The organism is Microbacterium laevaniformans, from assembly GCF_016907555.1.
GTDB lineage: Bacteria > Actinomycetota > Actinomycetes > Actinomycetales > Microbacteriaceae > Microbacterium > Microbacterium laevaniformans.
Genome location: NZ_JAFBCE010000001.1, coordinates 684,710 through 742,380, shown reverse-complemented (window position 1 = coordinate 742,380; position 57,671 = coordinate 684,710). Strand labels below are relative to the sequence as shown.

The following is a 57,671-nucleotide window of genomic DNA, read 5'->3' as shown; positions in this document are numbered from 1 at the left end:
CGCCGAGACGCTCGCGGTTCGCGGTGATGCCGTCGACGCAGTTGATGCGGAAGGTGCGCATGGCGCGTCGCATCCACGTGATCGACTGGAAGATCGAGTGGGCGATGATCGGCTCGAACGCGTTCAGCTGGAGCTGACCGCCTTCGACGGCCATCGTGACGGTGAGGTCGGCACCGGCGACGGAGAACGCGACCTGATTGACGACCTCGGGGATGACCGGATTCACCTTGCCGGGCATGATGCTGGATCCGGCTTGACGGGCCGGAAGGTTGATCTCGCCGAGGCCCGCCTGCGGTCCGCTCGAGAGGAGCCGCAGGTCGTTGGCGATCTTCGAGAGCTTGATCGCGTTGCGCTTGAGGGTCGAGGAGAACGACATGAACGACCCCGTGTCGCTCGTGGCTTCGACCAGATCGTCGGCGGTCGCCAGGTCGAGGCCCGTGATCTCCCGCAGGTGGCGTAGGACGGCGGGCGCATAACCGGGGTGGGTCGTGATGCCGGTGCCGATCGCCGTGGCGCCCATGTTGATCTCGAACAGCAGGTACGCGTTCTCGGTGAGGCGCTGGTGGTCGTAGCCGAGGGTCGTCGCGAAACCGTGGAACTCCTGGCCGAGGGTCATCGGCACGGCATCCTGCAGCTGGGTGCGACCGATCTTGAGGATGTCGTGGAACTCGACCGCCTTCGAAAGGAACGATTGGCGCAGGAGGTCCAGCTCCTCCAGAAGGGTCTTCAGATCGAGACTGAGCCCCACCTTCACCGCGGTCGGGTAGACATCGTTGGTCGACTGCGAGCGGTTGGTGTGATCGATCGGCGAGAGGTACGCGTAGTCACCCTTGGGACGACCCGCGAGCTCGAGCGCGATGTTGGTGATCACCTCGTTCGCGTTCATGTTGGTGGAGGTGCCGGCGCCGCCCTGCACGACGCCGACGACGAACTGGTCGTGGAAATCCCCGTCGATGACGCGCTGGGCAGCGCGGTCGATGAGGTCGGCGCGTTCGGCGTCGAGCACCCCGATCTCGAGGTTCGCGCGGGCGGATGCCTGCTTGACCATCGCGAGCGCGGTCACGAGGTCCTTGTAGACGGAGATGGGCCGCATGGAGATCGGGAAGTTCTCCAGGGCCCGGGCGGTGTGGATGCCCCAGTATGCATCGGCGGGGATCTCCATCGATCCCAGGGAGTCGGTCTCGGTGCGCGTCGTTGCGGCAGGTGCCATGAGTGCAGTCCTTTTGGGTCGTCGCCTCGGGTGGTCGGGGTCGAGCCTACCCGCGGCGTCGATACGTTCCGGGTGTACACGGCGTACACCCGGACAGACGGGTGCCCTCCGCCGCGGCCGAGGCCGCGACGAAGGGCACCTCGACGGTCAGCGGTTGACGGTCGACATGTCGGCGTAGCGGTCGCCGACCGGAGAGCCGACGGCGGCCAGCGCGGCCACCTGGTCCTGCGTCAGCACCAGGTCGACCGCTGCGATGTTCTCCTCGACGCGGGTGAGCTTTCGCGTGCCAGGGATCGGCGCGATGTGCTCCCCCTGGGCCAGCAGCCACGCCAGCGCCACCTGAGCGGGGGTGGCGCCGGCATCCGCGGCGACCTTCTCGACCTCGTCGACGATCGCGAGGTTGGCCTGGAACGCGCCGTCGGCGAAACGCGGGTTGCTCTTGCGGAAGTCATCCTCGTCGAGCGCGTCCAGCGAGCGGATCGCGCCGGTGAGGAACCCCCGCCCGAGGGGAGAGTACGGAACGAACCCGATGCCGAGCTCGGCGAGCGCCGGCAGCAGCTCCGCCTCGGGGTCGCGCGTCCACAGTGAGTACTCGGTCTGAATCGCGGTCACGGGATGGACCGCGTGCGCGCGACGGATCGTCGCGACCGAGGCCTCCGAGAGGCCGTAGCCGCGGATCTTGCCTTCGGCGACGAGCTCGGCCAGCGCGCCGACCGTGTCCTCGATGGGCGTCGCAGGGTCCATCCGGTGCTGGTAGTAGATGTCGATGCGATCGGTGCGCAGCCGGCGCAGCGACCCCTCGACGGCCAGCCGCACGTTGGCCGGTGTGCCGTCCAGCCCGCGCTCGCCGGTCGTCGTGTGGCGGATCGTGCCGAACTTCGTGGCGATGACGACGTCGTCCCGGCGGCCCGCCTCGGCCAGCGTCTTGCCGAGGAGTTCCTCGTTCGTGTACGGCCCGTACATCTCCGCAGTGTCGAGGAAGGTGACGCCGCGGTCGAGGGCGCCGAGGATCGTGCGCGCCCCGTCGGCGTCGTCCTGGCCGGCGCCGGTGTAGAAGGCGCTGATGCCCATCAGTCCGAGGCCGATGCGGCTGACCTCGATGGGGGTGGAGGTTCCCAGAGTGGTGGTCTTCATGAGAGTGAGATCTCCTTGTCGTAGATGTCGATCTTGTGGTCGATGGCCCGCAGGCTCGCGGTGATCTCGTCGAGCTGTGCGCGCACACGTTCGCGATGGGCGACGAGCAGCTCCCGGCGCTCGGGCACGGTGGACTCCCCCACGCGCACCAGCTCGGTGTAGCGGCGGATGCCGGCGATCGGCATGCCCGTGAGGCGCAGCCGCGTCAGGAAGCGCACCCAGGAGATGTCGGCATCCGAGTAGCGGCGGTGCGAGGAGGAGGCGCGGTCGATCGGCGTCAGCATGAGCCCCTCGCGCTCGTAGTAGCGCAGGGTGTGCGTCGAGACGTCGGTGGCGGCGGCGGCCTCGGCGATCGAGACGCCCTCGCGCGCGGGGACGGGGAGCAGGGTCATGTGCCCACGGTAGAACTTCGAGTGCACTCGAAGTCAAGCCGCATGAGCGCATCTGCCGCGCCCGGGACACCTCGCGATCTCAGCGCTTTCGGGAGAAGGCCTCGAGCCGCTCCTCCGGGTCGAGTGCGGCCATCGCCCGTGTCCATTCCTCGCTGAAGACCTCGGCCGTCTCGGCCTCACCGACCGGGACGACGCTGTGCGTGATGGTGTCGTCGTAGACGTGCACGAGATGGAAGGACTGTCCGCCGTCCATGCCGTTGACCTCCTGCGGCGGACGCTGGAGGTTCATCGTGTAACAGGTCGCCGATGCGACGCTGACCGGGATGCCGGCGAAGGTGCCCGCCGTGGCGTAGTGGAGGTGTCCGGCGAGGATGGCGCGGACGTCGCTGCCGGCGAGCGCCGCCGCGAACTCGCTCTGATGACGGAGTTCGAGGATATCGAAGAACGGGATGTGGCTCGGCAGCGGCGGATGATGCAGAGCCAGCACGGTGCCCAGCGGCGCCGGTTCGGCGAGGATGCCGCGGAGCCAGTCCAGCTGTGCGGCATCCAGGTCACCGTGATGCCACCCCGGCACGGAGGAATCGAGAGCGATCAGGCGCAGTCCGCCGAGGTCCCACACACCGGTGACGGGTTCGAGACTCGGCGCCTCGTCGAGAAGTCCCGCACGCAACGCGGGGCGCTCGTCATGATTTCCCGCGACCCACACGATGGGCGCACCCAGCCGCGCAGCGACGGGTTCGACCTCGGCGCGCAGGGCGGCGTAGGCGTCCGGCTCACCCAGATCGGTCAGGTCGCCCGTGAACACGATGGCGTCGGCCTTGACGCCGGTGCGCTCGACTGCCGCCAATGTCGCGATGAGGTTGGCGGCGGTGTCGTATCGGCCACCGAGGGGCCGGTTCCCGGCGAGCAGATGCGTATCGCTGAGATGGACGATCACGCGCTGGGCGGGCGGATGGATGCCGAACGAGAACGAGGCAGGGGCCATGAGGTCAGCCTAGGCGCCGCCGCCGACGCGGGGCGGACCCTCCCGCAGTTCCGGGCGTGAGGCGCCCGCGATCGCGATGCCGGTGGGTCAGTGCAGGACGATCAGGGCGAGCCCAGCGAGAACCGCGACGCCGCACAGTGCGAATGACAGGTAGGCACCGATCAGCGCCAGACGCTTCTGCCCGTCGGTCAGGGGGCTCTTCTTCGCCGCCTTCGCGGCGGCTTTGGCCGCACGACGCGCCTCCTTCTCGCTGATCACGGTGATCGCGTCGGTGAACTCTGCGGGAGCGACGATGGGCGCCCGTCCGCCACGTACCAGCAGCCGCAGACCGCCCGCATAGAAGCCGACGACGAGCAGCGCACCGATCAAGGCGGCGGCGAAGACCTGGACGAAGGCCAACCAGTCGATGCTGATACCCATCAGCGCTCCCCCGTCTTCTCAGCACCGGACTTCTCGGCGGAAGGCTTCGTGGCCAAAGGCTTCGTGGCCGAGGGCTTCTTCCCGCCGGGCGCCGTGCTCTTCGCCCGCTCCTTCGCCCGGTCTGCCTTCTGCTGCGCGCGCTCGGCGCGCAGGATCGCGCGCTGACGACGCGTGGGCGGCGGGTTGCGCTTGACCTTGACCGCGAGCCCCGAGTCGGCGACCTCGCTCATCGCATTCGACGAGTCCACGTGCGTGCGACGCGAGCGCAGGAACAGACCGACGATGATCGCGACGGCGAGCACCGCGTCGATGACGATGCCGGCGCCTGCGAACCAGACGACCAGCAGTGCGGCGAAGGCACCGACGGCGGCCGAGGCGGGCAGCGTCAGCACCCATCCCACGGCGATGCGCCCGACGGTGCGCCAGCGCACTTTCGAGCCCCGCCGCCCGAGTCCGGAGCCGATGACCGAGCCCGAGGCGACCTGCGTCGTCGACAGCGCGAAGCCGAGCGCGCTGGAGGCGAGGATGGTCGCCGCCGTGGACGTCTCGGCGGAGAAGCCCTGTGCGGGCTTCACGTCGGTGAGCCCCTTGCCGAGCGTACGGATGATGCGCCAGCCGCCCATGTAGGTGCCGAGCGCGATCGTGAACGCACAGGCCAGGATCACCCACAGCTGCGGGTCGGCATGGGCACCGCTCTGCCAGCCCGCCATGATCAGCGCGAGGGTGATGACACCCATCGTCTTCTGCGCATCGTTCGTGCCGTGGGCGAGGGCGACGAGGGAGGAGGTGAAGATCTGGCCCCAGCGGAACCCGTCGCGACCGTCGGGCTTGTTGTCGTAGCGACGCGTCATCGCGTAGGCGAGCCGCGTCGCCAGGAAGGCGATGACACCGGCCGTGAACGGGGCGATCAATGCCGGCAGGACGACCTTGCTCAGCACCATGCCGAAATCGATGGCCGCCGCGCTCGCGCCGACGAGCGTCGCCCCGATCAACCCGCCGAACAGGGCGTGCGAGGAGCTGGAGGGCAGACCCAGCAGCCAGGTCAGCATGTTCCAGGTGATCGCACCGATCAGGCCGGCGAAGATGATCGGCAGGAACGCGAGCGGCTCAATCTGGTCCTCGCGGATGATCCCGTGCGAGATCGTCTTCGACACCTCGGTGGACAGGAAGGCGCCGACGAGATTGAGACTCGCGGCGAGCAGAACGGCGACTTTGGGCTTGAGGGCACCGGTCGCGATCGGGGTGGCCATCGCGTTCGCGGTGTCGTGAAAGCCGTTCGTGAAGTCGAAGAACAGCGCCAGCGCGATCACCAGCACGACGATGAGGGCAGCGGTTTCCACAGTTCGCTTTCGTCGGGATTCACAGGAAGGGAGCCGACGGAATCGGCGATGCGAACGAAGAGTTCACCGTGGGTTCATACTCCGGCAACCGGACCACAGAAATACTCCCACACTCAAGGCCCCTCGCAGAACGGCGATCCCGCCCCGACACGCCGGGCGTGGATTAGCGTGGAGCGGTGACCCGAGAGACGTCCTCCACGCCGCTGTCCGCCCCCGTCGCCGCCGCCCGTCCGACGCTTCGCCATCATCACGGCGACGAGGTGCGAGACGACTACGAGTGGCTGCGGGAGAAGGAGGATGCCGAGGTCATCGCGCACCTCGAAGCCGAGAACGCCTTCACCGAGCAGCGCACGGCCCACCTCGCGGGGCTGCGCCAGCGCATCTTCGACGAGATCAAGGCTCGCACCCTCGAGACCGACCTGTCCGTTCCGACGCGTCAGGGCGCATGGTGGTACTACGGGCGCACCGTCGAGGGCAAGCAGTATGGCATCCAATGCCGCGCGCCTCTGGCCGGCCCCGACGACTGGACGCCGCCTGTCCTGACGCCGGGCGTCGACGTCCCCGCCGAGATCGTCCTGCTCGACGGCAACGTCGAGGCCGACGGTCACGAGTTCTTCTCCCTGGGCAGCTTCGACGTCTCGACCGACGGTTCTCGACTGCTCTTCGGTGTCGATGTGGAGGGCGACGAGCGCTACACGCTGCGTGTGCGCGACCTCGTCAGCGGGAAGGACCTGCCCGACGTCATCGAGAACACCTCGGCGGGAGCGTCGTTCTCCCCCGACGGCCGGTACATCATCTACACGACGGTCGACGACGCGTGGCGACCCGACACCGTGTGGCTGCACGAGGTCGGCACCGATGCCGCAGCCGACGCGCGCCTGTTCCACGAGCCGGACGAGCGCTACTGGGTGGGTGCCGGCTTCACGCGCAGCGAGAAGTACCTGGTCATCGAGGTGGGCTCCTCCATCACGACCGAGGAGTACCTCGTCGACGCGACCGATCTGCGTTCCGAACCGCGATCCATCTGGCCGCGTCGAGAAGGCGTCGAGTACTCGGCCACCCATGCCGTCGTGGGCGGCGAGGACGTGCTCTACATCGTGCACAACGACGGCGCGCTCGATTTCGAACTGGTGCGCGTCGCAGCATCCGATCCGCAGGGCCAACGCGACGTCGTGCTGGCCCACACTCCCGGGCGGCGCGTGCTGGATATGTCCGCCTTCCGCGACTGGGGGGTCGTGTCGTACCGACGCGACGGGCTGTCGCGAATGGGGATCCTGGACTACGCCACCGGCAGCATCGACGAGCTCGCCTTCGAGGAGGAGCTCTACACCGCCGGAGCCGGCGGCAATCCCGAATGGGCCCCGCCCGTGGTGCGGCTCGGTTACGGCTCGTTCCTCACCCCCGGGACCATCTACGACTACGACGTGGCGGCGCGTGAGTTGCACCTGCGCAAGCGCCAGCCCGTGCTCGGCGGATACGATCCGTCGGCCTACGGGCAGCGGCGCGAGTGGGTCACGGCATCCGACGGCACCCACGTGCCCGTCTCGATCGTGTGGAAGCGGTCGTTCGGCGAGCCGGGGAACGCGCCGCGTCCGCTGCACCTCTACGGGTACGGGTCCTACGAGCACTCCATCGAACCCGGTTTCTCGGTGGCGCGTCTGTCGATGCTCGATCGCGGCGTCGTCTTCGCCGTCGCGCACGTTCGCGGCGGCGGCGAACTCGGACGGCAGTGGTACGAGGACGGCAAGCTGCAGCACAAGCGCAACACCTTCACCGACTTCGTCGCGGTCGCGCGTCATCTGATCGACACGGGCGTCACCGCACCCGACCGCCTCGTCGCCGAAGGCGGTTCTGCGGGCGGTCTGCTGATGGGCGCGGTCGCGAATCTCGCCCCCGAGCTGTTCGCCGGCATCCTCGCCGACGTCCCCTTCGTCGATGCCCTGACGACCATCCTCGATCCTTCGCTCCCGCTGACGGTGATCGAGTGGGACGAGTGGGGCGATCCGCTGCACGACGCGGAGGTCTACGCGTACATGAAGTCGTACACGCCGTACGAGAACGTGCGCGAGGGAGTGACGTATCCGCGGATCCTCGCGACCACCTCGCTCAACGACACCCGCGTCTACTACGTGGAACCCGCCAAGTGGGTGGCGCGATTGCGCGAGGTCGGTGCTGACGCACTGCTGAAGTGCGAGATGGTCGCGGGCCACGGCGGTGTCTCCGGGCGCTACAACTCCTGGCAGCAGCGCGCCTTCGAGCTCGCCTGGTTACTGGACGTGCTGGGCCTCGCCGAGGACTGATTCCCCCCTCCCCGTACCTGCCCCCGGACCTGTCCCCCGCACGCCGCGGCATGTCCCACTTATGCCGAGGCGTGTCCCACTTATGCCGAGGCGTGTCCCACTTATGCCGAGGCGTGTCCCACTATCTGTGCTTGACAGCGCTCCCAGGCAGCAGGATGTGGGACACACAGCTCCGGCGCCGCGCCTCTGTGCCCCGGCGTCAGCGCCCGGGCGTCCACCCCGCACGCTGCAGGGCGTCTCGTACCATCGCGACCGCGAGCCGGCCATCGCCGACGAGGTGATGAGCCAGCACGCGCTCGTGCTGCCAACCCAGGCCGCGAATGGCCGCCCACCGGTCGGCGTCGCGCGCGAACTGACGCGCATCGTCAGCGTGGACGCGGCCGTCGTACTCGACCGCGAGACGGTAGCGGGGAAAGGCCAGATCGAGCTCCGCGACGAACGTCCCCCGATCGTCGAACAGGTTCCAGGCCACCTCGGCCTCCGGCAGGCCCGCGCGACTCAGCAGCAGTCGCAAGCGCGTTTCGCGAGGAGAGCGCACGCCACCGCGAGCGAGCGCCAGCGCCCTGCGGAGAATTCCGCCGCGCACGTCGCCCATCACCTCGATCTCACCGCGAAGCTCGGCCGCACTCGCCAGCGGGCTCCGGCCTGAGATCAGGTGATCTGCCGCGGCAACGAGGTCGTCGAGCCGCCAGAGCGTGCCCGTTTGACGCCAGGCACGCGCCGGGTGCTCGACCGGCATCCCGCCCACCGTCGTCTGGGCCGGCGTTCGCAGCTGCAGCCGATGACCCACCACGGCGTGAGTACGGGGTTCGCGCGCAGGACGGTGGGTGGACACGTGGATGGTCGGCTCATACGGCCACTCCGGCTGAGGCACTCCGAGAAGATACAGGGCGGTCTCGTGGCTGAAGAACTGCCCGATGCGCAGCCTCGGCAGCAGCGCCCGACACGATGCCTCGAGCGAGCCAGGAGTGGGCTCCGCTCGCGCGCGGACGCCGTGGAAGGGACGCGACAGATCGCGTCCCCGCAGCCGCCCGGGGCTCACGCCCGCATCTCGCGCCTGCGCGACGGTGAACGCGTCCGGCAGACTCAGCGGCAGGTCGCTCGAGGTCGTCATCGCGCAAGCGTCACCCGTGCGCAGCGATGCTCTGGTGGCTGAGCACCGAACGGTGGAAACCTCGGAGCCCGACGCGGCCGGGGAGGAACCTGCGTAGGGCGTGGTCAGTGAGAGTGACCCTCGCAGGACGTGTCCCACTTCCTGCTGTCCGGTGGCCTCCTGCACAGCAGAAAGCGGGACACGGCACGGCGGAAGTGGGACAACGCCAGCGAAAAGTGGGACACGGAATCTGCGGTGTCCCGGTGGCGGGCTCAGCCGAAGAGCGCGGCGGCCTCTTCGTAGCGGTAGATCGGCACCGTGTTCAGCTCACCGAGAGCCTCCGCAAACGGCACCCGCACGATGTCGGTGCCCTTCAGCGAGACCATCTGGCCCCAGGCCTGCTCGTAGACGGAGTCTGCGGCATGCAGACCCAGGCGCGTCGCCAGCACCCGGTCGAAACCGGAGGGCGAGCCGCCGCGCTGGATGTGACCGAGCACGGTCGCACGCGTCTCGATGCCGGTCAGACGCTCGATCTCGGGCGCCAGGACCTCGCTGATGCCGCCCAGGCGAGGGCGGTTGAAGGCGTCGAGCCCCTTGTCGCTGAAGGCTTCGTCCATGCCCGTGAGCGTGAAGCCCTCCGAGACGACGACGAGCGGCGCGCGACCGCGGTCATGCGCCTTCTGCACCTGCGCGGCGATCTCGGTGATCGACATGGGCACCTCGGGGATGCAGATCACGTGCGCACCGGCCGCGATGCCGGAGTGCAGGGCGATCCACCCCACGTGCCGACCCATGACCTCGGCGACCATGCAGCGCTGGTGCGAGTCTCCGGTGGTGCGCAGGCGATCCATGGCGTCGGTGGCGATGTTGACGGCGGTGTCGAAGCCGAACGAGTAGTCGGTGGCGCGGAGGTCGTTGTCGATCGTCTTGGGCACGCCCATGACATTGATGCCGTCGTTCCACAGCCGGTTGGCCGCGGCGAGCGTGCCCTCGCCACCGATGGCGATGATCCCGTCGATGTGGTGGCCGTAGAGTGTCTTCGCGATGTTCTCCGCGCCGCCGCGGGGACCCTCGTAGGGGTTGGTGCGGCTCGTGCCGAGAATCGTGCCGCCGACCTTCGAGAGGCCCTTGACCTCGTGCCGGGTCAGCGGGAAGAAGTCGCCGTCGACGACGCCACGCCAGCCGTCACGGATGCCGACGAACTCGATGTTGTAGTTCGTGGTGCCCTTGAGGACCACACCGCGGATGACCGCGTTCAGTCCGGGGCAGTCTCCGCCGCTGGTGAGGATACCGATCTTCATGTGGAGATCCTTTGGTGATTCGGGATGTGATTCGGCGACGCTGCCTCCTCGACACTATCGCCGTATCGACGGCGGATGCCACCGCATCCGCCGTCGATAATCCCGGCCCGCCTCAGGCGGCGCCGAGCGCCTGGCGCAGCAGGTGCATGAGCGCCGACAGCTGCACGGAATCGCTCGAGGTGGGGTCCAGCTGGGCGCCGTCCAGGGCGCGCTGGGCGAGCCCCTGCTTCGAGTCGATCAGCTCCGCGATCTTCGTGTCGATCGTGTGCGCGGCGATGATCCGCCATGCCGTGACGGGCTCGTCCTGACCGATGCGGTGCACCCGATCGATCGCCTGGGTCTGCTCGGCGGCGGTCCAGGAGAGCTCGGCGAGAACGACGTTGGATGCCGCCTGCATGTTCAGTCCGACGCCGGCCGCCGTCAGCGAACAGACGGCGATCGCCACACCGGGGTCGGTGTTGAAGGCGTCGATGGCCTGCTGGCGGGCGGTCGTCGTCTGATCACCGCGGATCGAGATCGTCCGCAGGCCGGATGCCGCGAAGTGCGCCTCTGCGGCATCCATCACGTCGATGTGCTTCGCGAAGAACACCACCTTGCCGACCGAGCGCTGCAGCTGCACGGCATAGTCGGCGGCGAGGTGCGCCTTGGCCTGACCGATCTTGCGGACCATCGTGAAGACGTTGTCCGCGCCGGAGGCCGACGCCTTCGCCTCTTCGAGCTCGCCGTGCGCGACGAGGCGGACGATGTCCTCGTCGACCTCGCCGATGAGCACCTTGTCGCCGCGCGCTTCGATGATGCGGCGGTACTTGGCCGCCAGGCGCGACCCGAGCTCACGCTCGGCTTCGCGGATGGAGCGTCCGAACTCGTCGTCGAGCTCCACCGGCAGGTCGGCGACGAGCTTGTCGGGAAGGTCGGCTGCGACGTCCTTCTTCTTGCGACGGACGATGCCCATCGAGATCACGGCGTCGCGCGCCTCGGGGTAGAAAGCCTTGTCCGCCGGCGTGAATCCCGTCGCGTCGAGCTTCTCCATGAGCTCGGGGCCCGGCTTCTCGCCGTTGGTCCAGCCGAGGAAGCGCCAGATCGCGTCGAAGTCCTCGACGTCGTTGATCAGCGGCGTTCCCGTGAGGGCGAGCATCAGCGGGTTGCGCACCTGCTCGCGGATGCGCCCGCCCAGGGCGAGCACGTTCTGGGAACGCTGCGAGCTGAGGTTCTTGATGAAGTGGGCCTCGTCGACGACCATGCCCTTCAGGCCGAGCGAGCCGAGCCAGGACAGGTGCCGATCGAGCACCTCGTAATTGACGATGAAGACGTCGGCGAACGCGTCGACGGTGTCGCCGTCGCCGTGGATGACGGTCGCACGTCGCTGCGGCGTCCACCGCTCGACCTCACGCGCCCAGTTCATCTTGACGACATTGGGCACGACCGCCAGCAGCGGATACGCATCGGCGACGGAGGCGGCCAGCACCGACTGTGCGGTCTTGCCGAGGCCCGGCTCGTCGGCCAGCAGGAACGACCGGTGACCGGCGCGCACGGCCTCCAGGAAGCGCGACTGGTGCGGCATGATCTCGAGCCCCTTGGGCGAGATCCGATCGAACTCGGGAACGGGCGGAAGCTCCATGGAGGCGCTCGCGCCGCCGGCCCCGATCTCGAACGCCTTGTACAGCGGCCCCATCAGCTCCCAGCCGTCCAGCCGGCGGCGGGCGGTGGATGCCGGTGCGCGCAGTGCCACGTCGGGAGCCAGGAACGGGTTCGCCTCACGGCGCGCCTCGATCTGCGGCGGCACGACCTGGCGCTCGGCGAGCGCCGCGGGCACGACGGGAGTCTGTCCCCACCCCTGAGCGGCGGGCGCGGCGTCGGTGATGATGAGCTCGTCATCGGGCAGCTCCGCCCCCGACTCGAGCAGCCAGTCGCGGCGCATGCGCTTGGCGACCGGCGAGGTGGCCTGGTCGACCTCGAGCAGCTGGATCAGCGAGGTGTCGCGGGCCGCGGTCTTGGCGAGGATCGTCGCAACGCCGTCGAGGCGCTTGAGCAGCTCGGCACGCGCTGCGGTGGGCACGGTCTCGTCGGCCTTGACGCGCGCGCGCTCCTCGCGGACGAGGAAGGCGATGACCTGGAACTTGACACGGTTGGTCGGACCGAGTTTGCCCTTCTGGGCCTTCGCCTCGACCTCGCGCACTTTGCGGGCGAGGATCGGGATCAGCGGGGCGTCGTCGTCGCGACGGGCGGACGAGCCGCGATGGGACGAGCCGCGTCGGCGTGACGAGGTGGCAGTGGATGCCGTGGTCGGCATGCTCCTCCTGAGCGTGAAGCGCCGGAAGACCGGCGTGGGTCCGGTCGGATGACCGGTCAGTCATTCCGCAGCGGTCGCCGCGGGGTAGGGCGAGGCGCGTATCCTTCGGCTGCGGGTACTCGCTTCTGCGAGCTGCGGCGACGAACGGCGCGGACCTCCCCCTCAGTCTAGCGCGCCCTCCCCCATCGCCGCGAGCGGCGGCCGGGTCACCGGCGCAGCCGCAGGCTGTTGAGGACGACGAAGACGCTCGAGAAGGCCATGGCCGCTCCGGCGATCATCGGATTGAGCACGCCGAGCGCTGCCAACGGCAGGGCGGCGACGTTGTAGGCGAAGGCCCAGAAGAGGTTGCCGCGGATGATGCGCATGGTGCGCCGGCTGAGGCGGATCGCGGTGAGCACCGGTGACAAGCCGCTGCCGGTGACCGCGATGTCGCTCGCATGCATCGCGGCATCCGTCCCCGACCCCATCGCGATGCCGAGATCGGCGGTCGCCAGCGCGGCCGCGTCGTTGACACCGTCGCCCACCATGGCGACCCGGTGTCCGACGGCACGCAGCCGCTCGACCTCGGCGACCTTGCCCTCCGGGAGCACGCCGGCGATGACCTCGCGGATGCCGACGGCACCGGCGACCGCCCGCGCGGCGCCCGCATTGTCGCCGGTCAACAGCACGACCTCGAGGCCCATCTCCCGCAGCGCCGTGACCGTCTGAGCACTGTCGTGACGAACGGTGTCGGCGACGGCGATGACAGCGTTGATACGGCCGTCCCACCCGGCGACGATCGCGGTCGCACCGCCTCGCTGCGCGCGATCGACGGCGTCCTCCACCGCAGCGGCCCGCTCCGGGTCGGACGCGGCGGCCTGATCGAGGGCGAACGCCGGTCGACCCGCGAACACGCGGTGACCGTCGACGACACCGGTCACGCCGAGCCCGGCACGCCCGGCGAAGTCGCTGACCTCCCGAGGGTTCTCGGCGAGCGCTGCGACGGCGCGCGCGACGGGATGCTCGGACGCCCTCTCCAGCGAGCCGACAAGCAGTCGCACCATGGCGATGTCGGCTCCGCCGATCGGCGTGACGGCGGCGACCGTCATCGCCCCCTCGGTGACGGTACCGGTCTTGTCGAGGATCACCGTGTCGATCCTGTCGGCGGCCTCGAGCGCTTCGGGGCCTGTGATCAAGACGCCCAGTTGCGCGCCGCGTCCGGTGCCGACGAGGATCGCGATGGGCGTCGCCAGCCCGAGCGCGCAGGGGCAGGCGATGATGAGCACCGCGACGGCGGCGGTGAAGCCCGAGGCGAGCGCTTGGCCGGTGAATCCTCCCACCAGCAGCCACACGAGCAGCGTGAGGAGGGAGAGGCCGATGACCACGGGAACGAAGATCCCCGAGATGCGATCGGCCAGGCGCTGGACGCGACTCTTTCCGGCTTGCGCGTCTTCGATGAGCCGAGCCATCCGGGCGAGGCGGGTGTCGTCACCGATCGAGGTCGCCTCCACGACGAGGCGGCCGTCGGCGGCGATGGTGCCGCCGGTGACGGCGGAACCGGCCTCCACATCGATGGGAACGGACTCCCCCGTGATCATGCTCTCGTCGATCGACGCCTGTCCGCTGCGGACGACGCCATCGGTCGCGACCTTCTCCCCCGGGCGCACGACGAAGGCGTCGCCGACACGGAGCATCTCGATCGGCACGCGGCGGCCGTCCTCGAGCTTGACGTCGCGAGCGGACAGTTCCATGAGCGCGCGCACGGCTGCGCCGGCGGTGCGCTTCGAACGCTGCTCGATGACACGTCCGAGCAGGAGGAACACCGTCACCACCGCGGCGACCTCGAAGTACACCAACGAGGAGGGGTCGTGGACAGGAGCGAACGTGCCTCCCTCGTGGCGCATGTCGAGCCGTCCGGCGGTTCCGAACAACAGCGCCCAGATGCTCCACAGTGTCGCCGCTCCCGTGCCGAGTGTGATGAGCGTGTCCATCGTCATCGCGCCGTGACGCGCGTTCGCGATCGTCGCGCGGTGGAAAGGCCACCCGCCCCACACCACGACCGGCACCGCCAGGACGAATGAAACCCACTGCCAGCCCGGGAAGTGCCACGCCGGGATCATGCCCAGCACGACGACCGGAACGGCCAGCGCGGCGCTCACCCACAGTCGGGTCATCAGCGGTGTCGCGCCCGGCCGGTCCTCCACATCATGGACATGCCCCCCTGCGAGCCGTGCTCGTCGTGCGCTCCCGTCGCGGAGGCGTGCACCGCCTCGTGTGCGTGCCCGCCGCGCTGGCGCACGCGGGCGTCATACCCCGCCTCGCGCACCGCGGCGATGAGAGCCGCGGCATCGACACCGCTCGGGTAATCCACCCGCGCGGACTCGGTCGCGAGATTCACGGATGCCGAGACGCCGTCGATCCGCTCCAGCCGTTTCTCGACGCGCGCGACACAGCTCGCGCAGGTCATGCCCTCGATCTCCAGCACCGCCTCTGCCCGCGGCTCGGCGTCCGACGTGATCGCCTCCATGATCGTCCCCTCGCGTCAGCGTGCGACGACGGCGTAACCGGCCTCGTCGACGGCGGCGGCGATCTCGTCATCGGGCGCGGCGCCCTCGACGGTGACGGTGAGCGTGCCCTCGGTGACGTCGACGGCGACATCGGTCACGCCGTCGACCTTCCGGACCTCACGGGTGACCGCCCCGGCGCAGTGGGCGCAGGTCATCCCCTCGACGGCGTACGTGTGCGTGGACATGGGAACTCCTTTCGCCGACGGCGCGGATCGGCGTCGGCTGTCGATGACAACCATGATACCCCCCTGGGGTATTCCCGCACAGTGCTGGCGTAGGCTGGGAACATGTTCAGCATCACCGAACGCGACCTTGCCGCGACGATCGATCACGCCATCCTGAAGCCCGAAATGACGCGCGCCGATGTCGACGCCGAACTCGACATCGCCGCCGAATGGCGCGTGTTCAGCGTGTGCGTCCGCCCGAGCGACATCGCGCACGCCGTCGAGCGTCTGGCGGGCACCGGCGTCACCGTCGGCACCGTCATCGGCTTTCCGCACGGCACCACCTCCAGCGCCGCGAAGGTCGCCGAGGTCCGCCAGGCCCTCGCCGACGGTGCGGTCGAGTTCGACATGGTGATCAACATCGGCGCCCTGCGCTCGGGCTTCGACGACGCCGTCGTCGCCGACATCCAGGCGGTGGTCGCGGCCGCGGCCGGCAAGGTGACGAAGGTCATCCTCGAGACCTCACTCCTGGACGACGAGCAGATCGCCCGCGGCAGCCGACTGACCGAAGCCGGTGGCGCCGACTTCGTCAAGACCTCCACGGGCTTCGCCGGCGGCGGGGCGACCGTCCCCCATGTCGAGCTCATGCGCTCCAGCGTCGGCCCGGACGTGCAGGTGAAGGCCTCCGGCGGGGTGCGCAGCTACGCCGACGCCCTCGCGATGCTCGCCGCCGGGGCGACCCGGCTCGGCACCAGCGGCAGCGCCGTCATCCTCGGCGAGGCGCGCCGTGTGGATGCCGGCGAGCAGGCGTCGGGCGCCGTCGACACCTCGTCGTACTGACCCCGCCCGGGTGCGCGCGGCTCAGCCGAGCGCGGCACGCACCCGGGTGACGTCGTCGTCCATCTGGGCGATGAGCGCCTCGATCCCCTCGAAGGCGACCATGCCGCGGATGCGGTTCGTGAACCGGATCTGCACGCGATGCCCGTAGAGGTCGAGCCCCGTCTCATCCAGCACGTACGCCTCGACCTGGCGCGTCGGAACATCATCGAACGTCGGGTTGGTCCCCACCGAGATCGCCGCCGGGTAGCGGGTCGTCACCGTCGCACCGTCGGTGCCGAGGTCGACGAGCCACCCGGCATACACGCCATCGGCCGGGATGAAACCCTGTGCATCGGGTGACAGGTTCGCGGTCGGGTAGCCGAGCTCGCGGCCGCGCTTGAGGCCGTGCACGACCTCGCCCTGCACCGCGTGGGGACGTCCCAGCAGGCGCGCGGCGCCCTCGACGTCGCCCGCTGCGAGCAGATCCCGCACCCACGTGGACGACACACGGCGGCCTCCGCCCTGCACGTCCCCGACGACATCGACGTGGAAGCCGTACTCCGCCCCCAGGCGCACCAGGGTGTCGGGATCGCCCGCTCCCCCGTTGCCGAAGCGGAAGTCGTCGCCGACCATCACGTTGACCACTCCCAGGCCGACGAGCACATGCTCGACGAAGGCACGGGGATCGAGAGAGGCCAGCGCCTCGTCGAAGCGGAGCACGAGGGTGGCGTCGACCCCGGCGGCGGCGAGCAGGTCGAGCTTCTGCGGGAGGCTGCACACGGGCTGCGGGCACCGTTTGGGGCGCAGCAGGCTCAAGGGGTTGCGATCGAATGTGACGGCCACCACCCGCGCCCCGGCATCCTCCGCGGCGACACGCGCACGGTCGATCACCGCACGATGTCCGGAGTGCACGCCGTCGAACTTGCCGATCGCGACGACGCTGGGGCCGAACCCGGCCGGCACCTCCGCGGGGTCGTGAAAGACGATCACCAGCTGGAGCTCCCCTCGGTGCGCGCGGCGCCAAGGCCCGCCTCGTCGCACGCGGCTGCCGCGGCATCCACCTCTTCGGCGCGCTCGCGGCCTCCGCTGCGCAGCCACCACAGACCGACGAACGGCAGCACGAGCGGCACCCAGAAGTAGCCGAAGCCATAGCCGGACCAGACGGTCGCGTCGTGGAGGAAGAGCTCGGGATGCGTGAGGCTGAGCGTTCCGACGATGAGCACGCCTGCCAGCTCGAAGCAGATCGCCACCCAGGCCACGAGGTACCACCGGCGGCTGTCCGACTTGACGAGGGCAACGGTAGCGAGCACGTAGACGACGGCCGCCGCCGCCGACAGGGTGTACGCCAGCGGCGCGGCGGCGAAGTCCTGCACGATCTGAACGAACGAGCGTCCGGTTGCCGCCAGCGCCATGACCGCGTAGACGACGACGAGCACGCGCCCGATTCCCGTCATCCGGGTCGAGGCGGCGGCGTCGGTGTGTGGCGCAGTCATGACCTGTCAATGATAGGCGCCCGCCTCCGCGGCAGCGGCGGACTCACATGCCCGCGGTGGTCCAGATGACCTGCATGCGCCACACCATGACCGCGACCGACAACGCAGCGATGCCCATGATCACCGTGCTCCAGCGGCTGCGTTCTATGAGCGCCCAGATGACGGATGCCGGGGGGATGAGCACGGCCGAGACGAGGTAGACCCAGAACTCCAGCGCACTGCCGGCCGGCGGGTTGCCGACGAGGGGGGCGACGATCGCGATGACCACCTGGGCGAGCAGGAGCAGCAGGATCAGCGCCATCGCGCCGACAGTGAGATCGCTCGGTCGACGGCCGGCGAGTCCGAGGATGATCGCGACGAGTCCCGCCACGACGGCGACGGCGACCTGCACGATGGCGAACCACTCGATCATGCGTCCTCCGCCATGTTCATCGTGCTCTTGATGTCGGCACCGCGTCGCTCGACGATCCCGACGAGCCGGCCGTCGGGATCGATCGCCGCCGGCGTCGGTGACATCGCCCCCTCCAGCCGCGGTGCCGCGCCGACCAGACACTTGCCGTGGCGGAGGTCGCGCGCTTCGTCCGCAGTGACGGGGAGGGCACCGAGCACGGATGCCGCGACCTGCGCCGGCGACAGCAGCGGCGCGTCCGCAGCGATCTCGGAGACGGCGTCGCGCACCTCGAACGCGCCGATGCGCGTGCGCCGCAGCGCCGTCAGGTGGCCGCCGACTCCCAGAGCGGCGCCGAGATCGCGCGCCAGGGCGCGGATGTACGTGCCGCTGGAACAATCGACGACGACGTCGAGTTCGATGCGCCCCTCGGCGGTGTCGCGGCGGCGGACGATGTCGAAACGATCGACCGTCACCCGGCGGGCTGCCAGCTCGACGCTCTCTCCCGCTCGGGCGAGGTCGTAGGCGCGTCTGCCGGCGACCTTGATCGCCGACACGGTGCTCGGAACCTGATCGATCTCGCCCGTGAGCGCCGCGATGCCGGCGGCGATGCGCTCGTCGGTCACGGCCGCGAGGGCCTCGGCATCCGCCCACGCGGTCTCGATGCCGTCCGCGTCGTCGGAGTCGGTCGCAACGCCCAGCAGCACGGTGGCCTCGTACGTCTTGCCGAGCCCGACGATGAAGGTGAGCAGCCGGGTCGCCGGTCCGACCCCCAGGATGAGCAGCCCGGTGGCCATCGGGTCGAGCGTGCCGGCGTGTCCGATCTTGCGGGTGTTCAGGGCGCGGCGCGCCCGTGCGACCACGTCGTGGCTCGTGATCGCCTGCGGCTTGTCCACGAGGAGGACGCCGTTGGGGGCAGCAAGCAGAGAAGCGGGCATTGCTCCAGCCTAGGCGCGGCGCCACATCTCGCCGTGTCTGCGCGCACCGCAACGGCCCACATCACAGGGTGGCCCCGCGTCACGCTGTGGCCCCGTCTGCCTCGCCTCTTCTCCCCTGCCGTCCGGCCTGTTCCGTGTTCAGTCCGCGCTGCCGCGGCAGAGTGCGGATCGTCGAGAAGTCGCGGGAGCGCGGATGCCGCGATCGTGCGGAGACTGAATACGCAACGCGTCGGCGACCGTAGGCTGGTGCGATGCCCGACCTCGCGACGCCGCTCATCGCCTGGTACCGCGACAACGCCCGCGATCTGCCCTGGCGCGCGGAGGGGTTCGGGGCCTGGGGTGTGCTGGTGAGCGAGTTCATGTTGCAGCAGACGCCGGTGGCACGCGTCATCCCGCTGCTCGAAGCCTGGCTGACGCGCTGGCCGACACCCACGGCTCTGGCCGCCGATCCGCCCGCCGCGGCCGTCGCACAGTGGGCGAACCTCGGCTACCCGCGGCGGGCGCTGTGGCTGCACCGCGCCGCGGTGGAGATCCGCGACCGTCACGACGGGGTCGTGCCGCGTGAGGTCGAGGCCCTTCTCGCCCTGACGGGCATCGGCGACTACACGGCGCGTGCCGTGGCCGTGTTCGCCTACGGCGAGCGTCACCCGGTGGTCGACACGAACACCCGGCGCGTCATCGCGCGGGCCGTCGACGGACGCTCTCAGCCGGGACCGCCGGCTCGCGGTGATCTGGCGGCGATGACGGCGCTGCTTCCGCGCGACGATCAGGATGCCGCGATCGTGAACGCCGCCATGATGGAGCTCGGCGCGCTCGTGTGCACCGCGCGTGCAGCGCGATGCGACGTGTGTCCGATCTCCGCGCTCTGCGCCTGGCGCGCCGCGGGCTACCCCGACACCGGCGATCTGCGCCGCAAGCAGGCTGCCTACGAGGGCAGCGACCGTCAGGCGCGCGGAGCGGTGCTGCACGCCCTGCGGGCGGCGCCGTCACATGCGCTGCCCGCCGACGACGTCGCCGCCGACTGGCCGACTCCCGCGCAACGTGATCGTGCGATCGACTCGCTCATCGTCGACGGACTCGTCGAGGTCGTCGACGGCAACCTGCGCCTGCCGCAGTGAGCGGTGAGGCTCAGTCCTCGTCGTCGTCCTCACGCGGCTTGACGTACGGGTCGGCATCACCCGCGTACGCGGCCCCGGCCGCAAGTCCTGCCACGGCCGCATCGCGCTCCTGCGCTTCGCGCAGCAGCTGCGCGATGTGTCCCGCGTTCTCGGGAAGCGCGTCGGGGATGAACTCCAGCGACGGGGTGAGACGGATGCCGAGACGCTTGCCCACCTCGCTGCGCAGCATGCCGGTCGCGGCCTTGAGCGCAGCGGCGGAGTCCTCGCGCGCCTGGTCGTCGCCGTACACCGTGTAGAACACCGAAGCGTGCTGCAGGTCGCCCGTGACGCGCACGTCGGTGATCGTCACGAAGCCGAGGCGCGGGTCGCGCAGCCCCTTCTCGAGCCGCTCGGCGATGAGCACGCGGATGCGGTCGGCGAGTCTCGCCTGCCGTTCGTTCGACATCTTCTCTTCCCTTCACACCACAGCAATGCGGCTGCACCGCAGTCACGGCAAAGGCGGACCCGGCCGCGTCGCGGAGGCAATCGGGGTAGGGGCCCCGCTCTTGCCTCCGCGGCGCGACCGGCGCAGCCGCAGCCAAGGAGGGAGGATCAGCCTCGCGGCTTCTCCACCATCTCGGTCGTCTCGATCTCGTCGCCGACCTGGATGTCGTTGTACTTGCCCAGTCCGATACCGGCCTCGAAGTCGGTGCGGACCTCGGTGACGTCGTCCTTGAAGCGGCGCAGCGACTCGATGGCCAGGCCGTCGGCCACCACGACGCCGTCGCGGATGACGCGAGCCTTGGCATTGCGCGTGATCGTTCCCGAGCGCACGATGACACCGGCGATGTTGCCGAACTTCGAGGAGCGGAACACCTCGCGGATCTCGGCGACACCCGACTGCACCTCTTCGAACTCCGGCTTGAGCAGGCCCTTGAGCGACTGCTCGACGTCGTCGATCGCGTTGTAGATGACCGAGTAGAAGCGCACGTCCACGCCCTCGCGGGCGGCACGCTCGCGGGCCTTGGTGTCGGGACGGACGTTGAAGCCGATCACGATCGCGTTGTCGATCGTGGCGAGGTTGATGTCCGACTCGGTGATCGCGCCGACGCCGCGGTGGATGATGCGCAGCTGGACGCTGTCGTCGACCTCGATCTTCAGCAGCGACTCTTCCAGCGCCTCGACGGCACCGGAGACGTCGCCCTTGATGATGAGGTTGAGCGACTCGACCTTGCCCTCTTCGAGAGCACGGGTGAAGTCCTCGAGCGAGATGCGCTTGCGGGCCTTGGCCAGCTGAGCGTTGCGCTCGGCGGCCTCGCGCTTCTCGGCGATCTGGCGAGCCAGGCGGTCCTCCTCGGTGACGATGAAGACGTCGCCGGCGCGGGGCACCGAGTTCAGACCCTGCACCTGGACGGGACGCGAGGGGTAGGCCTCGTCGACCGCGTCGCCGTTCTCGTCGATCATGGCGCGGACGCGACCGTAGGCCGTTCCCGCCACGATCGCATCGCCGACGCGGAGCGTCCCGGACTGGATGAGCACCGTCGCCACCGAACCGCGGCCCTTGTCGAGCTTCGCTTCGATCGCGACACCGCGGGCGGCCTTGTTCGGGTTCGCCGTGAGGTCGAGCCCGGCGTCGGCCGTCAGCAGGACGGCATCCAGAAGCGCCTGGATGTTCGTGCCCTGACGCGCCGACACGTCGACGAACATGACGTCCCCGCCGTACTCCTCGGCGACCAGCCCGTACTCGGTGAGCTGCTGGCGCACCTTCGCGGGGTTCGCGTCGGGCTTGTCGACCTTGTTCACCGCGACCACGATCGGCACGCCTGCGGCCTGCGCGTGGTTGAGGGCTTCCACCGTCTGCGGCATGATGCCGTCGTCGGCGGCGACCACGAGGATCGCGATGTCGGTGACCTGCGCACCACGGGCACGCATGGCGGTGAACGCCTCGTGACCGGGGGTGTCGATGAAGGTGATGGCGCGCTCGATGCCTTCGTGCTCGGTCCACACCTGGTAGGCACCGATGTGCTGGGTGATGCCACCGGCTTCGCCCGCGACCACGTTGGTCTGGCGGATCGCGTCGAGCAGTCGCGTCTTACCGTGGTCGACGTGGCCCATGACGGTCACCACCGGAGGACGGATCTCGAGGTCGTCCTCGCTCTCCGCCGCCAGTTCGGCCTCCAGGTCGAGACCGAAGCCCTCGAGGAGCTCCTTGTCCTCGTCCTCGGGCGAGACCATCTGGATCTTGTAACCGAGCTCGGCACCGAGCACCTCGAAGGTGGCCTCATCGAGCGACTCCGTCGCCGTGGCCATCTCGCCCAGGTTGAAGAGGATCGTCACGAGCGTTCCGGGCTGCACGGTGTAACCGCGCAGGGCCTCGAGCTTGTCCGCGAAGTCGGCGATGGATGCACCGCGGCGCAGGCGAATGATCTCGCCGTTGCCCTTCTGGACGTTGACGCCGCCGACGACGGGCGCCGACCGCATCTCGAATTCCTGCCGCTTCGCACGACGCGACTTACGCTGCTTGCTCTTGCCGCCACCCTTACCGAAGGCACCAGCGGTGCCGCCGCCGGGACCACGGCCACGACCGCCGCCACCGGCCGGACGACCCGCGAAACCGCCGGGAGCTCCCGGTCCGCCCGTGCCGCCGGGGCGCTGGAATCCACCGGCACCACCGGGACGACCCGGACCACCGGGACGCTGTTGGAACGGTGCACCCGGACGGCCACCGCCGCCGGGCCGACCGGCGCCACCGGGACGCGGGGCACCCGGACGCGGCGCGCCGGGGCGAGGGGCCTGCGGACGCGGGATGTTGCCCGGCGTCGGGCGCTGGCCCATGCCCTGCGCGGACGCGAAGGGGTTGTTGCCGGGACGCGGGCCGGCGGGGCGCTGCCCCATGCCCTGCGCGGACGAGAAGGGGTTGTTGCCCGGTCGCGGTGCACCGCCCGGACGCGGTGCCTGCGGGGTGCTGGCACCAGGGGTCGCCGGTGCGGCGGGTGCCGCCTCAGCGGCCGCGGGAGCAGCCGGAGCGGCGGGAGCCGCCGGCGTCGCGGGAGCCGGCGTGGCGGCCGCGGCGGGCGTGGCCGGTGCGGCGGGCTTCGCCGGTCCGGGACGCGCCGCCGGGCGAGCGCCCGGCGTGGGGGCCTTGGGAGCCGCGCCCGCCGCCGGGGCGGCAGCGGAGTCCGCCGGCTTCTTCGCTGCACCCTCGGCCTCGAGGGCCGCGCGGAGCTTGCGCGCCACCGGGGGCGCAATGGTCGATGAGGGGCTCTTGACGTATTCGCCGAGCTCCTTCAGCTTCGCGAGGGCGACTTTACTGTCGACGCCGATCTCCGAAGCGATCTCGTGCACGCGTGGGTTTGCCACAATTCTCCTGTCTGAGGTCTCCCCCGGACAGGGCAGACCGTTACTTGCGGACGGGTCTCATTTCGAGCCGTTCACTTTGTGTCCATAGCCGTTCAGCCGTTTCGCTGGTGGGTGTTCTGAAAGGTCTGCGTGTCGAGTGGTCCCGACACACGCAGTGCTCGTCCGAAGGCGCGGCGCCGGATCGCGGCATCCACACACGCATCCGTGTCATGCACCCACGCACCTCGCCCGGGGAGGACGGCTTTCTCGTCGGCGACGAGGACACCGCCCCTGTCCACCACCCTCAGGAGGCTGGACCGGGAGACGCGCGCGCGGCATCCCACGCACGTTCGAACAGGATCCATCTTACCCCCACTCGCCACGCGGAGATTGCGATGCGGGGCGAGAGCGAGCAGCCGGGCCGGATCTCTCGGTCACGACTCGAGGATCGAGTCGGGCTGGATGTCGATCTTGGCGCCGGTGAGCTTCGCGGCCAGGCGGGCGTTCTGACCCTCCTTGCCGATGGCGAGCGACAGCTGATAATCGGGAACGAGCGCGCGCACCGCCTTGGTGCCGGCGTCCAGCACGAAGCTGGACGTGACCTTGGCGGGCGACAGGGCGTTGGCGACGAACTTCGCGAGCTCCGGGTCGTAGTCGACGATGTCGATCTTCTCGCCGCCCAGCTCTTCGGTGACGGCGCGCACGCGTCGTCCGAGCTCGCCGATGCAGGCGCCCTTGGCGTTGATCGCCGGATCCTTGGCCGTGACCGCGACCTTGGTGCGATGGCCGGCCTCACGTGCGAGAGAGGTGATCTCCACGAGCCCCGACGCGATCTCCGGCACCTCGAGGGCGAAGAGCTTGCGGACAAGGCCGGGGTGGGTGCGCGAGACGGTGATCTGCGGACCCTTGGTGCCCTTCGACACCGACGTCACGTAGACGCGCAGACGTGAGCCATGGGCGTACTGCTCACCGGCGACCTGCTCCTCGGGCGGAAGGATGGCCTCGACGGTGCCGAGGTCGACGTGGACCATGCGGGGGTTGGGCCCCTGCTGGATCACACCGGCGACGATGTCGCCCTCCTTGCCCCGGAACTCGCCCAGGATGGCGTCATCGGCGATGTCACGCAGACGCTGGCCGATCACCTGCTTGGCGGCGTAGGCGGCGATGCGGCCGAAGTCCTCGGGCGTCGACTCCTCCTCGCCGATGATCGCGCCGTCCTCGTCGCGCAGGGGAATGTAGACGGCGACGTGACCGGTCTTGCGGTCCAGGAGCGCACGTGCGCCCTCGGGAAGCTCCCCGTCTGGAGAGGTGTGCTTGGCGTAGGCGGTGAGAATCGCCTGCTCGATGATCCCGACCAGTTCGTCGAACGGGATCTCCTTCTCGCGCTCGACCGTCCGTAGCAGTCCCAGATCGATGTCCACAGGTGCCTCCCTATTCAGCTCTCGACGCGAGGTCACCCTCGGTCACCCGGCCGATTTTACCCGATGGCCTCCGCTGGCGGACTCCGCGGCCGTGCATACTGACGGAATGGATGCCACAGTCCCCGCCCGCGCACACGTGGTCCCGGAGCCGCGGCGCGCCGACCCCGGTCTGATCGGCCTGCTGGGGTTCGTGATCGCGACCCTCACCGCTCAGCTGGCGCATCTGGGTGTGCAGAACGAGAGCGCGGTGTTCTGGGTGGGCGCGGTGTTCGGGGGTGTCGTCCAGGTGATCGCGGGAATGCTCTCCTACTTCGTCGGCGACGACTTCCATTTCATCGTCTACAACGCCTTCGGGTGGTACTGGATCTGCATGCCCGGATTCCTCCTCGGCGGGGAGCTCGGATTCTTCGAGGTGTCGGGCCCGGCGCGCCCCCTGTTCTCGATGATGTTCGCGGTGCTCGCGCTCGGGTTCACCTTCGCCGGCGCCACTCACAATTCGGCACTGCCCCTGACACTGCTGCTCGTGGCGGGAGGCCTGGCACTGGAAGCGGTCGCCGCCTTTGCCGGCGCGGCGACGCTGGGCACCGTCGGAGCATGGCTGCTGATCGGCGCGTCGGCGCTGGCGTTCTACATGCTCGTGGACAAGTTCGCCTGGCGCACGATGGGCCGCCACATCGTCCCCCTCGGGCCGCCGTGGATCCGCCGGGGCGACGTGCCCGCCGAACACCCGTGAACGACGCCCGCCGCGCGGCTGCCGCGACGCGGCGCCACCCGCTGGTGCAGGCACTCGCGCGGGCCGGCTTCGCCGCCAACGGCCTCGTCCATGCGTTGATCGGCACCCTGGTCGTCGCCATCGCGGCCGGCGGTCGGGGCGAGGCCGATCAGGTCGGCGCGCTCCGGACGGTCGCCGCGGTACCGTGGGGCGCCGTTCTGGTGTGGGCGATCGCGATCGGCCTCTGGGGCCTGGCGCTGTGGCATCTGGCCGCGGGCATCACGGCTCGCGGCGACGGGCGCTGGGGGCGGCGGGCCTCGGAGTGGAGCCAGGGCATCGTCTTCGCCGCCGTCGGCACGCTCGCCGCCTCGATCGCCCTGGGCGCGGCGCCCGATGCCGATGGGAGCGCGCGGGCGGCCAGTCGCGGCATCCTCGCGATGACGGGTGGGCCATTCGTCCTGGCCGCCGTCGGAGTGGGCATCGCGGTGGCCGGTGTGGTCTTCGTCGTGATGGGCGTGCGTCGCTCGTTCGAAAAGCGCATGTCCATCCCGCGATCCGCGCTCGGCACGCTGGTCCGCTCGCTGGGGGTCGCGGGCTTCATCGCCAAGGGGGCCGCGCTCGGCATCCTCGGCGTCCTGCTGCTCGTGGCCGCCGCCCATGCGGATGCCGCACGTGCGGGCGGCCTGGACAGCGCCGTCGACGGACTGCTCACACTGCCGGCCGGGCGCGCCATCGCCGTGACCCTCGGGATCGGGCTGGTGGCCTACGGCGTCTTCTGCGGCTTTCGGGCGCGCTACGCGCGGCTCTGAGGCCTGCGGGACCGGCTGTCAAGGCCCTGGGGCGGCCGTGGGCGGGCGGGCAGGCTCGGGGCATGAGCGAAATCACTGGAACCGAGGCCCGCGACCGCGTGAAGGCACTCGTCGAGGACATCGACATCACCATGCTCACCACCGTGGATGCCGCGGGACGCCTCGCCAGCCGGCCGATGAGCACGCGACTCGACACGCCCGACATCGCACTGCTGAAAGTCACACCGGTCGAGACGGAGTTCTGGGAACCCGCCCACGGCAGGCTCGTCATGGCGGCCGGCATGCTCAAGGCTCTGGTCACTCGCGACGCCCCCGACGACACGATGAACCACGGCAAGCTGATGTGCTGAGGACCGCATCGGGCCGGCTCCCGTCGGCCTGATCAGGCGGGACGCGCTTCGGCAGGCGCGCTCGGCAGGGCGTTGACGGCGCGGATCAGGTGATGCAGATCACCGACGCGGCGCTGTGCGAACGTCATGACGAGGCGCGGTGCCGCGAGGTCGTCCTCGTCCTCGCGCTCTGCTTTCAGCGGGCCGCGGCGCTCGATCGCACCGTCGGCGAGCAGATCCGCGAACCTGTCGTTGAGTGCCGACACCTCGGCATCCGTCGGTTCGGAGCGCAGCCGCAGCACGAGGCGTCGCCCGACCCATCGCAACGAGACGTAATTGCGATAGAAGCCCGTGATCTCCTCGACGGCGGCATCGACCGAGTCCGTCATCACGACGCGATCGAGATCGTCGGCGGAGATCACGCCGTCGGGAATGAGCTGTTCATCGGCGAAGCGGCGCAGCCCCGCCCAGAAGGCGCCTCCCGGGCGATCGAGCAGCACGATCGGCGTGGGAACGGCTTTTCCCGTCTGCTGCAGCGTCAGCAGCTCGAACATCTCGTCGAGCGTGCCGAAGCCTCCCGGCAAGCAGACGAAGCCACTGGATTCCTTCACGAGCATGAGCTTGCGGGTGAAGAAGTACTTCATCGCGACGTTGCGCTCGTGCGCGGCGATGATCGCGTTCGGTTTCTCCTCGAACGGCAGGCGGATCGAGACGCCGAGAGAGTGTGTGGGTCCGGCGCCCTCGGCGGCGGCTTGCATGATTCCCGGGCCTGCTCCGGTCACGGTCATCCAGCCGCGAGCGGCGAGGGCTGCAGTCAGTTCCACCGTGAGCCGGTACAACGGCGAGTCCGGGGCCGTGCGCGCCGAGCCGAACACCGTCACCTTCGGGACACCTCGAAACGGCGCGAACAGTTGGAACGCGGCGCGCATCTCGGTGAGAGCAGCCGATGTGATCTTGAGGTCGAGGCGATCGGCGCGGTCGAGACCCATGCCGACGCCCGTCGCGAGGATGCGTGCGATGAGATCTGCATCCTCGACGACGCCGGCCTCGTCCAGCAGGCGTCGGATGCCGTCGGTCACCGCGGGAGGGAGCGTGGAGCGTTCTGCCATGTCCCCACCCTCGCATCCTCGACGGTTATCGGGTGAACGATCACCGAACGCGGGTCTCTTTCCCCGCCACCGTCAGGCGCGGACTCACCGGCGCGGAAGCCGCGGCGACCTGCAGGCCGACGCGCACGCTCTGACCGGCGGCGAGCGCGCCGGCCCAGTCCTTTCCGGTACAGGCGATGGAGCCGGAGGCGACCGTACACGACATGCCCCAGGCGTTGACCACCTGCGTCGCTCCCGGGCTGGACCAGGAGATCGTCCAACCGGCGACCGCGCGAGAAGCGCTGACGGAGAACTCCGCCACATAGCCGTCCTGCCACGCGCTCTGCAGCATCCAGGTGGCGGAAACCGGTGCGGAGCCCGGGGACGGGAGGGACGTGGGCGTGGGCGACGTCCTGGGCGTGGGCGACGGCGTAGGCGTGGGCGACGACGTAGGCGTGGGCGACGTCCTGGGCGTGGGCGACGGCGTAGGCGTGGGCGACGGTGTCCGGGTGGCGGACGCGGTCGGCGATGGCATCGGGGTGGCGGACCCGCCGGCGAGCACCGGCGCGAGCGCGGCGAGCTTTGCTGTCTGCGGCGTCTTCCAGTCGTCCGCGACGAGCCCGCCGGTATCGCCGCTGTTCGGGTTGAACGACCAGTAGCCGAAGCTCAGGCCGTTCGTCCCCAGGTAGGACACCAGAGCCCTCAACCATTGGGCGTCACTCGTCGTCTCGAGCTTCGTGCCGAACTCCCCGACGAAGATCGGCGCGGAGCCGGTGCGGGCCAGATATCCCCAGTTCGCGTCCCAGACCGACGGCAGGTTGGCGGGGTAGTTCGGCGCCGAGAACCACGACTGCCCGTACACCGAGGCGGGATACTCGTGCGGCGAATAGACGACCCGGTTCGATGTCGCGAACACCACGGGCTTGGCGCCGGCATCCTTCAGGCCGCCTCCCCACCAGGTCGTGCTGGCATCGTTCTGGCGCTCCACGCCTTCGACGATGATCAGCAGTCGGGGGTTGGCGGCGAGCACGGCATTGCCGGCGCGCGTCGCCGCCGCCCACCAGTCGCGGGAGGTATCGCCGCACCCCCAGCAGGCGGAACCGTGCGGCTCGTTGTGGAGGTCGGCGCCGACCACCGTCGGGTCATCGCGGTAGCGGTTCGCGAGCATGACCCAGTCGTCGATCCAGCGCTTCTCGCTGTAGGTCGAGGTGTACCAGAGCTCGGACTGGCCCGACGACTCGATGCGGTGACGGTCGAGGATGACGCGCAGCCCGTGGGCGCGCGCCTTGGCGATGACCGCATCCATCAGCTGCAACGGCGTCAGCGCGACCAGGTCGGGGTTGCGCGAGGCGTCGATGGACGATGTCGTGGATGCCGCGAGGCACTGGTTCGAGTACGGCAGTCGCACCGTGTTGAACCCCATGGCCGCGATCTGCGCGAGGCCCTCGTCGAGGGTGATCGACCACAGCCCGTGCGGCGCGCAGTTGGGAGTCTCCAGCCCGAACCAGTTCGCCGCTTTGATGGTGACGGTGCTTCCGTCCGCGGCGACGATGCGCGAGCCCGAGGTGTGCCACCACCCGTCCGCAGCGGCGTGCGCCGACAGCGGGGCCACGGCGCCGACGGCCAGCACCGCGCTGACGGCGAGCGCCGCGATGCTCATGAGGCGGCGGATGCCGAGGGGACGACGACGATCGCGCATGCGCATTCCTTTCGATGCCAACTGCGGGGGTGGTCGGCGTCTCGCGACAGGTGGCATCGTCGACGATCTCGCCGCCCCCAGAGTAGCGACCCGGCGCTCGCCGCGTCGCCGCTGGTCCCCAAACGCTTGCTCGACCATGGCCCAACACGCTTCCCATATTAGAACATATGTTCTATACTCGGATCATGAACATCGACACCGACCTCGAGCCGGACCCCGGCTTCTGGGCGGACATCGTGGCGATCGAGTCGTCACTGCCGCCGCGCGATCCCGTCGCGCAGGTCACCGATATCGCCGCGGTGGTCGCCGTCCACACGGCGGAGCAGTACGCCTGCGTCGCCGCCGCGCGAAGCGATGCGATGGCCGCCGCGGCACCGCACGCGTGCACCGACGACATGATCGACCGGTCGCTGCGACTCGAGCTGGCGGCGGCGCTTCGGATCACCGAGTACGCGGCCGGCGATCTGATGGCCCGCGCGACGGCGTTGGTCGAGCGCTACCCGGCGGCATGGGATGCACTTCACGGGGCACGCATCACCGACCAGCACGCACGTTTCCTCGTGGACGTGCTCGACAGCGTCGATCCCGCGATCGGGTCGCGGCTGATCGATGACGCGGTGTCGCTGGCCGAACGCCTCCCCGCGGGAACCTTCCGCCGCCGGCTGCGCGATCTGGCCACCGCGGCGACCGCAGAGGCCCTTGCCGACAAGCATGCGCGCGCCGTCGACGAGCGGCGGGTGTCCGTCGCCCCCGCGGGCGACGGCATGTCCCTCCTGACCGCGTATCTGCCGAGCGTCGAGGCCCACGCCATCTTCGACCGCCTCACCCGCATGGGAAAGGCCATCGCGGGCCATCGAACCGGTCGTGGCGGGGCGGATGCCGCGCTGGCGACCCCCGGCGCCGCGCCCGCAGACGAGGTTCCGCCCGACGAGCGAACGCTCGACCAGGTACGCGCGGACATTCTGGGCGATCTGCTCATCGACGGTCGCTGCGACGGCCACGCTCCGGCTGTGGCGGGCATCCGTCCGACAGTCGTCGTGACAGTGCCGGTGCTGTCGCTGCTCGACGATTCCCGCGCGGCGTCCGAGCCGGCCACCGTCGAAGGTGTGGGTCCCGTTCCGATCGACCAGGCACGACGACTCAGCGGCGGCGCCACGAGCTGGCTGCGCGTTCTGACCCACCCCGAGACGGGCGCGGTTCTGTCGGTCGGGCGCCACCGCTACGACCCGCCGCCTGAGTTGCGTCGGCTCGTCAGGTGGCGGGCGGAACGGTGCATGGCTCCGGGCTGCGTCATGCCCGCCTCGCGATGCGACATCGACCACACCGTGGCCTGGTTCGACGGCGGGAACACCTCCGCCGACAATCTCGCACCCCTGTGCGCCGGGCACCACACGGTGAAGCATCACGGCGGCTGGACGGTGGTGCAGCTCCCCGACAGCGGCGGTGTCGTGGAGTGGACGTCGCCGTACGGCCGGCGCTATCTCGTGGAGCCGGAACGACGCATGCCGGTGTTCCGAGCGGCGGAACCCTCAGAGCGCGCAGCGCCGTCGGACGACCGCGCGGCACCGTTCTGACCCGCACACGCCACACGCACGTGTGCGCACGTGCGCCACGCGGGCGGCTCGCGCGGGCCCCTCGAAGAGCGGTGCGAGCGGTGCGAGCGACGGTCAGCGCGCGGCGAGGCGGGTGACGGCCTCGGCGGCCGAGACGAGCGTGCGTTCGCCGGAGCGACGATCCCAGAGCTCCACCTCACCCTCGGCGGCGCCCCGGCCGGCGATCACGATCTGCGGCACTCCCACGAGCTCGGCGTCGCCGAACTTGACGCCGGGCGAGACCTTCGGTCGATCGTCGTAGAGCACGTCGAGACCGACCGCATCGAGATCCGCCGACAGCTTCTCGGCGAGTTCGAAGGCCGCGGCATCCCGCCCCGTCGCCACGACCTGCACGTCGAACGGCGCGACGGCTGCGGGCCAGATGAGGCCCTTGTCGTCGTTGTTCAGCTCGGCGATGATCGCGAGGATCCGCGTGACGCCGATGCCGTAGGAGCCCATCGTGACGGTGACGAGCTTGCCGTTCTCGTCGAGCACCTTCAGCCCCAGCGCCTCGGCGTACTTGCGCCCCAGCTGGAAGACGTGACCGATCTCCATGCCGCGCGCAAGCTCGACAGGTCCCGAACCATCGGGCGCCGGATCGCCCGGCCGCACCGTTGCGACCTCGACGTAGCCGTCGGCGGCGAAGTCGCGTCCGGCGACGAGCGAGTGCACGTGCTTCTGATCGATGTTCGCACCGGTGATCCAGCGCGTGCCGTCCACGACGCGGGGGTCGAGGACGTAGCGGATGCCGGTGGCTGACTCCTCGCCCAGGATCGCGCCCTGGGGAGACCACGGCCCGATGTACCCCTTGACCAGCAGCGGGTGCTTCTCGAAGTCCTCGGGCGTGGCGGGCTCGACCTCGGCGGGCGCGAACGCCACCTCGACGCGCTTCTCGTCGACGTCGCGATCGCCGGGGAGACCGACGACGACGAGCTCGCGGCTGCCGTCGAGGTGTGTGAGCGCGAGGACGACGTTCTTGAGGGTGTCGGCGGCGGTGTACTCGCCGTCGAGCACGGCGTTGGTGTGCGCCACGAGCGTCTCGATCGTGGGCGTGTTCGGGGAGTCGAAGATCACCGGCTCGCCGAACCCGTCGAACGCGATGGGCTCGGGCGCCAGGGTCTCGAACGCCTCCACGTTGGCCGCGTAGCCGCCGGCCGAACGCACGAACGTGTCCTCGCCGATCGCCGTCGGGTGCAGGAACTCCTCGCTGCGCGAGCCGCCCATCGCCCCGGCATCCGCCTGGACGATGACGTACTCCAGCCCCAGCCGCTGGAAGATGCGCTCGTAGGCGTCGCGCTGCGCCATGTAGCTGGTGTCGAGCCCGGCGTCGGTGTAGTCGAAGGAGTACGCGTCCTTCATCGTGAACTCGCGGCCGCGCAGGAGTCCCGCGCGCGGACGTGCCTCGTCGCGGTACTTGTCCTGAATCTGGTAGATCGTCAGGGGCAGATCCTTGTACGAGCCGTACAGGTCCTTGACCAGCAGCGTGAACGCCTCTTCGTGCGTCGGGGCGAGCAGGTAATCGGCGCCCTTGCGGTCCTTCAGACGGAAGATGCCGTCGCCGTACTCCTCCCAGCGTCCGGTCGCCTCATAGGGGTCGCGCGGCATCAGTGCCGGGAAGTGCACTTCCTGTGCGCCGGCGGCCGCCATCTCCTCGCGGATGATGTTCTCGATCCGCGACTTGACCCGCAGCCCCAGCGGCAGCCACGCGAAGATTCCCGGTGCCTGGCGGCGGATGTAGCCGGCGCGCACGAGCAGGCGATGGCTCGTGACCTCGGCATCCGAAGGGTCTTCGCGAAGCGTGCGGAGGAAGAAGTTCGACAGACGGGTGACCACGAGCGTCAAGCCTAGTCCGCAGCCACCTCACCCGACCGCCCTACACTGGCCGGGTGCCGCACCGCCGCTCCCGCTTCGTCGCTCGATCTCTGCGCGGTGAACTGGCCGCGTCGCTGTCTGCGCTGCGACATCAGCTCGCTCTGCCGGACGGATACCCCCGTGACGCACTTGCCGAGGCGATGGCCGCCGCGGCACGCGTCTCGACGGATCCGACCGCGACCGGCCTCGCCGATCTCCGCGATGTCGCCTTCCTCACGGTCGACCCGGCCGGATCGACCGACCTCGACCAGGCGCTGCACCTGGAGCGCACCTCGACGGGCGCCGTCCTGCACTACGCGATCGCGGACGTTCCGGCATTCGTGGCACCCGACGGCGCGCTGGATGCCGAGACCCGCCGTCGCGGGCAGACGCTGTACGCGCCGGACGGACGGATCCCCCTGCACCCGGCGGTGATCAGCGAGGACCACGCGTCCCTGCTGCCGGGCGTGGACCGACGCGCGTACGTGTGGCGGTTCGTGCTGGACGAGGGCGCCCGCCCGACGGAGACGACCATCACCCGCGCGATCGTGCGGTCGCGGCGCCAATGGTCCTACTCCGAGGCGCAGGCGGCGATCGACGCCGGCACTGCCCCCGCCACCCTCGCCGCGCTGCCATGGTTCGGCGCCGCCCGGGCCGAACGGGAGCGCGAGCGCGGGGGCGCGAGCCTGAACCTGCCGGAGACGCGTATCGTCACGGCGGCGGAGGACGACGCCTACGGTCTCGAGCGCGCCGACGGTGTGGCGTTGGAGGATTGGAACGCCGATGTCTCGTTGCTCACCGGCATGGCGGCGGCGCAGATCATGATCGACGGTCGCGTCGGCATCCTGCGGACCATGCCTCCGGCCGCGTCGACCGACGTGGAGGAGTTCCGGTCACAGACGGTGGCTTTGGGACTGCCGTGGACCACCGACGTCGCCTACGGCGACTATCTGCGCAGCCTCGACCGTTCGCCCGCCGCTCTCGCTGTTCGCGAATACGCGGCGGGCCTGTTCCGCGGAGCGGGCTACGCGACCTTCGACGGCGAGCTGCCTGAACAGCGATCGCAGGCTGCGATCGGCGCCCCGTACGCTCACACGACTGCTCCCCTGCGACGCGTGGTCGACAGATGGTCGCTGGTGATCTGCCATGCTCTCGTGAACGGTGAAGAGGTTCCCGGGTGGGCGCGCGCATCACTTCCCATCCTCCCCGCGATCATGGCGCGCAGTTCGTCGATCGCCGCCCAGCTCAGCTCCGGGGCGATCGATCGCGTCGAGGCGGCGCTGCTGGCCGGACACGTCGGGGACGAGTTCGACGCACTCGTGCTCAGCAGACGCGGGGACGAGGCACGCATCCAGCTCATGCAACCGGCCGTCGAGGCGCGCGTGGCGCGCGTGGCGGCTGCGCCCGGCACCCTCGTACGTCTGCGGCTGGATGCGGCGTCCGTTGACGAGGGAACCGTCCGGTTCAGCGTCGTCTGACGGCCTCCGCCCGAGACGGATGTGCGACGGGCGTCGCGTCCCACCTGCGATATATTGCATACCGTGCCACTCGCTGCCGTCCCCGTGCCCCGCGCACTTCTTCGCGACGACGTGCACGCGCGCCTGCAGGAGGCGATCGTCGACGGCAGCCTCGCCCCCGGTGAGCAACTGCGCGACGCAGAACTGGCCGAGCGACTCGGCGTCAGTCGCACGCCCGTGCGAGAGGCGCTGCTCGAACTCGCTCAGGCCGGGCTCGTGCAGGCGACACCCGGGCGCTCCACCGTCGTCGCCCCGATCGACCCCGGCGCCCTCCGCGACGCGCAGGCCGTCGTTGGCGCCCTGCATGCCCTTGCCGTCCGCACGGCGACACCGCGCATGACGACGCGCGACCTCGATGCGATGCGCGCGGCGAACGCGGCGTTTCGTGCCGCGCTGAGCGCCGGCGACCTCGACGGCGCCCTCGAGGCGGATGCGCGCTTTCACCGCGTCGCCCTCGACCTGTGCGCGAACGCTGCCGTCACCGCCGTCATCGCCCGCTACGAACCCGTTTTGCGTCGCGTCGAGCGCCTGCGGTTCGCCTCCCACGAAGGCGCGGCCTCCGCCGACCGCCACGACCGCCTGATCGCGCTGTGCGCGGCCGGCGCCGCCGACGACGCCGCACGCCTCGCCGAGAGCGCCTGGCACTCCCTCACCATCTCCCCCGCCCCCACTGAACAGGATCCCTCATGAAGCTGCAGGAGTTCGCTCGCCACCCGCTCACCTTCGGGCCCAGCCCGTTGCAGCACCTGGCGCGGCTCAGCGACCACCTCGGGGGCGCGCAGATCTGGGCGAAACGCGAGGATGTGAACAGCGGCCTCGCGTTCGGCGGCAACAAGGTGCGCAAGCTCGAGTACATCGTCCCCGACATCCTCGCCTCCGGCGCCGACACGATCGTCTCGATCGGCGGCTACCAGTCCAACCACACGCGGCCGTCGCGGCGCATCTCGGGTTGAAGGCGCGACTCGTCCAGGAGAAGTGGGTTCCGTGGGACGACCCCACCAACGACAAGGTCGGCAACATCCTGCTCTCGCGCATGATGGGCGCGGATTCGCGCCTCGACGATGCCGGCTTCGACATCGGCATCCGCGACTCGTGGAAGCAGGCGCTGGCCGAGGTCGAAGCCGGCGGCGGTACGCCCTACCCCATCCCCGCCGGAGCGAGCGAGCACCCGCTCGGAGGTCTGGGCTTCGCCAACTGGGCGTTCGAAGTCGCCGAGCAGGAGAAGCAGCTCGGCGTCTTCTTCGACACGATCATCGTCTGCACCGTCACCGGATCGACCCATGCCGGAATGATCGCGGGATTCGCCGCGCTCGAAGAGGCGACCGGCGTCCGACGTCGCGTGCTGGGAATCGACGCTTCCGCGACCCTCCGGAAGACTCGCGATCAGGTCGCGCGCATCGCTCGGCATACGGCGCAGCTCATCGAGCTCGGCCGCGATCTGCGCGATGACGAGATCCAGGTTCTGGAGGGGTGGGCGGGTGAGCTGTACGGCATCCCCGTCGACTCCACGATGGAGGCCATCGAACTCGGCGCACGGCTGGAAGCGATGATCACGGACCCCGTCTACGAGGGGAAGTCCCTGGCCGGGCTGATCGACCTCGTCGGCTCCCGCGACATTCCGGCATCGTCCACCGTGTTGTACGCGCACCTCGGTGGGCAGCCGGCGATCAACGCGTATCACTCGCTCTGGGACCCGAGCGCCTCCCGGTGACGCGGGCGAGCGGCCCCACTCCCTCGCGCCGCTCGAAGACGGGGTGGGTTTCGGTGGTGAGTACCGCCTCGTGCACCGTGATGTGCTGGAGGACGATGTCGCGCAGCGCCGCGGCATCCTCCACGGCCACATGCACGAGGAAGTCGTCCTCGCCTGCCACGTGAAAGGCCTCGATCACGCCGGGCGTCGCCACGATCGCGTCGAACAGCTGCCCGACCCCCTCGCGAGTGTGTCGACCGAGACGCACGCGGATGACAGCTTGCAGCGGAAGACCGAGGGATGCCGGGTCGACGAGGACGCGGACGCCGGCCAGCACCCCGCGAACGCGGAGGGAGCGAATGCGGTATGCGCAGGTCGACTCCGCGACGCCGAGTTCTTCGGCGAGCGCTTTGTTGGACCGGCCGGGCGCGCGGACCACGGCCGCGAGAATCCGCAGGTCGAGCTCATCGAGGGCGGATGCCGTGCTTTGCTGTTCAGCCAAGTGCGCCTCCTGAACGATCGTCTCGGATTGCTCAGTTCGGCACAATTCGATCAGGTGATTGCGGATTTCACAATCGCACCGAACCCCTGCCGCACTTTCCTCCATACTCGCGGCATGGACCATCTCGACACGCTCGCCGTGCACGCCGGGCGCGCGGACTTCGCCTCCCTCGGCGTGCACACCCCGCCGCTCGATCTGTCGTCGACCTACCCGTTGCCCGACGTCGAGCGCGGCGGGGACTCGTACGAGGCGCTCGCGACCGGCGGAACGCCGATCCCCGGGGGCAGCCACGTGTACGCCCGCCTGTGGAACCCGACGGTGTCCCGCTTCGAGGAGGCCCTGGCCACGCTCGAAGCGGCAGAGGCCTCCGTGGCGTTCGCCTCCGGAATGGCGGCGCTGACGGCGGCGATCGTCTCGCACACGGTCTCGATCGGGCATCCGCACGTCGTGGCGGTCCGACCGCTCTACGGCGGCAGCGATCACCTGCTCGCGACCGGACTGCTGGGCACGGACGTGACCTTCTGCGGTCCGGACGAGGTCGGCGCATCACTGCGCCCGGAGACCGGACTGGTCATCGTGGAGACGCCGGCGAACCCGACACTCGAACTCGTCGACATCGCCGCCGTCGTCGCGCAGGCGAACGACGTTCCGGTCCTCGTCGACAACACGTTCGCCACGCCGGTCCTCCAGCAACCGCTCGCCCACGGCGCGACGATGTCGCTGCACAGCGCGACGAAATACCTCGGCGGCCACGGCGACGTCGTCGGAGGCGTCATCGCATGCGGCTCCGAATGCGCCGCCGCACTCCGACGCGTACGAGCGATCACCGGCGGCATCCTCCACCCCCTCGCGGCGTATCTGCTGCATCGCGGCCTGCCGACCCTTCCCCTGCGCATGCGCGCGCAGCAGGAGACGGCCGCGAAGATCGCCCGGCGCCTGCTCGAGCACGATGCGATCGCGGAGGTGTTCTACCCGGGACTGCACGGCGACCCGACGGGGCTGCTCGCCCGCCAGCAGCACGGCACCGGCGCGATGGTCTCACTCCGCCTGCGCGGCGGCTACGATGCCGCGGCGCGCGTCGCGGCATCCACGCGCCTGTTCACCCATGCCGTCTCGCTGGGCGGCGTGGACTCGCTGATCCAGCATCCGGCCGCCCTCACGCACCGCCCGGTCGCGCCCGAGGCCCGGCCCGACGCCGACATCCTGCGCCTGTCGATCGGTCTCGAACACGTCGACGATCTGTTCGACGACCTCAGGCAGGCTCTGGCGCTCACCCGCGACGGGAAGTCGACGGCGACCACGGTGCACTGACGCGCCGGAGGCGATCGGCGATACTCACTCCTGGGCGAGAGCAGCGATCGCTCGCTCTGCGACGTCCGGTGCGATCTGACCCGCGTTGACGTGCACGCGGATCAGGTTCGTCCCGTCGCTGGCGAGAACGTCATCGCCCATCGGGGATGCCGTGGCGAGGAACCAGAGGTCGCCGGCGGTCACGTGTCAGCGCGCGGCGGGACGGCGCACGCTACGGGACAACGATCTGATCACGCCCATGCCGCCGACGGCATACGAGGCCGTCCACGAAGAACGTGGCTCAGGCGGTGACGACCTGCGCCGTGCCGATCGGGGCGTCGGGGCCCATCTCGTCGGCGATGCGGTTGGCTTCTTCGATCAGAGTGGCGACGATCTCGGCCTCGGGAACGGTCTTGATCACCTCGCCCTTGACGAAGATCTGGCCCTTGCCGTTGCCCGAGGCGACGCCCAGATCGGCTTCCCGCGCCTCACCCGGTCCGTTGACGACGCATCCCATCACAGCGACGCGCAGGGGCACCGTCATGTCCTTGAGACCCTCGGTGACGTCGTTGGCGAGCGTGTACACGTCCACCTGCGCACGGCCGCACGACGGGCACGACACGATCTCGAGCTTGCGCTCGCGGAGGTTCAGCGACTGCAGGATCTGGTGGCCGACCTTGACCTCTTCCGCCGGCGGCGCCGACAGCGAGACGCGGATCGTGTCACCGATGCCCTCGCCCAGAAGGATGCCGAAGGCGGTGGCGCTCTTGATCGTGCCCTGGAACGCAGGACCTGCCTCGGTCACACCGAGGTGCAGGGGCCAGTCGCCCCGCTCGGCGAGCATGCGGTACGCCTTCACCATCACGACCGGGTCGTTGTGCTTCACCGAGATCTTGAAGTCGTGGAAGTCATGCTCTTCGAACAGCGACGCCTCCCAGACCGCACTCTCCACGAGCGCCTCCGGGGTCGCCTTGCCGTACTTCTCGAGCAGCCGCTTGTCGAGCGAGCCGGCGTTCACCCCGATGCGCAGCGACACACCGGCATCCTTCGCCGCCTTCGCGATGGCGCCGACCTGGTCGTCGAACTTGCGGATGTTGCCCGGGTTCACCCGCACCGCGCCGCACCCGGCGTCGATCGCCTGGAAGACGTACTTAGGCTGGAAGTGGATGTCCGCGATGACGGGGATCTGACTCTTCTTCGCGATGATGTGCAGCACATCGGCGTCGTCCTGGCTGGGCACGGCCACGCGCACGATCTCGCAGCCGGATGCCGTCAGCTCGGCGATCTGCTGGAGGGTCGCGTTGATGTTCGTCGTCGGCGTCGTGGTCATCGACTGCACGCTCACGGGGGCGTCGCCACCGACGAGCACCTTCCCGACCTTGATCTGACGGCTCTTGCGGCGGGGGGCGAGGACGTCCGGCACGCGCGGCATCCCGATGTTCACTGCTGGCACTGCACCAGACTACGCCGCGCACACTGCGCGGGGGCTGCGCGGTGATCGTCATCGCTCGTTCTGATATCGTGACCGCATGTTCGCGAACACCTCCTGGTGGCCCACCCGCTGAGGCGGTGTGCTCGCGACCCACGACACAGACCGCCCTCGAGGCGGTCTTTTCGTTCCCGGACGAATGCAGCCCGCCCGACCTGAAGAAAGGCCCGGCGATGACCCCGAGCCCCTCCCCGCTGGAGTCCGTGCTGCGCGCGGAACGTCCGTTCGCCCTGATCGCCCGGGATGCCGGCACCGTCGAGCTCCTCGTCGGCGAGGTGGTCGACGTCCCCCTGCTGTCCGACATCCCGCTGACGGATGCGACGGGCACCCCGCGAGAGGTGCTGGCGCTCGTGCCCTATCGGCAGGTCGTCGAGCGGGGCTTCGCGTGCCACGACGACGGCGCGCCGCTGCGCTGTCTCGTGGTCGACGAGCACGTGACAGTCGAGCGCGCCGCGCTGCTGTCGACGCTGCCGTCCGAGACCATTCCGCTGGCCGACGCCGGATTCGACGTCAGCGATGACGAGTATGCGACGATCGTCCGCCGCGTCATCGCCGACGAGATCGGCCGCGGCGAAGGCGCGAACTTCGTCATCCGCCGTGACTTCACGGCATCCGTCGACACCGACGCGGTCACCGCGGGACTCACCTGGTTCCGCGCCCTGCTGGAGCACGAACGCGGCGCCTACTGGACCTTCCTCGTGTCCACGCCCGGTCATCTCGCGGTCGGCGCGAGCCCGGAGGCCCACGTCAGCGCGCGGCGCGACGGCGCGACGATCGCGGGCACCAGCGTCGTCACGATGAACCCGATCTCGGGCACCTTCCGCCACCCCGTCGGAGGAGCCACGGCCGAGACGCTCACCGCGTTCCTGTCGTCGACGAAGGAGACCGAGGAGCTCTTCATGGTCGTCGACGAGGAGCTCAAGATGATGAGCGCCGTCTGCAGCGACGGCGGACGCATCACCGGCCCGCATCTCAAGGAGATGTCGCGGTTGACGCACACCGAGTACATGCTGCGTGGCACGAGCACGATGGACCCGCGGGACATCCTGCGCGAGACGATGTTCGCACCGACGGTCACCGGATCGCCCATGCAGAACGCGTGCACCGTCATCCAGCGGCACGAACGCGAGCCCCGCGGCTACTACTCCGGCGTCGCGGCACTGTTCACCCCCACCGCCGACGGTCGCCACGACCTGGATGCGCCCATCCTCATCCGCACCGCCTACCTGGTCGACGGCACCCTGCGCGTTCCCGTGGGCGCCACGCTCGTGCGCCACTCCGACCCCGAGGGCGAAGTCGGAGAGACCCACGGCAAAGCGGCCGGCGTGCTCGGGGCCATCGGCGCCGTGGCACGCGATGCGGCCCCCGACACGCTCCTCGACGAGGACGCCCCGGCATCGACCGCGCCCCGCCTGGCCGACGATCCGTCGATCGCCGCGCTGCTCGCGGCGCGCAACGAGCGGCTCGCCCCCTTCTGGCTGAACCCGCAGCAGACCGCTGCCGCGGGTCCCCACGTCGGCCGAACGGCGGTGGTGGTGGATGCCGAGGACCGTTTCACCACGATGCTCGCCCACCAGCTGCGTCACCTCGGCTTCGCCACCTCGATCGTGCCCTGGAGCCGTGCCGCGGCGGAAGCCGACGCTCTCGCGGCGGCCGACATCGTCGTCGCGGGACCCGGGCCGGGCGATCCGCGGGACGACGGCAGCGCACGCATCCGCGCCATGCGCGACGCCGTCGCCGCCCGCCTCGACGGCGGTAGGCCCCTCCTGGCGGTCTGTCTGAGCCACCAGATCCTCGCCGACCGGCTCGGCCTGGACCTCGCTCCCCTGGCGACGCCCCATCAGGGCCTGCAGAAGACCGTGGACGTCTTCGGAGAACCATCGTCGATCGGGTTCTACAACACGTTCACGGCCCGCGTGAACCCGGGAACGGCCCGCCTCGGGCGCACGGAGATCTCGGCGGATGGGGCCTCCGGTGACGTCTACGCCCTGCGCGGACCGGGCTACGCCTCGGTGCAGGGGCACCTGGAGTCGATCCTCTCGCGCGACGGCCTCGACACGCTCGAACGACTGGTGTCCTGGGCTCTCGACTGACTCAGCCGAAGATCTTGAGCGGATTCACGATGTCCGCCAGGATCAGGATGCCGCCCATCACGACGATCGCGACGACCACGACGAACGTCACCGGGACGAGCGTGGTCGCATCGACGGGGCGCGGCGGCGGGCGGCGCCACAGCCGGGCCCAGGCGCGCTTCACGCCCTCCCAGAGGGCGATCACCACGTGGCCACCGTCCAGCGGCAGCAGCGGGATGAGGTTGAAGACGAACAGTGCCAGGTTGAGCGAGCCCAACAGCCCGAGAATGGTGGCGACGCGGTTGAGCACCGGCGCATCGGTGGCCGCGGCCTCGCCGGCGAGCCGGCCGACGCCGACCACCGACAGCGGCCCGTTCGGATCGCGCGGAGCCCCGGTGATCATGTCGGACGCCGTCTGGTAGACGCGTGCCGGCAGTTGCCCCATGATGCCGACGACCTGACCGGCCTGCTGCACCGCTGCGGCGGGACCCGCCCACAGCGGCTGGTGCACATAGTCCGTCATCGCGGTCATTCCGACGAAGCCGACGTCGGCGGTGACGGTGGTGCCGTCGGGCCCCGCGATCTGACGTTGCGCGAGCAGCGGTGTGACCTGGAGGGTCTGCTCGACACCGTCGCGGCGGACGACGACGGCGATGGCGCGGTTGGGCGAGGCCTGGATGATCGCCGACGCCTCCTCGAACGTCTGCACCGACGTGCCGTCGACCGACACGATCACGTCACCGGTCTGGATGCCGGCCGCCGCGGCCGGTGAGACGGGATCGTCTGCCGCGCACGCGGTCTGGGTCGATCCTGCCGGCAGCACGCACTGGTTCACCGCGGCGATGGTGGTCGTCGCGGTCTGCACGCCGATGCCGCTGAAGACGATCGCGAACAGGAGCATCGCCAGCAGAAGGTTCATGACCGGGCCACCGAGCATGATGACGATCCGCCGCCACACGGGGAGGGCGTAGAAGGTTCCGGTGCGGTCCACACCGTCGAGGGTCTCCTCGTTGGCGGCCCGCGCATCCTGCACCATCGACGCGAAGAAGCCGGCGCGCGCCCGCGAGGCGGCCGTGGCCGCCACGGTCTGCGGGGCCGGCGGATACATACCCGCCATGGAGATGTAGCCGCCGAGCGGCAGGAGCTTCACGCCGTACTCCGTCTCACCGAACCGGCGAGACCACAGCGTCGGCCCGAGACCCACCATGTAGCGGCCCACTCGCACGCCGAAGAGCTTGGCGGGCACGAGATGCCCGACCTCGTGCAGAGCGATCGATGCCGCGAGCCCCACGACCAGCAGCACGACGCCGACGATGAAGGCGATGAGGGTCACGAGCCAAGAGGCTACCGGTCGCCGCTTTGAGTTTGCTCAGCCCTCGCGCGGCACGCCCCTTTCGGCGCCGGTAGGCTCATCAGGTGCCCCACCGATCGACGAGCCGCCGTGTGCGCGCCCTGCGCGGCACGACCGCAGCGGCGATCGCGACGACGATCGCCTCGACGGGGCACACGTTGGGCGGCGGACAGGCACCCCCGCTGTGGCTGATCGTGGCCGTCACCGTTCTCGCCTCACCCGTCGCCGTCGCTCTCGTCGGCCGACGCCGGAGTCTCCTTCGGACGGCAGCGGCCATCGCGGCGGCGCAGATCGCACTGCACACGATGTTCGCCGTGATCGGACCCGCCTCCCTCCCCGCCGCCGGCACCGGGCACGTGCACGGCGCGCTCTCGATCGGTCCGGCCGTTGCCGGCTCCGGACACTCCGCCGCCCACCTCGGCGTCGGGATGCTGCTCGCCCACGCCCTGGCGGCGGTCGTCACCATCGCGCTCGTGGCCTACGGCGAGCGGCTTGTGGCGGTTCTGGCCCGCGGCATCCGGCGCGTCCTGAACCGTACCCACTCGCCGGCACCGCAGAGCTTCCCGTGGGTCGTCATTCCCTCTCCCGGCCCGCGCGTCGCGCGTGCCGATGCCCACCTGTCCGTTCTCACTCGACGGGGTCCACCGGCGTTCGCACGCTGAGCACCGCCGCACCCGCGGCACCCCGCGGCACCGCCGCACCCGTCATCGCGGCATCCGCCGCGCCACGAACGAACAGAAAGAGCACCCTGATGACTGTCACCCCTGACTCCCGCCGCCGCGCACGCACGATCGCCGGCATCCTCGCCGGCGCCGCCCTCGTGCTTGCGCCCCCCCTCGCCGCATCGGCTCACGTGCACGTCACGCCGGACGCGTCGGATGCCGGGTCGACCACACGCCTCGCGTTCTCGTTCAGCCACGGCTGCGAGGACTCGCCCACCACCGCAGTGAAGATCACCATCCCCCAGGGCATCGACGGCGTGAAGCCGGTGCTCGACGGCGCATGGAAGATCACCCGCGAGCTGAACACGGATGGCATCCCGTCCTCCGTCACGTTCACGGCGATCACGCCGGTCGACTCCGGCGTAGCGGCCTCGGTCGCGCTCGATGTGATCTTCTCGTCGAGCGCCGCGAACACCTCGGTGGCCTTCCCCGTCCTGCAGACGTGCGAAACCGGGTCGACCGACTGGTCGGAGGTCGCCGCCGAGGGGCAGAGCGAAGACGATCTGAAAGCGCCTGCCCCCGTCGTCGCGGTCGGTGCCGTGTCGACCGGCTCTGGCGACCACGGGCATGCGTCGACGACCGACGGCGATGCAGATGCGCACGCCGCCACGACCGCCGCGGCGGCGTCGGATGCCGACCCGGTCGCACGCTGGTTGAGCGGTGGCGCCCTCGCCGCCGCGATCGCAGCGCTCGTCGTCGCGCTGGTGCGTCGACGCCGCGCCTGACGGATACCCGGCTCGTCCTGGCCAGCGGCCCGGTCGCCGCCCGTGCGGCGACCGGGCCGCGTGCCGAAATGAACGAGGTAGCCTGGTCATGGCTCTCGCTCCGGAGTGACGCTGGCAACGGACGACCTGCGTCTCGGCGATCTGTTCGTCGCGCTCCCCGGCCGCAACCATCACGGTGCGCAGTTCGTGGGGGCTGCCGTCGCGGCGGGGGCGGCAGCCGTCATCACCGACCGCGCGGGTGCGGAGCTGTCAGCCGACGCCGGCGTGCCGATCGCCGTGGTGGACGATCCGCGCGGCATCCTCGGCGAGATCTCGGCCTGGATCTACGGCACGGAGCAGAACGTGCCGATCATGCTCGGCGTCACGGGAACGAACGACAAGACGAGCGTCGCACATCTCCTCAAGGCGATTCTGGAGGCGCCCGAGTTCCACGCTCTGCTCGCGCACATGCGCGAGCGCGGAGTGGAGGCGGTGGCCGACGAAGTCAGCGCGCAGGCACTGGCACGTCACCGCGTCGACGGGATCGTCTTCGATGTCGCGGGCTTCACCAACCTCACGCACGACCATCTCGACGACTTCGGCGACATGGGCACCTACCTCCGCGCGAAGCTGCCGCTGTTCACCCCCGAACGCAGTCGTCGGGCGGTGGTGAGCCTCGACTCCGAATACGGCGTCGAGGTCGTCGCGGCAGCGAGGGTTCCCACCACGACGATCATCACCCCGGCCCTGGCCGTGGAGCCGGTCGCGGCGGATTGGACCGTGGACATCGTCGCCGAGCGACAACACGGCACCACTTTCGCTCCTCACGGCCCCGATGGGCAGTTGCTGACGACCACTGTTCCGGTGATCGGCCCGCACATGGCCTCCAACGCGGCGCTCGCCATCGTGATGCTCCGAGAGGCGGGCTACGCGTGGGAGCGGCTGGCCGCGGCCCTCGACGGCCGCCGGATCGAGGCGGCTGTCCCGGGGCGGACACAGCGCGTGTCCGGAGAGAGCGGCCCGGCGGTCTACGTCGACTTCGGCCACTCCCCCGACGCGTTCGAGAAGACACTCGCCGCCGTGCGGCGCATCACCCCGGGACGCGTTCGGATGCTGTTCGGCGCCGACGGCGACCGCGACACGACCAAGAGATTCGATATGGGACGCACTGCCGCGCTCGGCAGCGACATCCTCATCATCACCGATCACCATCCGCGACACGAGAACCCCGACGACATCCGCGCCGAACTGCTCACCGGCGCTCGCGCCGCCGTGTCGGCCACCGAGATCCTCGAGATCTCGCCGCCGGAACGGGCGATCGTCGAGGCGATCTCGCGCGTCGGCGACGGCGACGCGATTCTCTGGGCGGGCCCCGGCCACCAGGACTATCGCGACATCCGAGGCGCTCGTGTGCCGTACTCGGCGCGAGAGCTCGCACGCCGAGCCCTCGCCGCAGCCGGATGGGCCCCGCCGGCACCGTCGTGGGTGGTGCCCTCTACCCGCGGGATTCCACGCCGGACTCCGATCCGACGCGCCCCGCCTGAGACCAGCGACACCCGCAACCCCGCGACGCCCCTTGTGGACTGACCACAAGGGGCGTCCGTCTTTCCGGAGAGTCGATTGTCGGCGGCATCCATGCTCTCTTTGTGGTCTGACCACAAGCGCTACGCTGATCTCAACGACTCGCCCACGGATGGGTGGACGGGCCGCTCCCACGAGGATTTGAGGAAGCGAATCATGACCACCGTCACCCCCTCCGCACAGGACACGCAGCCCGTCGCCTGGAACGGCTTCACCGCCGGCCCGTGGCAGGACGTGATCGATGTGCGCGACTTCATTCAGCGCAACTACACGCCGTACCTCGGCGACGCCTCGTTCCTGACCGGCGCCACGGCCCGCACCACGCGGATCTGGAGCACGCTGTCGGCGATGTTCCCGGTCGAGCGCGAGAAGGGCATCTACGACGTCGACGCGCACACGCCCGCCGGCATCACCGCCCACGGCCCCGGGTACATCGCGAAGGACGACGAGCTCATCGTCGGCCTGCAGACCGACGCGCCGCTGAAGCGCGCGATCATGCCCAACGGCGGCTGGCGCATGGTCGAGGGCGCGCTCGAGACCTACGGCTACGAGGTCGACCAGACCCTCAAGGAGATCTTCACGAGCTACCGCAAGACGCACAACGAGGCCGTCTTCGACGTGTACTCGCCGAACGTCCGCGCCGCGCGCAGCTCGCACGTCATCACCGGACTCCCGGACGCCTACGGCCGCGGCCGCATCATCGGCGACTACCGCCGCGTCGCGCTGTACGGAATCGACCAGCTGATCGCCGCCAAGAAGGTCGACAAGCTCGGTCTGGACACCACGCCGTTCTCGGAAGAGGTCGTCCGCATGCGCGAGGAGCACGCGGAACAGATCCGCGCGCTCGGCGAACTGAAGCAGATGGCAGCGGCGTACGGCTTCGACATCTCCGGGCCGGCGACCACCGCGCGGGAAGCGGTGCAGTGGCTGTACTTCGGCTACCTCGCCGCCGTGAAGGAGCAGAACGGCGCCGCGATGTCGCTCGGACGCACCTCGACGTTCCTCGACGTCTTCATCGAGCGGGACCTGCAGTCGGGCTTGATCACCGAGACCGAGGCGCAGGAGATCATCGACGACTTCGTCATCAAGCTGCGCATCGTCCGCTTCCTGCGCACCCCCGAGTACGACAGCCTGTTCTCCGGCGACCCGACCTGGGTCACCGAGACGATCGGCGGCATGGGCGAGGACGGTCGCCCCCTCGTGACGAAGAACTCCTTCCGGTTCCTGCAGACCCTGTACAACCTGGGTCCGGCGCCCGAGCCGAACATGACCGTGTTCTGGAGCCCCGAGCTGCCGCAGGGGTTCAAGGACTACTGCGCACGGGTGTCCATCGACACGTCGGCGGTGCAGTACGAGTCGGACGAGATCATCCGCCCCGCCTGGGGCGATGACGCCGCGATCGCCTGCTGCGTGAGCCCCATGCGCGTCGGCAAGCAGATGCAGTTCTTCGGTGCGCGCGTGAACCTCGCCAAGACGCTGCTCTACGCGATCAACGGAGGCCGCGACGAGGTCACCGGCAAGCAGGTCTCGCCGGTGACGGCACCCGTCGGCGACGGACCGCTGGACTTCGACGACGTCATGGAACGCTTCGACAAGACGATGGACTGGCTGGCCGAGACCTATGTCGAGGCCCTCAACTGCATCCACTGGTCGCACGACAAGTACGCGTACGAGCGCATCGAGATGGCCCTGCACGACAAGGACGTGCTGCGCACGATGGCCTGCGGAATCGCGGGGCTCTCGGTGGCGGCGGATTCGCTGTCGGCCATCAAGTACGCCACCGTGACCCCGGTGCGCGACGAACGCGGCATCGTGGTGGACTACCTCACCGAGGGCGAGTTCCCGAGCTACGGCAACGACGACGACCGCGCCGACCAGATCGCCGTCGGCTTGGTGGAGAGCTTCATGTCGAAGATCCGCCGTCACCCGATGTACCGGGGCGCCCTGCCCACGCAGTCGGTGCTCACGATCACCTCGAACGTCGTCTACGGCAAGGCGACGGGCAACACGCCCGACGGTCGCCGCGCCGGCGAGCCGTTCGCCCCGGGTGCCAACCCCATGAACGGTCGTGACACGCACGGCATGCTCGCCTCGGCGCTGTCGGTCGCCAAGATCCCCTACGCCCAATCGCAGGACGGCATCTCGCTGACCAACACCGTCGTCCCCAGCGGCCTCGGGCGCACCGTCGGGGAGCAGGTGCGCAACCTCGCCGGTCTGCTCGACGCCTACGTGGGCTCACACGGCTATCACATGAACGTCAACGTGCTGAACCGCGAGACGCTCGAAGATGCCATGGAGCACCCGGAGAACTACCCGCAGCTGACCATCCGGGTCTCCGGCTACGCCGTGAACTTCGTCCGCCTCACACGCGAGCAGCAGCTCGACGTCCTGTCGCGTACGTTCCACGGCTCCATGTGATCCGGATCCTCCGGCAGACGAACCGACACGCAGAGAGAAGCTGAGGACAATGGCCAAGGCGATGCTCCGTCGCCACCCGTGCAACGCGGTGCCGTCCACCCTTCCCGCACTCCCCGATGACGCGGTGCGCCTGGAGGTCCCCCTCCAGGCGCCCGCCCACCGGCGCGCGGGCGCCGGCCTCGACGGGCTCGCGGTCTCGGATGTCGATCGTCATGAGCGACTGACCGCAATGCGCGAGGGCCGGCTCGGCTCCGTGCACTCGTGGGAGCTCGTCACCGCCGTGGACGGGCCGGGAACGCGGCTGACCACGTTCCTCAGCGGATGCCCGCTGCAGTGCCTCTACTGCCACAACCCCGACACCCTCGCGATGAAGGACGGTCAGCCCGTCACGAGCGATGAGCTGCTCACCCGCATCGCGCGCTACACCGCGGTTTTCCAGGCCACCGGGGGCGGCATCACCCTCTCCGGCGGCGAGGTGCTCATGCAGCCCGCCTTCGCAGCACGGATCCTGCGCGGCGCGAAGGAGCTCGGCATCCACACCGCCATCGACACGTCCGGCTACCTCGGCGCCGCGGCATCCGACGCCATGCTCGACGACGTCGACCTCGTCCTTCTGGACGTCAAGAGCGGTGACCCCGAGACCTACCGCGAGGTGACGGGGCGCGAGCTCGAACCCACGCTGGCGTTCGGTCGCCGTCTGGCCGCTCGGCCCGAGGGGCCCGAGGTGTGGATCCGCTTCGTCCTCGTTCCGGGCCTGACCGACGACGTCGACAACGTCGAAGCGGTCGCTGCGTACGCCGCGTCACTCAATGAGATCCGCCCCGAGACGGTCACCCGCGTCGAGGTGCTGCCGTTCCACCAGATGGGCCGAGACAAGTGGGACGCGCTCGGGCGCGACTACCGTCTGGCCGAGACCGAACCCCCCTCCGTCGACCTCGTCGACCGGGTCCGCGAGCAGTTCCGCGCTCACGGCCTGCTCACGTACTGACCTTTTCACCCTACCCCCGGCCGCCGCTTCCCCCGCGGCCGCTCGCCCGGATCGTCCCCCGATCGGGCGCTGACCGGACCGCCCTCCCCATCCTCTGCGGGCGGTCCGGTCCTCTCCGTCGCGCGCGCGGGCGCCTCGCCTCAGCCGGCGGCAATAGCCTCGTCGGCGGCGGCGCGGGCCCAGCCCTCCGCGTCGACCAGCGCCCCGCGTGAGAGCACGGGCGGCGCGTCGTGCGCATCGACGATGCGCTGGACCGTGTCCAGGATGCCGGGAAAGCTCAGGCGTCCCGCGTGGAACGCATCGACCGCCTGTTCGTTGGCCGCATTGAACACGGCGGGGTAGGTCGCGCCGGCGCGCCCCACCTGCTTGGCGAGGGCGACCGCCGGAAAGGCCCCCTCGTCGAGAGGCTCGAAGCTCCACGAGGCCGCCCGGGTCCAATCCAGCGGCACCCCGACGCCGCCCACACGGTGGGGCCAGTCGAGGCCCAACGAGATCGGCAGCCGCATATCGGGCGGCGATGCCTGCGCGATGGTCGATCCGTCGATGAACTCGACCATCGAGTGCACGATCGACTGGGGATGAACGACGACGTCGATGCGGTCGTAATCGACGCCGAACAGCAGGTGGGCTTCGATCACCTCGAGCCCCTTGTTGACCAAGGTCGCCGAGTTGGTGGTGACCACCCGACCCATATCCCAGGTCGGGTGCGCCAGCGCCTGGGTCGGAGTCACGCCCTCGAGTTCGCCGCGGGAGCGACCGCGGAAGGGGCCGCCCGAGGCGGTCAGCACGAGCCTGCGCACCTCGTCGCTCGTGCCGGCGCGCAGGGCCTGCGCGATCGCGGAGTGCTCCGAGTCGACCGGGACGATCTGTCCCGGGGCCGCGATGGCGGTGACCAGATCGCCGCCGACGATGAGCGACTCCTTGTTGGCCAGCGCGAGCGTGCGTCCGGCTTCGAGCGCGGCCAGTGTCGGGCCGAGGCCTACCGATCCGGTGATGCCGTTGAGTACGACGTCGGCATCCACATCCCGCACGAGCTGTTCGGCCTCGTCGGCGCCGAGCGCCGTGTGCTCGACCTGGAACTCGGCCGCCTGCGCGGCGACGCCCGCCGCGTCACTTCCGGCGGCGAGTCCCACCACCTCGAACTGGTCGCGACGGGCGCGGATCACATCCAGAGCCTGGGTGCCGATGGAACCGGTCGAACCGAGGATCAGGATGCGCCGCATGCGGCCAGCCTACCGGCGGGCACTTACTGGGCCGCGGAGGTCTGGGCGCCCAGGATGTCGACGACGAACACCAGGGTCTCGCCCTTGAGGTCGTTCGTGTTGATCTCGCCCTCGCCGTAGCCGTCCGCCGGGGGCATCGTCACGAGCACCTGCGAGCCGACGGTCTGGCCTTCCAGGGCCTTGCGGAAGCCGGGAACGACACCGGTGGTGGTGAAGCTCGTCGGCACGCCGCCCTTGTCCCACGTCGAGTCGAAGGTCTTGCCGTCCGACCAGCGCACGCCGGTGTACTGCACCAGCACCTGGTCGCCGCTCTGGACTGCGGCCCCGTCGCCCTTCTTCAGGGTGGCGATCTGCGTCTCGGTGGGCGGGTTGCCGCCCGGCAGCGTGATCGTGGGCGCTCCGGTGTCGGCCAGCGACACCGTCGGCATCCCCGCCACGGGTGCCTGCTCGGCGCCCCATGCGGCGCTCGGGACGATGCCGAGCAGGTCGACGACGTAGACCTGCGCCGCACCCTGCTCGCTCGCCGGGAACGTCGCGACGACGCGCTCGCCCGGCGCACCGCAGCCGAGAACCTGGCCGAGAGGGCTGGATGCCGAGATCTGCGCGGGAAGCAGCTGCCCGGGCTTGTAGCCGATGTCGCCGAGCTTCTGACCGGTCTCGGCGTCGTAGGCCGTCATGGCGTAGGAGATGAACTGCCCCGCCGTCACGGGCGTACCCGACCCCTTGTCGATGGTCTTGGCCTGCAGGGTGTCGATCTGGATCGGCGCCGTGAACGACAGCGTGGGAGCCACTCCCGCATCCCCGCTGACCGTCACCGCGTCGGCAGCGGCACCCGAGGAGACCTGCGCGTCACAGAGGTCCGCAGCCGGCGCGGCGGTCGGGCTCCCCGACGCGGTGGCGCCGGTGGACCCGGAGCAGCCCGCAAGCAGGATGACGGACACGGCGGCGACGGAAACAGCGACGAGCGGGCGCAGGCGCACGATAGGACCTCACAGATGGAAGACGGATTCACACTCATCCTCCCCTACTTTGTTCTGCGTGCGCTGGGAGCGCCACGCTCCCGCCATGCTCATGGCGGCATGCGATCGGGAGTACCCTCGTCTGGTGACATCCGCAGAGCCCGCCCCCGACGCCGCCGGCGAGCTGCAGCCCCCGGACGGCGCCCATGACGTCACCGGAATCGGCCCCACCTACGTCATCGGCCGGTGGGTCGTGGCCCCGCTCGCGCGGCTGCTGTACCGGCCGCGCATCGAGGGGCGCAAGAACTTCCCCCGCAAGGGTGCGGTCATCCTCGCCAGCAATCATCTGTCGTTCATCGACTCCTTCGTCATTCCGATGGCCGCTCCTCGCCCGGTGCGCTTCCTCGCCAAGTCGAGCTACTTCGACGGTCCGGGGCTGAAGGGATGGTTCTCGCGGCAGTTCTTCTACGCCGTCGGCGCATTCCCCGTTCAGCGCGGGGCGGGCCAGGCGGCCCTCGATGCTCTCGAGCAGCAGCGACGGATGCTGGAGGCGGGGTGGTCGACGGCGCTGTACCCGGAAGGAACGCGCTCGCTGGACGGCCGCCTGTACAAGGGCCGCACCGGTGTCGCATTCCTCGCGCTGCAGACCGGCGCACCCGTGATTCCGGTGGGCCTGGTCGCAACCAACGAGATCATGCCCGTCGGGGCGAAGTTCCCGCGCCTGCGTCCGCGGGTGACGGTGCGCTTCGGCGAGCCGCTCGACCTGTCCCACCACGGCTCCGCCGACTCCGGGCGCGCCCGCCGTCAGGCGACCGACGAGATCATGGCCGCGATCCATGCACTCTCCGGCCAGGAGCTGGCCAACGCGTACAACGAGGCCCCGGCGTCCAATCCCGTCGAACGTCTCAAGCAGGTTCTTCCGCACGAACGCCGCTGACGGCGCCATCCGGGGCCACCGTGACGACGGCGTCGTGACGAACCGGGAAGTTGACCGAGTTCGCGATGAAGCACCACTCGTGCGCCTGCGCGTGAGCGGTCTCTGCAGCGGCGACCATGGCGGCCGTGGCGACCTCGACCCGCGGTCTCAGCACGACCTCGGTGAAGGCGCCGCCCCCTCGACCGTCCTCGGTCATCCGTCCCGTCGCGTCGTCCGTGTAGGACACGACGACGACACCCGCGTGCACACACGCGTGCAGGTAGGACAGCAGATGGCACTCCGACAGCGCGGCCAGCAGCATGTCCTCGGGGTTCCACTTCGAGGGATCGCCGCGGAACGGGCGATCGCTCGAGGCATCCAGCGCGGGCTTGCCGTGGACGGACAGCGTGACCGAGCGGTCGTAGTCGCGATAGCCGCTGGTTCCGGTGCCGCGGTTGCCTGTCCACCGGGCGTGCAGTGCGTAGCGGTGTTCGCCGATCATCCCGCCAGTCTCCCATCCGGATCGCGGTACGCGGCCGCGAGCTCCGCCAGATGCGCGTGCTCCTCGGCCATGCCGGGGTTTGCGACACGCGGATCGTCGGAGCGTCCACGGTGGATCATGTCGTCGAGGTAGCGCCGGTCGGCGTCGAGGCGGGCCAGCGCATCCTCGCACACCGTCCCGTGACCGGGCACGATGACGGCGGCGCGGGCGGCGAGAGGCGCGAGGCGGTCGAGCGCGGCGAGGTATGCCGGCAGGTCATCGGGGAAGAACGGCAGGGGCAGTTCGATGTCGCTGAGCATGTCGCCGACGATCAGCACCCGCCGCTCCGGCAGCCAGAGGGCCGTGTGCCCCGGCGCGTGCCCGTCATGGAAGACAGGTTCGATCTGCACACCGGTCGGCGCACTGTCGGAGGGGAAGCTGTCGCCGATCCCGTCGACCCGCCCCATGAGCTCGACGAGCCACGGCGGTGCGTCCTCGCTCAGCGCTGCGACCAGGTCCGCGCGCTGCGAGACGGCGAGCGCGGCCGTGTCGTGGGAGGCCCACCGCGGGACGTCCCCGAACGCCGGGTGCCACAGCAGATGGTCGTGATGGGCGTGGGTCGCAAACCCCGCGCGCACGTGCAGGTTGCGCACGCCCAGCGTGGCAGCCAGAGCGTCGAGTTCGTCGGCGTCCCACGCGGGATCCACGAGCAGTGCTTCTTCGCCACCGACGATGACGGTGCTCGTGGTGGCCATGCGCCGGCTCGTCGTGACCCAGATGCCGTCGGCGACCTCGTCCAGCTGGCGCATGCCCATCTCCTCGGTGGTCCCAGCCGACCCGTCGCGCAGTGCGCGGCGAAGTAGGCTCTTCTGCGTGTCAGATCCTCTCACCGTGTCCCGTCCCTCCGCACCGTCCGGCACCATCGCGGTCGCCGATGCGGTGGAACTCGCCGTCGTCGAGCGCAGTGGCTTCGTCGAGTCGCGACACGCGGGAGCGGCGATCGTGCTGGACCCCGAGGGTGTGATCCAGCTGAGCCTCGGCGACGTCGACACGCCGATCCTGCCGCGCTCGAGCATGAAGCCGTTGCAGGCGCTCGGCTGCCTGACCGCCGGTGTCACGCTGGAAGGCGAGCAGCTGGCCCTGTCCACCGCCAGCCACAGTGGCACCGACCGACACGCCCGCGTCGTCCGCGAGATCCTCACGACCGCCGGTCTCGGCGAGGACCACCTGCAGTGCCCGCCGGCGTGGCCCGGTGACACCGCCACGCGCGACGAGCTCGTACGCGAGCTCGGACAGCCGGCGCGCGTCCGCATGAACTGCTCCGGCAAGCACGCGACCATGCTGCTGGCCTGCACCGCGAACGGGTGGGACACCGACAGCTATCTCGATCCGCAGCATCCGCTGCAGGTGCATATCCGTGAGGTCATCGAACGCCTCACGGGGACGAAGATCTCCACGACCGCCATCGACGGCTGCGGGGCCCCGGTGTACGCCATGAGCCTGACCGCCCTCGCTCGCGCCGCGCACCGGATCGGCACCGCCTCGGAGCGCTCCCCCTTCGCCCTCCACCGCCTCGCCGGAGCGCTGGTGCGCGCGGTCCGCGAGAACCCGTGGGCGATCGACGGACCGGGGCGGCCGGACACCATCGCGATCGAGCGGCTCGGCGTGTTCGCCAAGGGAGGCGCCGAGGGAATCATGATCATGACGGCACCCAACGGCGCCACGGTCGCACTCAAGACGCTGGACGGCAGCGGCCGGGTGGCGACGGCTGTCGCGATCCGTCTGCTGGAGCGCGTGGGCGCTCTGTCGTCGGCGGACGTCGCCGCGACGCTCGACCAGCTGCCGCTGGAGATCACCGGCGGAGGCCGCGAGGTGGGACGCATCCGCCCCACCGTCTGACCCGGCGCGTTACGGCGTTCCGATGTTGTCGCGGCCCGGCGTCTCCTCCTCCTCGGCTGGTCACGACCAGGGCAGCAGCACGCGCTGTGCGGCACCGTCCGGCACGAGGCGCCAGGCACGGTCGGCACGTGCAGCGGCGTAGACGGGAAGATCTCGTCGCCCGGTGAGCGCGCGGTATTCTGCGCTGCACTCGGCGGAGACGACGAACTCGTGACGTGTGCGAAGTTCGCCCAACAGCTTCCACTGGGCGAGCCACTCCTCGGGCGTGCCGACCACGAGAGCCCGCGAAGACGCCCCGCCGCGCGACGCCGCCTCATCGACGCTGATGATCGGAGCATCTCCTGCCGCACTCGCGCGATGCAGGCCGTCACGGGCGAAACCGTGAGCGACCACGAGACCGGCCGTGTCGGCCTCACCGGGAGTCCAAGTGGGCGGTGGGGAGCCGACCACCGTTGGTGTCGTGGGTGCGTCGTCACGGATGAACTGCACCAGCACGCGTCCCCAGCGGCCCCGCCCGGGCGGCTGGTCACGGACATGGTCGGGTCCGTCGCCTCCGGCCGCCACGTGGTCGGCGCGTGTCGCCAGCGGCAAGATGGCGCGGTGCGGGATCAGCTCCAGCAGACGGGCGAGCGACCCCGCACATCTCGCCGCGGAGAGCACGACGAGGCCTCCGCTCTGTCCGGCGTCCCGCACGAGCCGCTCGATGCGCACCATCATCTCCGCCGCGTACTCCGCGGGATAGCGGGTCAGCAGCGCATCGACGTCGTCGACCACCACACCCGTCCCGTCGCGCCGGCCGACGGCGGCGCCCACGGCATCCCATGCCGCCTCGGGGTCGTCGGACACCCACGTCGGGGGCTGCGGCAGCTGACGGGCGATCGCGCGCAGCAACGAGGAGCGTCCGCTTCCCGGTGCTCCGATCACCGCCAGCGCCGTCGCCGCCAGGGGAAGCAGCACCGGTGCCTGCCGCTGATGCTCCGGTTCGTCCGAAAGCCCCAGCGCGATACGACCGGTCACCGCAACCCGATCCAGGCCCACCACGGGAGGAAGCGGGGGCAGCCACGGCGCCGTCGCGCGGTCATTTCCCGCCGCATCGCTGATCGCCGCGAGCGCGACCGGGGAGCATCGCGCCATCCGCACGCGCTGTGGATCGACGTCAGCCGCACGCCGCAGGAGCGCCGTCCCCCGGGCCTCGGCGCGCCCAGGCAGCCGCACGGCGTCGTCGACCCCGATCACGGCCCGCGAGTCTGCGGCGTCGAGGGTGCGCAGTGCGATCCGCAGCGGCGCATTGGCCAGCAGCCCATCGCGGAACGCTCCGGCTGCGCGCTGGGATGCCAGGATCGCGTGGATGCCGAGTGCCCGGCCACGCGCCGCGACATCCGAGAACAGTTCGTGCATCTCGGGGTGCGCGGCCACCAGCGCGGCGAACTCGTCGACGATCACGACGAGCCGCGGCAGCGCTCCCGCGGCCTCCTCCACATCACGAGCACCGTGCTCGGCGAGAACGCGTTCTCGACGTTGGATCTCGGCTCGCAGGCTCTCCACCGCACGCACCGCCGTGCGGTCATCCAGGTCGGTCACGATCCCGGCGACGTGCGGGAGCGCCGCGAGGGCGTCGAAGGACCGGCCGCCCTTGAAGTCGATGAGGAGCAGGCAGACCTCACCGATGTGTCGTCCGCGACACAGGCCGGCCGCCCAGGTGACGAGCAGCTCGCTCTTGCCGGAGCCGGTTGTACCCACCACGACCGCGTGCGGCCCGTCGGCCACGAGGTCGACCGTGACGACCTCTCCCGCGCTCACGCCGATGGCGGCGGTCAGTCCCGCGCCGGAGCAATCGTCGACGAGCTCCTCGAATGCGACGGGAGCATCACCGCGGTGACCCAGCTCGCGAGCTCGCTCCGAGAGCATGGCCGCCACTTCGGACGCCTGCGCCGCCGACAACGCCTCGATGCGCACCGAACGCGTCGATCCCTCGTGGTCAAGGACCGCCTCATCACCACCGTGGAGAGTCAGGACGGCGCGACAGCGCGTCGGCGGCGGGGCGTCGTCGGCCAGGACGACGATCGGGATATCGGCATCCGAGGCGAGGCGGGCCGCGCCGTCGGCGAGCACCAGCGCATCCCCGGCACTCGCGAACGCATGCGGCAGAGGCGACACGTCGCCCAGGATCTCCCCCACGGCCTCGGGGTCGGCGATCCGGACCCGACCGGGAGCACGCACGAGGCAGATCTGCATCACGAGTGCCCGGACCACCGCCGTGGCCTGTGCCGCGGGGCCGCGCACGGCGAGTCCCGCATGCAGAGGCACGGTCACGGGCGCGTCCTCCAGGCGCCGGGCTCGCCGTCGCAACGCGCGCGCGGCGTCGTCGGCGGGCTCGCCCTCCATCCGCAGAGTGCTCACTCCCTCCCCGCGACCGACCACCAGTGCCTCATCACGTCCGGGCACCGAGCGCCACACCTCTGCCTCGTCGGCGCACAGCGTCGCCACGTCGGGGGTACGCCGCCACGCACGGCGACGCTCCGCCTCGTGCCGCCGAGCGACCGCCTCCTCCAGGTGCGCCAGCGCACGGAGGTCCTCACGCCCGGCACGCCGTCGGGCACGCCGGGCCGTCCGCAGCCCGTCGACGAACGAGGCCCCCGCGACGAGCGGTCCGAGCGCGGCGAACCAGAGGGAGTGAACCGACCCCGTGATGCGCCAGAGCACCAGCGCACCGACGACGGGAACGATGGCGGTCAGGATCGGCAGCGGTGCCCGCGCCGGCGGCGTCGGGGCGGGCGGCAGGCGGAGCGGCTCGTCGTCGAGATCGTCGACATCGGTCATGCCTGCAGTCAAGCGGGGCGGCGCCCCGGTGCGACGCGCACCGGGGCGACCGGTGCACGACGGACGTCAGTCCACCGTTGGGGAGGAGCCGGTGCGGTGCACGTTCAGCACGATGATCGTGATGTTGTCGCGACCGCCGTTCTCCAGCGCGGCGTCGAGCATGGCCGCCGCCGCGGCGGCCGGATCGTCGTGCTGCAGGAGGAAGTGCAGGATGCCGTAATCCGTCAGCTCTTTCGTGAGGCCATCGCTGCAGATCACGAAGCGATCGCCGTCGACGACCTCGAGTCGCACGTAGTCGG

Annotated in this window: 49 protein-coding genes and 2 pseudogenes (2 of these 51 running past the window's edge); 19 read left to right on the top strand and 32 right to left on the bottom strand. The window is 70.1% G+C overall.

Annotated elements, in window-relative coordinates:
• The 6 genes from JOE53_RS03350 to JOE53_RS03325 all read right to left on the bottom strand — a co-directional run.
• A protein-coding gene (locus tag JOE53_RS03350) for an aspartate ammonia-lyase (RefSeq protein ID WP_036287668.1) crosses the window boundary here: on the bottom strand, positions 1-1,210 show its 5' portion. Its footprint begins 248 nt before the window's first position; only the first 1,210 of its 1,458 coding nucleotides appear in the window; its start codon is at positions 1,208-1,210; its stop codon lies beyond the left edge, outside the window.
• A gap of 147 nt (positions 1,211-1,357) precedes the next feature.
• The gene (locus JOE53_RS03345; RefSeq protein WP_204946790.1) at positions 1,358-2,344 is read right to left on the bottom strand and encodes an aldo/keto reductase; all 987 of its coding nucleotides are present in this window, start codon (positions 2,342-2,344) and stop codon (positions 1,358-1,360) included.
• On the bottom strand, positions 2,341-2,736 hold the full coding sequence (locus tag JOE53_RS03340) for a MerR family transcriptional regulator (RefSeq protein ID WP_036289752.1): 396 nt from the start codon (positions 2,734-2,736) through the stop codon (positions 2,341-2,343). The genes JOE53_RS03345 and JOE53_RS03340 overlap by 4 nt, the downstream gene beginning before the upstream one ends.
• Before the next feature lie 79 nt (positions 2,737-2,815).
• Positions 2,816-3,721, bottom strand: coding sequence for a phosphodiesterase (locus JOE53_RS03335; protein WP_036289745.1), 906 nt, complete (start codon positions 3,719-3,721; stop codon positions 2,816-2,818).
• An 87-nt stretch (positions 3,722-3,808) separates the two neighbouring features.
• On the bottom strand, positions 3,809-4,141 hold the full coding sequence (locus JOE53_RS03330) for a hypothetical protein (RefSeq protein ID WP_036289744.1): 333 nt from the start codon (positions 4,139-4,141) through the stop codon (positions 3,809-3,811).
• Positions 4,141-5,481 carry an inorganic phosphate transporter gene (locus JOE53_RS03325; protein WP_204946789.1) on the bottom strand — a complete coding sequence of 447 codons (1,341 nt, stop codon included), beginning with the start codon at positions 5,479-5,481 and terminating at the stop codon, positions 4,141-4,143. Before JOE53_RS03325 ends, JOE53_RS03330 begins: the two co-directional genes overlap by 1 nt.
• Positions 5,482-5,657: 176 nt before the next feature.
• Here JOE53_RS03325 and JOE53_RS03320 point away from each other — a divergent pair, with 176 nt between their 5' ends.
• Positions 5,658-7,781 carry a S9 family peptidase gene (locus JOE53_RS03320; RefSeq protein WP_204946788.1) on the top strand — a complete coding sequence of 708 codons (2,124 nt, stop codon included), beginning with the start codon at positions 5,658-5,660 and terminating at the stop codon, positions 7,779-7,781.
• A gap of 199 nt (positions 7,782-7,980) precedes the next feature.
• On the opposite strand, the gene JOE53_RS03315 is transcribed toward JOE53_RS03320, so the two are convergent.
• The 5 genes and pseudogenes from JOE53_RS03315 to JOE53_RS03295 form a co-directional block, all read right to left on the bottom strand.
• Positions 7,981-8,895 carry a PDDEXK family nuclease gene (locus JOE53_RS03315; RefSeq protein WP_061682190.1) on the bottom strand — a complete coding sequence of 305 codons (915 nt, stop codon included), beginning with the start codon at positions 8,893-8,895 and terminating at the stop codon, positions 7,981-7,983.
• Between the two features lie 251 nt (positions 8,896-9,146).
• Entirely contained in the window at positions 9,147-10,175 is a 1,029-nt protein-coding gene (locus JOE53_RS03310; protein ID WP_005048745.1) for a 6-phosphofructokinase, read from the bottom strand.
• Between the two features lie 112 nt (positions 10,176-10,287).
• Complete coding sequence (locus JOE53_RS03305) at positions 10,288-12,465, bottom strand: DEAD/DEAH box helicase (protein ID WP_204946787.1); 2,178 nt, start codon at positions 12,463-12,465, stop codon at positions 10,288-10,290.
• Positions 12,466-12,671: 206 nt separating this feature from the next.
• Positions 12,672-14,971 (bottom strand): annotated as a pseudogene (locus JOE53_RS03300) (heavy metal translocating P-type ATPase).
• A gap of 15 nt (positions 14,972-14,986) precedes the next feature.
• Positions 14,987-15,196, bottom strand: a complete 210-nt coding sequence (locus JOE53_RS03295) for a heavy-metal-associated domain-containing protein (protein ID WP_005048740.1) — start codon at positions 15,194-15,196, stop codon at positions 14,987-14,989.
• Positions 15,197-15,298: 102 nt separating this feature from the next.
• On the opposite strand from JOE53_RS03295, the gene deoC reads away from it, so the two are divergent.
• Positions 15,299-16,015 (top strand): deoxyribose-phosphate aldolase, encoded by a 717-nt coding sequence (gene deoC, locus JOE53_RS03290; protein ID WP_204946786.1) that lies wholly within the window; start codon positions 15,299-15,301, stop codon positions 16,013-16,015.
• A gap of 21 nt (positions 16,016-16,036) precedes the next feature.
• Here deoC and JOE53_RS03285 read toward each other — a convergent pair whose 3' ends face one another.
• Genes JOE53_RS03285 through truB form a run of 4 tightly spaced genes read right to left on the bottom strand, consistent with a single transcriptional unit; the run spans position 16,037 to position 18,813 of the window.
• Complete coding sequence (locus JOE53_RS03285) at positions 16,037-16,984, bottom strand: bifunctional riboflavin kinase/FAD synthetase (RefSeq protein WP_204946785.1); 948 nt, start codon at positions 16,982-16,984, stop codon at positions 16,037-16,039.
• Complete coding sequence (locus tag JOE53_RS03280; protein ID WP_204946784.1) at positions 16,981-17,487, bottom strand: hypothetical protein; 507 nt, start codon at positions 17,485-17,487, stop codon at positions 16,981-16,983. The genes JOE53_RS03285 and JOE53_RS03280 overlap by 4 nt, the downstream gene beginning before the upstream one ends.
• Positions 17,488-17,530: 43 nt before the next feature.
• Positions 17,531-17,899 (bottom strand): hypothetical protein, encoded by a 369-nt coding sequence (locus tag JOE53_RS03275; protein WP_204946783.1) that lies wholly within the window; start codon positions 17,897-17,899, stop codon positions 17,531-17,533.
• A complete protein-coding gene (truB, locus tag JOE53_RS03270) occupies positions 17,896-18,813 on the bottom strand; it encodes a tRNA pseudouridine(55) synthase TruB (protein WP_204946782.1) in 918 nt (305 codons plus the stop codon). Before truB ends, JOE53_RS03275 begins: the two co-directional genes overlap by 4 nt.
• A gap of 251 nt (positions 18,814-19,064) precedes the next feature.
• Between truB and JOE53_RS03265 the strand changes: the two genes are divergently transcribed.
• Positions 19,065-19,931 carry an HhH-GPD family protein gene (locus JOE53_RS03265; protein WP_036289722.1) on the top strand — a complete coding sequence of 289 codons (867 nt, stop codon included), beginning with the start codon at positions 19,065-19,067 and terminating at the stop codon, positions 19,929-19,931.
• A gap of 10 nt (positions 19,932-19,941) precedes the next feature.
• Here JOE53_RS03265 and rbfA read toward each other — a convergent pair whose 3' ends face one another.
• The 4 genes from rbfA to nusA all read right to left on the bottom strand — a co-directional run bounded on the left by rbfA (position 19,942) and on the right by nusA (position 24,670).
• A complete protein-coding gene (rbfA, locus tag JOE53_RS03260) occupies positions 19,942-20,376 on the bottom strand; it encodes a 30S ribosome-binding factor RbfA (protein WP_016463288.1) in 435 nt (144 codons plus the stop codon).
• 146 nt (positions 20,377-20,522) lie between these two features.
• Entirely contained in the window at positions 20,523-23,270 is a 2,748-nt protein-coding gene (gene infB, locus JOE53_RS03255) for a translation initiation factor IF-2 (RefSeq protein WP_204946781.1), read from the bottom strand.
• A gap of 92 nt (positions 23,271-23,362) precedes the next feature.
• Positions 23,363-23,614 carry a YlxR family protein gene (locus tag JOE53_RS03250; RefSeq protein WP_204946780.1) on the bottom strand — a complete coding sequence of 84 codons (252 nt, stop codon included), beginning with the start codon at positions 23,612-23,614 and terminating at the stop codon, positions 23,363-23,365.
• A 69-nt stretch (positions 23,615-23,683) separates the two neighbouring features.
• Positions 23,684-24,670 (bottom strand): transcription termination factor NusA, encoded by a 987-nt coding sequence (gene nusA, locus JOE53_RS03245; RefSeq protein WP_204946779.1) that lies wholly within the window; start codon positions 24,668-24,670, stop codon positions 23,684-23,686.
• A gap of 106 nt (positions 24,671-24,776) precedes the next feature.
• Between nusA and JOE53_RS03240 the strand changes: the two genes are divergently transcribed.
• The 3 genes from JOE53_RS03240 (at position 24,777) to JOE53_RS03230 (ending at position 26,541) form a co-directional block, all read left to right on the top strand.
• Positions 24,777-25,403, top strand: coding sequence for an acetate uptake transporter family protein (locus tag JOE53_RS03240; protein ID WP_204946778.1), 627 nt, complete (start codon positions 24,777-24,779; stop codon positions 25,401-25,403).
• Positions 25,400-26,191: a DUF1206 domain-containing protein gene (locus tag JOE53_RS03235; protein ID WP_061682811.1), complete on the top strand. Its 792-nt coding sequence runs from the start codon at positions 25,400-25,402 to the stop codon at positions 26,189-26,191. The genes JOE53_RS03240 and JOE53_RS03235 overlap by 4 nt, the downstream gene beginning before the upstream one ends.
• Before the next feature lie 62 nt (positions 26,192-26,253).
• Positions 26,254-26,541 (top strand): hypothetical protein, encoded by a 288-nt coding sequence (locus tag JOE53_RS03230; protein WP_061682812.1) that lies wholly within the window; start codon positions 26,254-26,256, stop codon positions 26,539-26,541.
• A 32-nt stretch (positions 26,542-26,573) separates the two neighbouring features.
• Here the strand turns inward: JOE53_RS03230 and JOE53_RS03225 are convergent, their stop codons facing one another.
• Entirely contained in the window at positions 26,574-27,629 is a 1,056-nt protein-coding gene (locus tag JOE53_RS03225; protein WP_036289420.1) for an LOG family protein, read from the bottom strand.
• 40 nt (positions 27,630-27,669) lie between these two features.
• Positions 27,670-29,307, bottom strand: coding sequence for a cellulase family glycosylhydrolase (locus JOE53_RS03220; protein ID WP_204946777.1), 1,638 nt, complete (start codon positions 29,305-29,307; stop codon positions 27,670-27,672).
• A gap of 185 nt (positions 29,308-29,492) precedes the next feature.
• Here JOE53_RS03220 and JOE53_RS03215 point away from each other — a divergent pair, with 185 nt between their 5' ends.
• On the top strand, positions 29,493-30,881 hold the full coding sequence (locus JOE53_RS03215) for an HNH endonuclease signature motif containing protein (protein ID WP_233449470.1): 1,389 nt from the start codon (positions 29,493-29,495) through the stop codon (positions 30,879-30,881).
• A gap of 93 nt (positions 30,882-30,974) precedes the next feature.
• On the opposite strand, the gene JOE53_RS03210 is transcribed toward JOE53_RS03215, so the two are convergent.
• Positions 30,975-32,732 carry a proline--tRNA ligase gene (locus tag JOE53_RS03210; protein WP_204946775.1) on the bottom strand — a complete coding sequence of 586 codons (1,758 nt, stop codon included), beginning with the start codon at positions 32,730-32,732 and terminating at the stop codon, positions 30,975-30,977.
• Positions 32,733-32,785: 53 nt separating this feature from the next.
• Between JOE53_RS03210 and JOE53_RS03205 the strand changes: the two genes are divergently transcribed.
• The 3 genes and pseudogenes from JOE53_RS03205 (at position 32,786) to JOE53_RS03195 (ending at position 35,978) form a co-directional block, all read left to right on the top strand.
• On the top strand, positions 32,786-34,228 hold the full coding sequence (locus JOE53_RS03205; protein WP_061682816.1) for an RNB domain-containing ribonuclease: 1,443 nt from the start codon (positions 32,786-32,788) through the stop codon (positions 34,226-34,228).
• 63 nt (positions 34,229-34,291) lie between these two features.
• On the top strand, positions 34,292-34,957 hold the full coding sequence (locus JOE53_RS03200; protein WP_204946774.1) for a GntR family transcriptional regulator: 666 nt from the start codon (positions 34,292-34,294) through the stop codon (positions 34,955-34,957).
• Positions 34,954-35,978, top strand: a pseudogene (locus JOE53_RS03195) (1-aminocyclopropane-1-carboxylate deaminase). Before JOE53_RS03200 ends, JOE53_RS03195 begins: the two are co-directional and overlap by 4 nt.
• On the opposite strand, the gene JOE53_RS03190 reads toward JOE53_RS03195, so the two are convergent.
• Entirely contained in the window at positions 35,935-36,459 is a 525-nt protein-coding gene (locus JOE53_RS03190) for an Lrp/AsnC family transcriptional regulator (protein ID WP_204946773.1), read from the bottom strand. The pseudogene JOE53_RS03195 and the gene JOE53_RS03190 overlap by 44 nt on opposite strands.
• A 114-nt stretch (positions 36,460-36,573) precedes the next feature.
• On the opposite strand from JOE53_RS03190, the gene JOE53_RS03185 reads away from it, so the two are divergent.
• Positions 36,574-37,770, top strand: coding sequence for a trans-sulfuration enzyme family protein (locus JOE53_RS03185; RefSeq protein ID WP_204946772.1), 1,197 nt, complete (start codon positions 36,574-36,576; stop codon positions 37,768-37,770).
• A gap of 24 nt (positions 37,771-37,794) precedes the next feature.
• Here the strand turns inward: JOE53_RS03185 and JOE53_RS03180 are convergent, their stop codons facing one another.
• Complete coding sequence (locus tag JOE53_RS03180; RefSeq protein WP_197017292.1) at positions 37,795-37,953, bottom strand: hypothetical protein; 159 nt, start codon at positions 37,951-37,953, stop codon at positions 37,795-37,797.
• Positions 37,954-38,050: 97 nt separating this feature from the next.
• A complete protein-coding gene (gene ispG, locus JOE53_RS03175; RefSeq protein ID WP_036289440.1) occupies positions 38,051-39,181 on the bottom strand; it encodes a flavodoxin-dependent (E)-4-hydroxy-3-methylbut-2-enyl-diphosphate synthase in 1,131 nt (376 codons plus the stop codon).
• 230 nt (positions 39,182-39,411) lie between these two features.
• On the opposite strand from ispG, the gene JOE53_RS03170 reads away from it, so the two are divergent.
• Entirely contained in the window at positions 39,412-41,331 is a 1,920-nt protein-coding gene (locus tag JOE53_RS03170; protein WP_204946771.1) for an anthranilate synthase family protein, read from the top strand.
• 1 nt (position 41,332) lies between these two features.
• Here the strand turns inward: JOE53_RS03170 and JOE53_RS03165 are convergent, their stop codons facing one another.
• On the bottom strand, positions 41,333-42,643 hold the full coding sequence (locus JOE53_RS03165; RefSeq protein ID WP_036289405.1) for a M50 family metallopeptidase: 1,311 nt from the start codon (positions 42,641-42,643) through the stop codon (positions 41,333-41,335).
• 83 nt (positions 42,644-42,726) lie between these two features.
• Between JOE53_RS03165 and JOE53_RS03160 the strand changes: the two genes are divergently transcribed.
• The 5 genes from JOE53_RS03160 (at position 42,727) to pflA (ending at position 49,074) form a co-directional block, all read left to right on the top strand.
• Positions 42,727-43,323, top strand: a complete 597-nt coding sequence (locus tag JOE53_RS03160) for a hypothetical protein (RefSeq protein ID WP_271171067.1) — start codon at positions 42,727-42,729, stop codon at positions 43,321-43,323.
• A gap of 89 nt (positions 43,324-43,412) precedes the next feature.
• Positions 43,413-44,108: a YcnI family copper-binding membrane protein gene (locus tag JOE53_RS03155; RefSeq protein WP_204946770.1), complete on the top strand. Its 696-nt coding sequence runs from the start codon at positions 43,413-43,415 to the stop codon at positions 44,106-44,108.
• A gap of 105 nt (positions 44,109-44,213) precedes the next feature.
• Positions 44,214-45,674: a Mur ligase family protein gene (locus JOE53_RS03150; protein ID WP_204946769.1), complete on the top strand. Its 1,461-nt coding sequence runs from the start codon at positions 44,214-44,216 to the stop codon at positions 45,672-45,674.
• A gap of 150 nt (positions 45,675-45,824) precedes the next feature.
• Positions 45,825-48,086 (top strand): formate C-acetyltransferase, encoded by a 2,262-nt coding sequence (gene pflB / locus JOE53_RS03145; RefSeq protein WP_061682824.1) that lies wholly within the window; start codon positions 45,825-45,827, stop codon positions 48,084-48,086.
• A gap of 49 nt (positions 48,087-48,135) precedes the next feature.
• Positions 48,136-49,074: a pyruvate formate-lyase-activating protein gene (gene pflA, locus JOE53_RS03140; RefSeq protein WP_204946768.1), complete on the top strand. Its 939-nt coding sequence runs from the start codon at positions 48,136-48,138 to the stop codon at positions 49,072-49,074.
• A 140-nt stretch (positions 49,075-49,214) separates the two neighbouring features.
• Here the strand turns inward: pflA and JOE53_RS03135 are convergent, their stop codons facing one another.
• Together JOE53_RS03135 and JOE53_RS03130 are read right to left on the bottom strand one after the other, a co-directional pair.
• Positions 49,215-50,297 carry a 1-deoxy-D-xylulose-5-phosphate reductoisomerase gene (locus JOE53_RS03135; protein WP_204946767.1) on the bottom strand — a complete coding sequence of 361 codons (1,083 nt, stop codon included), beginning with the start codon at positions 50,295-50,297 and terminating at the stop codon, positions 49,215-49,217.
• Between the two features lie 23 nt (positions 50,298-50,320).
• Positions 50,321-51,277 carry an FKBP-type peptidyl-prolyl cis-trans isomerase gene (locus JOE53_RS03130; RefSeq protein WP_204946766.1) on the bottom strand — a complete coding sequence of 319 codons (957 nt, stop codon included), beginning with the start codon at positions 51,275-51,277 and terminating at the stop codon, positions 50,321-50,323.
• 85 nt (positions 51,278-51,362) lie between these two features.
• Here JOE53_RS03130 and JOE53_RS03125 point away from each other — a divergent pair, with 85 nt between their 5' ends.
• Positions 51,363-52,193, top strand: coding sequence for a lysophospholipid acyltransferase family protein (locus tag JOE53_RS03125; protein ID WP_204946765.1), 831 nt, complete (start codon positions 51,363-51,365; stop codon positions 52,191-52,193).
• Here JOE53_RS03125 and JOE53_RS03120 read toward each other — a convergent pair.
• Together JOE53_RS03120 and JOE53_RS03115 are read right to left on the bottom strand one after the other, a co-directional pair.
• Positions 52,162-52,674: an OsmC family protein gene (locus tag JOE53_RS03120; protein ID WP_204946764.1), complete on the bottom strand. Its 513-nt coding sequence runs from the start codon at positions 52,672-52,674 to the stop codon at positions 52,162-52,164. The two genes, JOE53_RS03125 and JOE53_RS03120, sit on opposite strands and share 32 nt — an antisense overlap.
• Positions 52,671-53,462: an MBL fold metallo-hydrolase gene (locus JOE53_RS03115; protein ID WP_204946763.1), complete on the bottom strand. Its 792-nt coding sequence runs from the start codon at positions 53,460-53,462 to the stop codon at positions 52,671-52,673. Before JOE53_RS03115 ends, JOE53_RS03120 begins: the two co-directional genes overlap by 4 nt.
• A gap of 64 nt (positions 53,463-53,526) precedes the next feature.
• Here JOE53_RS03115 and JOE53_RS03110 point away from each other — a divergent pair, with 64 nt between their 5' ends.
• The gene (locus JOE53_RS03110) at positions 53,527-54,552 is read left to right on the top strand and encodes an asparaginase (protein ID WP_061682829.1); all 1,026 of its coding nucleotides are present in this window, start codon (positions 53,527-53,529) and stop codon (positions 54,550-54,552) included.
• Positions 54,553-54,612: 60 nt separating this feature from the next.
• Here the strand turns inward: JOE53_RS03110 and JOE53_RS03105 are convergent, their stop codons facing one another.
• Both JOE53_RS03105 and JOE53_RS03100 read right to left on the bottom strand, forming a co-directional pair.
• On the bottom strand, positions 54,613-57,372 hold the full coding sequence (locus JOE53_RS03105) for an FtsK/SpoIIIE domain-containing protein (RefSeq protein ID WP_204946762.1): 2,760 nt from the start codon (positions 57,370-57,372) through the stop codon (positions 54,613-54,615).
• A 66-nt stretch (positions 57,373-57,438) separates the two neighbouring features.
• On the bottom strand, positions 57,439-57,671 hold the 3' end of the coding sequence (locus JOE53_RS03100; RefSeq protein WP_061682831.1) for a PP2C family protein-serine/threonine phosphatase. It continues 556 nt past the right edge of the window; 233 of the gene's 789 nt are visible here — the last part of the coding sequence; its start codon lies beyond the right edge, outside the window; its stop codon occupies positions 57,439-57,441.

Coding starts and splice junctions, on each gene's coding strand:
- JOE53_RS03305 (WP_204946787.1), bottom strand. CDS start 12,465: ATGCCGACCACGGCATCCACTGCCACCTCGTCACGCCGACGCGGCTCG.
- truB (WP_204946782.1), bottom strand. CDS start 18,813: ATGCCCGCTTCTCTGCTTGCTGCCCCCAACGGCGTCCTCCTCGTGGAC.
- JOE53_RS03275 (WP_204946783.1), bottom strand. CDS start 17,899: ATGATCGAGTGGTTCGCCATCGTGCAGGTCGCCGTCGCCGTCGTGGCG.
- JOE53_RS03155 (WP_204946770.1), top strand. CDS start 43,413: ATGACTGTCACCCCTGACTCCCGCCGCCGCGCACGCACGATCGCCGGC.
- JOE53_RS03310 (WP_005048745.1), bottom strand. CDS start 10,175: ATGAAGATCGGTATCCTCACCAGCGGCGGAGACTGCCCCGGACTGAAC.
- JOE53_RS03225 (WP_036289420.1), bottom strand. CDS start 27,629: ATGGCAGAACGCTCCACGCTCCCTCCCGCGGTGACCGACGGCATCCGA.
- JOE53_RS03340 (WP_036289752.1), bottom strand. CDS start 2,736: ATGACCCTGCTCCCCGTCCCCGCGCGCGAGGGCGTCTCGATCGCCGAG.
- JOE53_RS03170 (WP_204946771.1), top strand. CDS start 39,412: ATGACCCCGAGCCCCTCCCCGCTGGAGTCCGTGCTGCGCGCGGAACGT.
- pflB (WP_061682824.1), top strand. CDS start 45,825: ATGACCACCGTCACCCCCTCCGCACAGGACACGCAGCCCGTCGCCTGG.
- JOE53_RS03330 (WP_036289744.1), bottom strand. CDS start 4,141: ATGGGTATCAGCATCGACTGGTTGGCCTTCGTCCAGGTCTTCGCCGCC.
- JOE53_RS03135 (WP_204946767.1), bottom strand. CDS start 50,297: ATGCGGCGCATCCTGATCCTCGGTTCGACCGGTTCCATCGGCACCCAG.
- JOE53_RS03125 (WP_204946765.1), top strand. CDS start 51,363: ATGCTCATGGCGGCATGCGATCGGGAGTACCCTCGTCTGGTGACATCC.
- JOE53_RS03295 (WP_005048740.1), bottom strand. CDS start 15,196: ATGTCCACGCACACGTACGCCGTCGAGGGGATGACCTGCGCCCACTGC.
- pflA (WP_204946768.1), top strand. CDS start 48,136: ATGGCCAAGGCGATGCTCCGTCGCCACCCGTGCAACGCGGTGCCGTCC.
- JOE53_RS03315 (WP_061682190.1), bottom strand. CDS start 8,895: ATGACGACCTCGAGCGACCTGCCGCTGAGTCTGCCGGACGCGTTCACC.
- ispG (WP_036289440.1), bottom strand. CDS start 39,181: ATGCCGCGCGTGCCGGACGTCCTCGCCCCCCGCCGCAAGAGCCGTCAG.
- JOE53_RS03240 (WP_204946778.1), top strand. CDS start 24,777: ATGGATGCCACAGTCCCCGCCCGCGCACACGTGGTCCCGGAGCCGCGG.
- JOE53_RS03335 (WP_036289745.1), bottom strand. CDS start 3,721: ATGGCCCCTGCCTCGTTCTCGTTCGGCATCCATCCGCCCGCCCAGCGC.
- JOE53_RS03115 (WP_204946763.1), bottom strand. CDS start 53,462: ATGCGCCAGCTGGACGAGGTCGCCGACGGCATCTGGGTCACGACGAGC.
- JOE53_RS03120 (WP_204946764.1), bottom strand. CDS start 52,674: ATGATCGGCGAACACCGCTACGCACTGCACGCCCGGTGGACAGGCAAC.
- rbfA (WP_016463288.1), bottom strand. CDS start 20,376: ATGTCGAACGAACGGCAGGCGAGACTCGCCGACCGCATCCGCGTGCTC.
- JOE53_RS03105 (WP_204946762.1), bottom strand. CDS start 57,372: ATGACCGATGTCGACGATCTCGACGACGAGCCGCTCCGCCTGCCGCCC.
- JOE53_RS03215 (WP_233449470.1), top strand. CDS start 29,493: ATGAACATCGACACCGACCTCGAGCCGGACCCCGGCTTCTGGGCGGAC.
- JOE53_RS03280 (WP_204946784.1), bottom strand. CDS start 17,487: ATGACTGCGCCACACACCGACGCCGCCGCCTCGACCCGGATGACGGGA.
- JOE53_RS03250 (WP_204946780.1), bottom strand. CDS start 23,614: ATGGATCCTGTTCGAACGTGCGTGGGATGCCGCGCGCGCGTCTCCCGG.
- JOE53_RS03265 (WP_036289722.1), top strand. CDS start 19,065: ATGCCCGACCTCGCGACGCCGCTCATCGCCTGGTACCGCGACAACGCC.
- JOE53_RS03345 (WP_204946790.1), bottom strand. CDS start 2,344: ATGAAGACCACCACTCTGGGAACCTCCACCCCCATCGAGGTCAGCCGC.
- JOE53_RS03185 (WP_204946772.1), top strand. CDS start 36,574: ATGGACCATCTCGACACGCTCGCCGTGCACGCCGGGCGCGCGGACTTC.
- JOE53_RS03220 (WP_204946777.1), bottom strand. CDS start 29,307: ATGCGCGATCGTCGTCGTCCCCTCGGCATCCGCCGCCTCATGAGCATC.
- JOE53_RS03230 (WP_061682812.1), top strand. CDS start 26,254: ATGAGCGAAATCACTGGAACCGAGGCCCGCGACCGCGTGAAGGCACTC.
- deoC (WP_204946786.1), top strand. CDS start 15,299: ATGTTCAGCATCACCGAACGCGACCTTGCCGCGACGATCGATCACGCC.